Annotated in this window: 28 protein-coding genes, 1 tRNA gene and 1 pseudogene (2 of these 30 running past the window's edge); 9 read left to right on the top strand and 21 right to left on the bottom strand. The window is 65.7% G+C overall.

Translation table 11 applies throughout. From position 1 onward, the window contains the following. From EYZ64_RS32235 to EYZ64_RS15840, 5 genes are all read right to left on the bottom strand, one after another. Window positions 1-337 carry the 5' end (the start) of an ABC transporter permease gene (locus tag EYZ64_RS32235; protein ID WP_135454602.1) on the bottom strand. The gene continues 530 nt to the left of window position 1, outside the view, so the window shows 337 of its 867 coding nt (coding positions 1-337); it begins with the start codon at window positions 335-337; its stop codon lies off the left edge, out of view. 1 nt (window position 338) lies between these two features. Then, complete coding sequence (locus EYZ64_RS15855) at window positions 339-1,262, bottom strand: ABC transporter permease (protein WP_135454600.1); 924 nt, start codon at window positions 1,260-1,262, stop codon at window positions 339-341. After that, window positions 1,259-2,893, bottom strand: a complete 1,635-nt coding sequence (locus EYZ64_RS15850; RefSeq protein ID WP_286174964.1) for an ABC transporter substrate-binding protein — start codon at window positions 2,891-2,893, stop codon at window positions 1,259-1,261. The genes EYZ64_RS15855 and EYZ64_RS15850 overlap by 4 nt, the downstream gene beginning before the upstream one ends. A 421-nt stretch (window positions 2,894-3,314) precedes the next feature. Then, a complete protein-coding gene (locus tag EYZ64_RS15845; protein WP_135454597.1) occupies window positions 3,315-4,133 on the bottom strand; it encodes an acyl-CoA thioesterase domain-containing protein in 819 nt (272 codons plus the stop codon). 44 nt (window positions 4,134-4,177) lie between these two features. Next, complete coding sequence (locus EYZ64_RS15840; RefSeq protein WP_135454595.1) at window positions 4,178-4,876, bottom strand: MBL fold metallo-hydrolase; 699 nt, start codon at window positions 4,874-4,876, stop codon at window positions 4,178-4,180. Between the two features lie 50 nt (window positions 4,877-4,926). Between EYZ64_RS15840 and EYZ64_RS15835 the strand changes: the two genes are divergently transcribed. Genes EYZ64_RS15835 through EYZ64_RS15825 form a run of 3 tightly spaced genes read left to right on the top strand, consistent with a single transcriptional unit; the run spans window position 4,927 to window position 7,094 of the window. After that, a complete protein-coding gene (locus EYZ64_RS15835; RefSeq protein ID WP_286174963.1) occupies window positions 4,927-5,748 on the top strand; it encodes a serine hydrolase family protein in 822 nt (273 codons plus the stop codon). Between the two features lie 47 nt (window positions 5,749-5,795). Further along, window positions 5,796-6,590: a DoxX family protein gene (locus EYZ64_RS15830; RefSeq protein ID WP_167857850.1), complete on the top strand. Its 795-nt coding sequence runs from the start codon at window positions 5,796-5,798 to the stop codon at window positions 6,588-6,590. Between the two features lie 9 nt (window positions 6,591-6,599). Then, a complete protein-coding gene (locus EYZ64_RS15825) occupies window positions 6,600-7,094 on the top strand; it encodes an RDD family protein (protein ID WP_135454593.1) in 495 nt (164 codons plus the stop codon). A gap of 62 nt (window positions 7,095-7,156) precedes the next feature. On the opposite strand, the gene EYZ64_RS15820 is transcribed toward EYZ64_RS15825, so the two are convergent. Both EYZ64_RS15820 and EYZ64_RS15815 read right to left on the bottom strand, forming a co-directional pair. Next, window positions 7,157-8,599 carry a GntP family permease gene (locus EYZ64_RS15820; protein WP_135454591.1) on the bottom strand — a complete coding sequence of 481 codons (1,443 nt, stop codon included), beginning with the start codon at window positions 8,597-8,599 and terminating at the stop codon, window positions 7,157-7,159. Beyond that, window positions 8,596-9,111: a gluconokinase gene (locus tag EYZ64_RS15815; RefSeq protein WP_135454589.1), complete on the bottom strand. Its 516-nt coding sequence runs from the start codon at window positions 9,109-9,111 to the stop codon at window positions 8,596-8,598. Before EYZ64_RS15815 ends, EYZ64_RS15820 begins: the two co-directional genes overlap by 4 nt. A gap of 123 nt (window positions 9,112-9,234) precedes the next feature. On the opposite strand from EYZ64_RS15815, the gene EYZ64_RS15810 reads away from it, so the two are divergent. After that, window positions 9,235-9,951: a FadR/GntR family transcriptional regulator gene (locus EYZ64_RS15810; RefSeq protein WP_135454587.1), complete on the top strand. Its 717-nt coding sequence runs from the start codon at window positions 9,235-9,237 to the stop codon at window positions 9,949-9,951. 8 nt (window positions 9,952-9,959) lie between these two features. After that, complete coding sequence (locus tag EYZ64_RS15805; protein ID WP_135454585.1) at window positions 9,960-10,847, top strand: SCO6745 family protein; 888 nt, start codon at window positions 9,960-9,962, stop codon at window positions 10,845-10,847. Between the two features lie 3 nt (window positions 10,848-10,850). Here the strand turns inward: EYZ64_RS15805 and EYZ64_RS15800 are convergent, their stop codons facing one another. The 7 genes from EYZ64_RS15800 to EYZ64_RS15770 all read right to left on the bottom strand — a co-directional run bounded on the left by EYZ64_RS15800 (window position 10,851) and on the right by EYZ64_RS15770 (window position 17,218). Further along, window positions 10,851-11,177, bottom strand: a complete 327-nt coding sequence (locus tag EYZ64_RS15800; protein WP_135460043.1) for a YnfA family protein — start codon at window positions 11,175-11,177, stop codon at window positions 10,851-10,853. Between the two features lie 103 nt (window positions 11,178-11,280). Then, window positions 11,281-12,027 carry an ABC transporter ATP-binding protein gene (locus tag EYZ64_RS15795; RefSeq protein ID WP_135454583.1) on the bottom strand — a complete coding sequence of 249 codons (747 nt, stop codon included), beginning with the start codon at window positions 12,025-12,027 and terminating at the stop codon, window positions 11,281-11,283. Further along, window positions 12,011-12,853 carry an ABC transporter ATP-binding protein gene (locus tag EYZ64_RS15790; RefSeq protein WP_135460042.1) on the bottom strand — a complete coding sequence of 281 codons (843 nt, stop codon included), beginning with the start codon at window positions 12,851-12,853 and terminating at the stop codon, window positions 12,011-12,013. Before EYZ64_RS15790 ends, EYZ64_RS15795 begins: the two co-directional genes overlap by 17 nt. Before the next feature lie 8 nt (window positions 12,854-12,861). Continuing rightward, entirely contained in the window at window positions 12,862-14,064 is a 1,203-nt protein-coding gene (locus tag EYZ64_RS15785) for a branched-chain amino acid ABC transporter permease (RefSeq protein WP_135454581.1), read from the bottom strand. Beyond that, the gene (locus tag EYZ64_RS15780; RefSeq protein WP_135454579.1) at window positions 14,061-15,098 is read right to left on the bottom strand and encodes a branched-chain amino acid ABC transporter permease; all 1,038 of its coding nucleotides are present in this window, start codon (window positions 15,096-15,098) and stop codon (window positions 14,061-14,063) included. Before EYZ64_RS15780 ends, EYZ64_RS15785 begins: the two co-directional genes overlap by 4 nt. Before the next feature lie 84 nt (window positions 15,099-15,182). Further along, window positions 15,183-16,394, bottom strand: coding sequence for a branched-chain amino acid ABC transporter substrate-binding protein (locus EYZ64_RS15775; protein ID WP_167857849.1), 1,212 nt, complete (start codon window positions 16,392-16,394; stop codon window positions 15,183-15,185). A 197-nt stretch (window positions 16,395-16,591) separates the two neighbouring features. After that, window positions 16,592-17,218 (bottom strand): ANTAR domain-containing response regulator, encoded by a 627-nt coding sequence (locus EYZ64_RS15770; protein WP_135454576.1) that lies wholly within the window; start codon window positions 17,216-17,218, stop codon window positions 16,592-16,594. 83 nt (window positions 17,219-17,301) lie between these two features. Here EYZ64_RS15770 and EYZ64_RS15765 point away from each other — a divergent pair. Beyond that, window positions 17,302-17,378 (top strand) — tRNA-Leu (locus tag EYZ64_RS15765). A 6-nt stretch (window positions 17,379-17,384) separates the two neighbouring features. Here EYZ64_RS15765 and EYZ64_RS15760 read toward each other — a convergent pair. Continuing rightward, window positions 17,385-17,729: a hypothetical protein gene (locus EYZ64_RS15760; RefSeq protein ID WP_135454574.1), complete on the bottom strand. Its 345-nt coding sequence runs from the start codon at window positions 17,727-17,729 to the stop codon at window positions 17,385-17,387. Window positions 17,730-17,893: 164 nt separating this feature from the next. Here EYZ64_RS15760 and EYZ64_RS15755 point away from each other — a divergent pair, with 164 nt between their 5' ends. Further along, on the top strand, window positions 17,894-18,568 hold the full coding sequence (locus tag EYZ64_RS15755; RefSeq protein WP_210115515.1) for a methyltransferase family protein: 675 nt from the start codon (window positions 17,894-17,896) through the stop codon (window positions 18,566-18,568). A 38-nt stretch (window positions 18,569-18,606) separates the two neighbouring features. On the opposite strand, the pseudogene EYZ64_RS15750 reads toward EYZ64_RS15755, so the two are convergent. From EYZ64_RS15750 to EYZ64_RS15740, 3 genes and pseudogenes are all read right to left on the bottom strand, one after another. Next, window positions 18,607-26,793, bottom strand: a pseudogene (locus EYZ64_RS15750) (amino acid adenylation domain-containing protein); the annotation flags it as partial. After that, window positions 26,790-51,209, bottom strand: coding sequence for a non-ribosomal peptide synthase/polyketide synthase (locus tag EYZ64_RS15745; protein ID WP_135454570.1), 24,420 nt, complete (start codon window positions 51,207-51,209; stop codon window positions 26,790-26,792). The gene EYZ64_RS15745 and the pseudogene EYZ64_RS15750, both read right to left, overlap by 4 nt. A 17-nt stretch (window positions 51,210-51,226) precedes the next feature. Continuing rightward, the gene (locus EYZ64_RS15740; RefSeq protein ID WP_135454568.1) at window positions 51,227-51,457 is read right to left on the bottom strand and encodes an MbtH family protein; all 231 of its coding nucleotides are present in this window, start codon (window positions 51,455-51,457) and stop codon (window positions 51,227-51,229) included. Window positions 51,458-52,033: 576 nt separating this feature from the next. Here EYZ64_RS15740 and EYZ64_RS15735 point away from each other — a divergent pair. Further along, window positions 52,034-53,440 carry a cytochrome P450 gene (locus tag EYZ64_RS15735; protein ID WP_135454567.1) on the top strand — a complete coding sequence of 469 codons (1,407 nt, stop codon included), beginning with the start codon at window positions 52,034-52,036 and terminating at the stop codon, window positions 53,438-53,440. A 12-nt stretch (window positions 53,441-53,452) separates the two neighbouring features. On the opposite strand, the gene EYZ64_RS15730 is transcribed toward EYZ64_RS15735, so the two are convergent. The 3 genes from EYZ64_RS15730 to EYZ64_RS15720 all read right to left on the bottom strand — a co-directional run bounded on the left by EYZ64_RS15730 (window position 53,453) and on the right by EYZ64_RS15720 (window position 56,813). Beyond that, window positions 53,453-54,718, bottom strand: a complete 1,266-nt coding sequence (locus EYZ64_RS15730; RefSeq protein WP_135454565.1) for a glycosyltransferase — start codon at window positions 54,716-54,718, stop codon at window positions 53,453-53,455. Window positions 54,719-54,782: 64 nt separating this feature from the next. Beyond that, window positions 54,783-55,622: a TylF/MycF/NovP-related O-methyltransferase gene (locus EYZ64_RS15725; protein ID WP_135454563.1), complete on the bottom strand. Its 840-nt coding sequence runs from the start codon at window positions 55,620-55,622 to the stop codon at window positions 54,783-54,785. A gap of 207 nt (window positions 55,623-55,829) precedes the next feature. Next, the gene (locus EYZ64_RS15720; protein WP_167857847.1) at window positions 55,830-56,813 is read right to left on the bottom strand and encodes a class I SAM-dependent methyltransferase; all 984 of its coding nucleotides are present in this window, start codon (window positions 56,811-56,813) and stop codon (window positions 55,830-55,832) included. Window positions 56,814-57,005: 192 nt separating this feature from the next. Between EYZ64_RS15720 and EYZ64_RS15715 the strand changes: the two genes are divergently transcribed. Beyond that, a protein-coding gene (locus EYZ64_RS15715) for a GAP family protein (RefSeq protein WP_135454561.1) crosses the window boundary here: on the top strand, window positions 57,006-57,671 show its 5' portion. It continues 123 nt past the right edge of the window; only the first 666 of its 789 coding nucleotides appear in the window; its start codon is at window positions 57,006-57,008; its stop codon lies beyond the right edge, outside the window.

The following is a 57,671-nucleotide window of genomic DNA, read 5'->3' as shown; positions in this document are numbered from 1 at the left end:
CCGAGGCGAGGCCGAACACAATGGCAACGCTCAGCGCCAGCGCGGTCGCCCCCACGCCGATCGCGAGTGAACTCTGGGCGCCATAGACGACGCGGGTGTAGATATCGCGCCCGGAGGCATCGGTGCCGAACCAGTGGTCCCATGACGGAACCTGCAGCGGTGCTTCGATATCGGTGTCATACGGCGACTCGCTGGTGAACAGCGATGGCGCCGCCGCCCAGGCCAGCATCAGCGCGAGGTAGAGCCCTGCGATCCACACCCCGGGCCGAATCCGCCTGCCGCTCCAGCCGTGCAGGCTTGCTCCGGCGGTGAGCTCATCGGCGATCCGCACCGCCATCTCATGCCCTCCTGAGCCGGGGATCGACACGGACGAAGGCGATGTCCACCAACAGGTTGGCCACCACGTACGTCAACGCGACCAGCAGCGTCACACCCACCACCACCGGCATGTCCTGTTTGGAGACAGCATCGACCAGGATGCGGCCCAAACCGGGACGCACGAAAACGATCTCGACGATGACAGCCGTGGAGAACAGCGACCCCAGAGCCCAACCCGACAACGACAAACCGGGCAACACGGCGTGGCGCAACGCATGTCGCCAGCGCACACCCCAGTCGCTCATGCCGCGTGCCCGCGCCGACACCGCGAACGGTTGCTCCATCGCCGAGGAGAACTCGTCGCGGGTCACCTGGCCGAGGAAACCGGCCAGTGGCAGCGCCAGGGTCAGGGCCGGCAGTACCAGCCCGGCCACGCCATCGTCGCCGACCACCGGAAACAGGTGCAGCTGGAACGCGAAGATCACCAACAGCACTATGCCCAGCCAATATTGGGGCAAGGCCGCCAGGAAGATCTCCAGGCCGGAACCGATCGTGGCCAGCGCCCGACTGCGATGGGCGGTGAGCAGGGTGACCACCACCGCAATCGCCCAGGAGGCCGCCAAAGCAGTGATCGTCAGTACCAGTGTCGGGCCCACCTGCTGCCCGATGATGTCGGCCACCGGCTGCTTGAGCACATATGACGTCCCGAGATCACCGTGGAGCAATCCACCGAGATAGTCCAGGTACTGCACCGGCAGCGGCCGGTTGAATCCGTACTGCTCGTTGACCGCCGCCAGTTGCTCGGGGCTGGGTTTGGAGCCGGCACCGCCGAGGATCGTCTGAGCCGGGTCGCCCGGCATCAGGTGCTGAGCCAGGAATGTCAATGTCGCTGCGCCCCAGAGCACTCCGATCATCCCGGCGATCCGGGTCAGGATGCGTCTCATGGCGCCAGCCACGCGTCGTGCAGTATCGGCTCACCCTCCGAGGGCTCGATCCAGACGTCCTTGAGCCGCTTCTTGGTGACCAGGCGGGTGGTCTGGGGGTACAGCCCGAGGTGATAGGCATTCTCAGCGACGATCTGCTGGACCTCGCCGTAGAGCTTCTTCTGCTGCTCGACGTCGTTCGAGGCTGCCGCCTGGTGCAGCAGGTCATCGATCTCGGGGTCCGAGACCCAGGACATGTTGTTGCCCGGAGCAGCCTTGAGGGAGTCGGTGGAATACACGATCGACAACACGGCGGGCGTGGGGCTGTTCCAGTACGCGCCGGTCAGGCCGTCATAGGCATCCTTGTCGGTGAACGCCGCGTAGTACTGGTCGGCCGGAAGCGGTTTGAGCACCACATCGAAGCCGATCTGTTTCTCGGCGGCCTGGATGTTCTGGAACAGCGTCACATCAGCGGGCGGGGTGTCCCCCGGATCCGACGAGTAGACCAACTGAGCGGTCAACCGCTTGCCGTCCTTGGTCCGGTAGCCCTCGGCGTCACGCTGGTTCCACCCCGCGGAATCCAGCAGGGCGTTCGCCTTGTCCGGGTCGTGCGCGTAGTGGTCGCGCAAGTCCGGACGCAAGTAGGGCGTTGTCGACGACAGCGGGCCCGGCTCCCAATCGAACACTCCGAGATACGCGCTGCGGACGGCGGCCTCGGCGTTGGCGCCGTGGATGAAGGCCTGCCGAACAGCCTTGTCGTCGAACGGCTTATGGCTGGTGTTCAGCGCGATGCCGTTGGGCAGCCCGGTATGGGTGAACGCCTGCAGGACCAGGTTGCGGTCGGCTTCCAGCGCGGCCTTCTGCTGGGGCGGCGGGTTGAAGATGATGTCGGCATCGCGACCCTGCACCGCGGCGAACCGGACCGATCCGTCTTCGAGGAACTTCCAACTGACGTGGTCGAGATAGGCCGGACCCTGGTGCTTGGCATCCTGCGGGGCCGAGTTGTAGTCAGGATTGCGGTCCAGTTCGACGCTCTGGCCGCGGTTCCACTGCTTGACGATGAATGGCCCGGTGCCGACCGGGGATTGGCAGTTGGCCTCGAGCCCACGGGCCATCGCCGTGGGCGACTCGATTCCGAAGAATGCCTGCGAAAGCACCGGGAGCAGAGCCGAATACGGCGAGGACAGCGTGAGTTCGAAGGTAGAGGGGTTCACCGCGCGCGAGGATTTGTAGTACGGCCGCAGGTAACCCGTATCGGTCTGCGACTGCGTCGCCGGATCCAGGATCTGCTCGAAGTTGGCCTTCACCGCAGCGGCATCCAAGGGGGTGCCGTCGTGGAACTTCACGCCGGAACGGATCGTGAAGGTGTAAACCAGGCCGTCCGGCGACACCGTCCATGAATCGGCCAGCCACGGCACCACCGATCCATCGGGGCGTTCGGACACCAATGAGTCGAGGTACTGCCGGGCAACGTAGGTCTGCGGCATGTCACCGAAGTTGTGCGGATCCAGGCAGGTGGGCTCACGATCGGCGCCGTACACGATGGAGCCACCGCGCACGGGCGTACCGCCGTCACCCGAGGACGCGGTCTCGGACCCACCACCGCAACCGGCACCAACCAGCGCAACTGAAAGGGCTGCGGCAGACGTCATCAGGGCATGGCGAAGGGCGGTACGAGGCATGTGATGCGTACTTTCGGTCGGTCGGAGAGCGTCGAGTACCGGGCAGCCGAGCACGGTGGAGATGACCGTGCCGATCGGTGATGTAGCGAGCGCTGCTCAGGGGTCAAAGGGTGGTACAGAAGCTCCGCCACGATGCCCAACCAGAAAGCCGGATACAAGAGATCAAATCGGGCCGATCAAAAAGGACTACGAAATCGACCAACACGTTCTGTCGCCGCGGTGATCGCGGTTCGGGAAAACTCCTCGTAGACGTGGGTCCGCGGGATGGCCGGTCAGACCGATCCAGCCTGCGGCTTGTGGCCCAGATCGCACGCGTCAGCGCACAACCGAACCGGTGCCGGTGGCGGCGAGCCGAGGACCTCGTCCCGATTGGGGTACGCCGCTCACACGGTCATCTCGGCGCGGTGCGCTCCGGAAACGGGTCGGCGGAGAAATCGATCTGAGCCGCCGGGTTACTGATGGCCGTGATCAGGCCGGTGCCGAACGCCCCAGCAGTGTCGAACAGCGTCGATGTGCCCACCGCGACACCATCGGCGGCCAGATGCGAATCGGCCTGCACGCCGATCCACTCGTCACCGGGCAAGCGCGACAAGGCGACCGTCAGATCACCGTTGATGTAGCCGACGCCGGCGGTGCCCAGGTTCGTCACCAGGCTGGTGCCCTCCGCGGCCATTGCCGCCCGCACGAACGGCGAGTTCGGCTGCCCCTGCACCACGGTGATGGTGCGGTTCATGAACCGCTTGCGGGACGCATTCTGGTGCTCGGCGATGGCGCGACTCCAACCACCCGCATCACTGCCCATATATGTCGTCCGGTCCCCATCGAGTGCGGCCGGCGGTTCGAACCGGGCGGGCGCCGTCCACTCTTCACCCCGCGGGGGCGCACTCAACCGGTACTGCACCAACGTCGCGCGCGCCACGGTCACGCCGTCCTGCACCAGCTCGCATTCGGAGTTGCGGACCCGCCGACCGTCCCGGATCAACGCCACCTTCGTCGTCGTCGGCAGTCCACGCGCGGCTTTGAACAGGTCGACGGTCAGCCGGGCCGGCAGAAACTCGGGCAGTCCGAAGGCTGATTCCAGCGCCCGGGCAGCAAGCCCCACCAGCGCCGGGCCGTTGAGATGATCTTCACCCCAGTGGCTCTGTGCAAAGCGGGTCGGCTGGAACCTGTCCTGCTCGGACTGCACGAAATGGGCGTCAACCTCGGTCATCGGCGAATCGTCGCATATGGGCTAACTAAATTTGTCGGCGGGGATCACGAAGTGGACCAGGCGCTCAGCCAGCGCTGCTGGAGCCGGATGAAATGCGCGTCGACCACTGCGCCGTGGCCGGGGACGAACACCCCGTCTTCCCCGCCCGCGGCCAGCACCGCCTCCAGGGTGGCCGGCCAGGCTTCGAGGTCGGAGTCGGCGTCGATAACCGGGTCACCCGACTGCTCGACGAGGTCACCGCAGAACACCACCGTGTGCCGGTCCGGCACTGTGACGATCATGTCGTGGCTGGTGTGGCCCCGGCCCGGACGACTGATGCTCACGGTCCGGCCGCCGAGATCGATATCGCCGCCCGACACTTGGTGCACAGGAACCGGCATCGATGCGATGGCCGCGTCGACATCGTCGGCGTCGGCACCGTAGCGGATCGCATCCTCGCGCAGGTGCGCCCGGCCGGAGTCCATGGCGGCGGCAACCTCTGGCGTGCAATGGATTTCGGCGTCCTTGAACCATGAACAGCCCAGGACGTGGTCAAAATGGTTGTGCGTCAGGACGATATGGCCGACTCGTTGTCCTGTCAGCTCCGCAACGTCGGCCTCGATCCCCCGGGCCTCGGCCAATGTGGTGCCGGAATCGACCAACAGGGCTTGCGCGCTGCCACTGACGAGTCCGACCGTCACATCCAGAAAAGGAAGGCGGGTGCGCCACACACCCCCGCCCAACTCTTCCCAGTCGTAATTCATCGCCCACCGTCGATGCCGACCATGCGACGCACGCCTGCGAAGCTACTCCTATGCGCCGCCTCCTGTTCTGTCTTTGTGTACTCGTCGTCATCGCCTGCGGCAGCACCGTCCCGTCGGCGAATGCGGCCTGCACGACCGGAACGGATTGCGACTTCGCCGAGCGCATCGCGGCCGCTGACGCCTATCTGGCGACCCGCCCCGGCACGGTCGGCTACGTTCTGCGCGACCGCACCACGGGTGGCGTCTACCGGAATGCCCACGCCGGCGAACAAGTGTGGACGGCGTCCACGATCAAGCTCGGGATGGTCGTCGACCTGCTGACCAGACAACGTGCCGGCACCGTGACGCTGACCGATTCGGACCGGGCACTCATTGCGGCGATGCTGCGCTCTTCGGACGACGATGCCGCCGACACCCTGTGGGCCCGGTACAGCGGCACTGACCACCAGGCGTTCAACGCCGATTTCCCGGCCTACGGGCTGACCGGGCTGCAACCGCAGCGGGGGTTCAGCCGGATTTACCCGTATTGGGGCTTCCAGAAGGCCACGCCCGAGGATCTGGACCGGTTGATGAGCTACACCCTCACCAGCCTCACACCGGCCGAGACGGCGGGCATCGTGGATGCGCTGCAGCACGTCGACGCCAACCAACAGTGGGGCGTCTGGGGCGCCGGCCAGGCGATGAACCCCGGCAACAAGGACGGCTGGTCACTCGAACAGGGCGGCTGGGTGGTCAACAGCGTCGGTTTCGCCGGGCCGCAGCAGCGCTACACGCTGGCGATCATGAACGCGCTCGGCGATCAGGGCGGCTACGACGACGGAGTACAGACCACCACCCACCTCAGCGAACTGCTGCTGACCGGGCGGCGCTGACCTGACCCGACAGGTTTGCCATGGCGGGCGAGGGGAACTCCTAGCCCATGTTGATCAGACGAATCGCCCGTCCCATGTTGTCTGCGACGTTCATCGCCCGAGGTGTCGACACCCTGCGCGATCCGAGTACCTCCGCCGAGACGACACGCAGAACACTCGGCGCGCTGAGTGCACTACCTGGCCCGGTGGGGGCCGGGGTTCCGAACAACGCCGACGCGGTTACCCGGGTCAACGCGGCGGTGCAGGTGGCCGGTGGGTTGCTCCTGGCTCTCGGCCGGGCCCCCCGGCTGACCGCGGCGGCGCTTGCCGTCACGATGATTCCAAGAAGCATTGGCTCACAGGCATTCCTGAAAGATTCCGATCCGCAACACGCTGCGGCGCAACGTCGCGAGTTTCTCACCGACGTGAGCCTCCTGGGCGGCCTGATCATCGCGGCCGCCGACACCGCGGGCAAGCCGTCGCTGGCATGGCGTGGACGCCGTGCCGCGCGGCAGGTCTCAGCCAGTGTCGCTGCCGCCGTTCCCGGTGTGGCGGCAGGCGGTGACGCGATCGCCGACAGCGCGATCGCCGAGAAGATCGGACATGGTCTGGCCGTCGGTGCCGAACGTGGCCGCGAACTCGCCGACGCGGCCGTGGAACGGGCGACGGAATTGGCCGCCGAGTTGGCCCAACTCGCGCGCGAACATGGACCCGAAGTGGCCGACGCCGCCCGCGCGCGGGCCGGCGAGCTCGCCCTTGTTGCCCGCGAACGCGCACCCGAACTGGCTGAGGCGGCCCGGGAACGCTCCGCCGCTCTTGCCGATCTCGCACGAACCCAACTCGACCAGCGCCGCGATCGGTAGCGTTGTGTCATGAGCACGGGTGACTATCAACCGGAATTCGGGCAGTACGGACAACCCGGCGGCTACCCACCGCCCTACGGCACGCAAACCCCGGGCGGCCTGGGCCGGCGCTGGTTTGCCCGGGTGATCGACGGCATCCTCGTCATGATCGTGGCGTTCTTCCTGTCGTTCGTCACCGACTCGCTGTCGAACTACTGGGTGACCGGCCTGTTCACCGGACTGCTGATGTTCGTCTATTACGTGGCTTTCGAGGTGGCCACGGGCGCGACGCCCGGCAAGAAGATGCTCGGGCTCGCCGTGCACGGTCCGGGCAACGCGCCGAAGCCGACGGCCGCGCAGTCGGCGATTCGCAACGCCTTCACCCTGCTGACGATCATCCCGTTCGTGGGCGGCTTCCTGGCCATCGTCGCGATGATCATCATCGCGGTGACCATCAGCGGCAGCCCGACCAAACAGGGCAAGCACGACGAACTCGCCGGCGGAACACAGGTGGTCCGGGGCTGAGAACCGTTGCGTGGGGCGCCCGTTCGCACGGGCACCCCACGTGGGGGGCTCCGGTTGCCGGCTCAGATCAGCAGACCCAGCAGCAGGACGAAAACCAGACCCGCCACCGACAGTGTGGTCTCCATCAGCGACCACGATTTGATGGTCTGGCCCACGGTCATCCCGAAATACTCCTTCACGAGCCAGAATCCGGCGTCGTTGACGTGGGAGAAGAACAACGAGCCCGCACCCACCGCGAGCACCACCAGGGACACCTCCCCGGTGCTCATCCCCTCGACCAGGCCCAGCATGAGCGACGACGCGGTGATGGTGGCCACCGTGGCCGACCCCGTGGCCAACCGGATCAGCACAGCCAGCACCCACGCCAGCAGAACCACCGAGAAGTTGGCGCCCTTGGCCCATTCGGCGAGCAGGGTACCGATGCCGGTGTCGACCAGGACCTGCTTGAACCCGCCACCGGCGGCGACGATCAGAATGATCCCGGCCACCGGAGGCAGCGACGACTCAATGCATTTCACGATCTGGTCTCGAGTCATCTTGGCGCCGCCACCGAGGGTGAACATGCCGACCACCACCGCGATCAGCAACGCCATCAAGGGCTGGCCGAGGATGTCGAACGTCTGACGCAGCAGGTGCGACTTGTCGTCCACGAAGATGTCGACGAGGGCTTTGCCCATCATCAGTGCCACCGGCAGCAGAACGCTGAACATGGTGATGCCGAAGGTCGGTCGCGCCTTGGTGGCGGTGGTCGTCGTCGTGGTCGTGCCGGCGGCGGCACCGCCGGCGTCCGGGCCCGGAGCGTCCGAGGCGTCGAACCGGTCGGGGACCTCAAGGACCACCCATCGTCCGGCCAACTTGCCGAACAGCGGACCCGCCACCACGATCGTCGGGATTGCCACCAGCACACCCAGCGCCAGCGTGACACCGAGGTCGGCGTCGAGCAATGAGATCGCGGCGACGGGTCCCGGGTGTGGTGGTACGAATCCGTGCATGGCCGACAGGCCCGCGAGCGCTGGGATGCCGACGGTGATCAAGGACAGTTGAGAACGACGGGCCACCAGGTAGATCACCGGCATCAACAACACCAGTCCGATCTCGAAGAACATCGGCAGACCGATGACCGCGCCCACCAACGCCATTGCCCACGGCAGCGCGCGCGGTGACGCGTGCCCGACGATGGTGTCCACGATCTCGTCCGCTCCCCCGGAGTCGGCCAACAGCTTGGCGAACATCGCACCGAGAGCGATCAATATCCCGACGCTGGCAGCAGTGGAACCGAAGCCGCTGGAGAACGAGGCGAGCACGTCGCTGACGTTCTCACCCGCAGCCATGCCCACGGTCAGCGCGCCGAAGATCAGGGCCAGGAACGGATGCAGTTTGACGACGGTGATGAGAACGACGATCAGGGCGATGCCGGCCAATGCGGCCAGGACCAGCTGCGCGCCGCCCGCCACCGGTTCAACCAGTTCCGTCCCGGCCGCGAGCGGAGTGAGCGCCGAGGTCATCGGTTCTCCTGTTCTGTTGTCGCAGTGGCGGATCGGGCCACATATTCATCGACGATGGCGTCGATGCTCTGATCCACGTCGATGGCGATACCGGCCTCGTCGGGACTGAGCGGCTCCAGCGTCGCGAATTGGGAGTCCAGCAGCGCGGCCGGCATGAAATGCCCCGGTCGGCTGGCCTGGCGCCGGCGGATCACCTCGGCGGATCCGCTCAGATACAGAAACACCACATCGGCGCAGTGCCGCCGCAATTGGTCGCGGTACTTGTGTTTGAGCGCCGAGCAACCCATCACACCGCCGTCGTGGTGCTCGGCGAGCCACTCACCGATCGATTCCAGCCAGGGGTTGCGATCGTCGTCGTCGAGGGCGTGGCCGGCAGACATCTTGGCGATGTTGGCGGCGGGGTGAAAGTCGTCGGCGTCGGCGAACGGTACCCGCATCCGCTGCGCCAGCGCGGCGCCGACGGTCGACTTGCCCGACCCCGATACGCCCATGACCACGACTGGTGAACCCATACATCCGCCTCACAATATGTGTCTGCCGTCACACATCCTGGCTTAAAAAGCATACGTTTGCAAGCGAATCTCGATTACATCTGTTTATTAACCTCCCGCCACCGGATATGACAGGATGTAACCGTGTCCTCGCCCTCAAACGTCGGCGCGCTGCACGTCAGCGTGCTCACCGCGCTCGGCACCGGAATCGTCTCCGGCGAGCTGGCGGCTGACCAGGTGCTGACCCTGGACCGGCTCAGCACCGAGCACGAGGTATCCCGCAGTGTCGCCCGCGAGGTGATCCGGGTGCTGGAGTCGATGGGCATGGTGGAATCGCGGCGCCGGGTCGGGATCACCGTCCAGCCCTCGCGCAAGTGGAATGTGTTCGACCCCAGACTGATCCGCTGGCGCCTGCAGGCCGGTGACCGAGCCGCGCTGCTGGCATCACTGTCGGAACTTCGGCGAGGTTTTGAACCTGCCGCCGCAGCACTCGCCGCGCGGCGGGCCAACCCGGATCAATGCCGAATCCTGGCCGCTGCGGTCTCGGACATGGTGGTGCACGGGCGTTCCGGCAACCTCGACGCATACCTGTTGGCCGACAAGGTTTTCCACCAGACACTCCTGGATGCCAGCGGCAACGAGATGTTCCGCGCACTCAACGACGTCGTGGCCGAGGTCCTGGCCGGACGTACCCAGCACGGGCTGATGCCGGACTCCCCCAACCCGGCGGCCATCGCGTTGCACGACGAGGTGGCCCGGGCCATACGGCTGCGCGACGAGGACGCCGCCGAACGGGCGATGCGGGCCATCATCGACGAGGCCGCCACCGCGGTGATCGACGGCGACGGACCCGATGCTTAACTAGATGTATGGGTCGTTCTCCGGCATTGGCACGTCGTTTCTTCGACCGGCTGGAGCCGGTACACGGGGTCACCTACTTCGCCCCGGAATCGCTCGCGGCATTCGCGGACTTGGGCTACCCCGGCTTCTGGATGGGGTACTTCGGCGCCCGCTCAGCCCCGCTGGGCATCGTGCCGCCCGAAGTCGTCGCCGCGGCCTTCTACAACTTCACCACCGAGCGGGTGTCCAGGGCCCTGCCCGCGGCCTGGGACAAGGCAAGTCCGGCAAGGCTTCTGCAGGTGCGGTCGGACTCGGCGGTCGCGGCGCTGCGTCGCTCCGGGGTGACTGACTCAGAGTCCACGCGCCTCGCGGCCGAGCTGACCGCCAAGGCCGCCCGCACCGCGCCGTTGGATGGCCGGCCGCTCTACGCCGCCAACCGGGCCCTGCCGTGGCCGGACGAACCGGTCGCCAAACTCTGGCACGCGGTCACCCTGCTGCGTGAGCAACGCGGCGACGGCCATATCGCGGTGCTGGTCGCCGAGGGCATCAGCGGCCGGGAATGCAATGTGCTGCACGCCGCGGCCGGGCGGGTGCCGCGCGAGATGATCATGCGCGGCCGCGACTACGACGACGAGCAGTGGGCGGAATACGTCGAGCGATTGCGGTCGCGTGGCTGGTTGGACGACGGGGGCGACCTCACCGACGCCGGCCGAGACATCAAGCAGGCCATCGAGGACCGCACCGATGCCCTGGCCCTCGGTGCGCTGGATGCGTTGACCGACGCCGAGATCACCACCCTGTTCCGGGTGCTGACGCCGATCACCCGGCAGGTGGTGGCCGCCGGGGACGTTCCGGCCGCCACGCCGATGGGTCTGAACCGCGACGACCTCGACGACGACAGCGCCCATCTGGGCTGACGGTCAGCGCGGGGCGTACATGATCAGACCGACGCCGGCCAGGGCCACGAGTGCACCGGTGACGTCCCAGCGGTCGGGCCGGAAACCGTCGGCGGCCATGCCCCACAACAACGAACCGGCGATGAACACCCCGCCGTAGGCGGCCAGCACCCGACCGAAATGGGCGTCGGGCTGGAACGCCGCGACGAAGCCGTAGGCGCCGAGCGCGATCACCCCGGCGCCCATCCACATCCAACCGCGATGCTCGCGCACGCCCTGCCACACCAGCCAGGCCCCGCCGATCTCCAGTACCGCGGCGAGGACGAACAGTGCGATCGATTTGGCTACCATCACCACCCCAGCGTGCCGTGAACGTGCGCAAAAATCGAAACCAGCGCGGCGTGTCGCCGGCATACCCGCACGCTCGCGGCGCCGGGGCCACGTGGTGCCGGGGTTACGCGACGCCTAGGTACGCGGCGCGAATGCTGTCGTCTGCCAACAATTCCCGCGCATCACCGGTACGGGTGACGTTGCCGGTCTCCAGGATGTAGGCGCGGTCGGACCGGCTCAGCGCCTGCTGGGCGTTCTGCTCGACCAGCAACACCGTGGTGCCCTTGGCGTTGATCTCGGAAATGATCTTGAAGATCTGCGAGATCACCATCGGCGCCAGCCCCATCGACGGCTCGTCGAGCAACAGCACCCTGGGCCGGGCCATCAGCGCCCGACCGATGGCCAGCATCTGCTGTTCCCCACCGGAGAGGGTGCCGCCCACCTGCGAGCGCCGCTCGGCCAGCCTGGGGAACGTTTCGAACACCCAGTCCAACCGTTCGTCATGCTCCGCGCGGGACGCGAATTTGCGTCCATAGCAACCCATCTCGAGGTTCTCCAGCACGGTCATGCCGGGGAACACCCCGCGACCCTCGGGAGCCTGGATCAGCCCGTCGATCACGCGCTGATGTGCTTTCACCCGGGAGATGTCGCGACCCTCGAACCAGACCGAGCCCGAGGTCAGCGGCCGGAGGCCCGAGATCGCCCGCATCACGGTCGTCTTGCCGGCTCCGTTGGAGCCCAGCAGGGTCACCAACTCCCCCTCGTGCACCACCAGCGAAACCCCGTGCAACGCCTTGATCCGGCCGTAGTGCACCACCGCATCGCGCACCTCGAGCAGCACCGGCGGGCTGGTCTCAGCCGAGCTCGTCATCGGGTACCCCCAGATACGCGGCGATGACCTTCGGGTCCTCGCGGATTTCGTGTGGCAATCCGTCGGCGATCTTGCGGCCGAATTCGAGCACCACGATGCGGTCGGTCACGCCCATCACCAGACGCATGTCGTGCTCGATCAACAGCACGGTGTAGCCGTCGTCGCGGATCTTGCGGATCAGCTCGATCAGTGACGCCTTCTCTGCCGGGTTGAACCCGGCGGCCGGCTCGTCCAGGCACAACAGCTTGGGCTCGGTGGCCAGTGCGCGGGCGATCTCAAGGCGGCGTTGGTCACCGTAGGGCAGATTCTTGGCCTTCTCCTCGCCACGATGGGCGATCCCGACAAAGTGAAGTAATGCAGCCGCCCGCTCGATCGCCGACCGCTCCTCGCGGCGATGGCGTGGGGAACGCACCAGAGCTCCGGGCACCGAGGTCTTGTGCCGCGCATCGGTTCCCACCATCACGTTCTCCAGCGCGGTCATCTCGCCGAAGAGCCGGATGTTCTGGAACGTACGGGCGATTCCACGACGCGTGATCTGGTGGCGCTTGATCCGGCCCAGCGGGGCGCCGTCGAAGATGACCGATCCCGAGCTGGGCCGGTAGACGCCGGTGATCGCGTTGAAGCAGGTGGTCTTGCCCGCACCGTTGGGGCCGATCAGACCGAGGATCTCACCGCGGCGGATGTTGAAGCTGACCGAGTCCAGGGCGACAAGGCCACCGAACTTGACCGTGAGATCCTGTGTCTCCAACAGGATCTCACCCTCGGCTGCCTGGATTTCCCGGTGTACCCCGGCCAGTTCTTCGACGCTCCCGGTCAGGCCGGGCATGGGCTCGGTCACAGCGCCGGCTCCTTGTCCGTATTGCCGCGCAACAACTGTCGAGCCGATCTGCCATAGGTCAACAGCTGCTGGCGCACGGGGAACAGCCCCTGCGGCCGGAAGATCATCAGCACCACCAGCGCGAGGCCGAAGAACAGGTACTTCAGATCGCCGAGGTTGATCCCGAGGAACTCGACCCCCAAAAGCCGGTTGGGCAGATACACGATGATGAACGCGCCGAAGATGACGCCGAGTTTGTTGCCCTGACCGCCCAGTACCACCGCGCACAGGAACAACATCGAGTTGATGATGTTGAACGTCGGCGGCGCGACGTACTGGACCTGGCCGGCATAGAGCGCACCCGAGAGGCCACCGATCGCGGCGCCGATCACGAAAGCCCACAGCTTGAACCGGAAGGTGTTGACGCCCATCACCTCTGCGGCATCCTCGTCCTCGCGGACCGCCACCCAGGCGCGCCCCACGCGGCTGCGCTCCAGGTTGCCGACCAACAGCAGGATGCCGATCATCAGGATCAGCCCCAGCCAGAACCACCAGGTGCCGTAGTTCGCCTCACCGGCCGAGTTACCGCTGGAGAACACGCCGTTGGGCAGCTTCTCGCTTTCCCCCAGCCGTGGGTACGCGACCTGATTGAGCCCTCGCGAACCGTTGGTGACGTCGGACAGGTTGTCGGCGAGTAGGCGAATGATCTCACCGAATCCGAGGGTGACGATGGCCAGATAGTCTCCGCGCAACCGCAGGGTGGGCGTTCCCAGGATGAGCCCGGCCAGCGCGGTGACCGCCATGGCCAGCGGCACACAGGACAGCCACGCCCAGTCCTTGCTGAGAAACCCGTTGGGACCCACCTTGTTCCACGGGCTGTCGGGGCTGGTCAGCAGCGCGACGGTGTAGGCGCCGACCGCGTAGAAGCCGACATAACCGAGGTCGAGCAGGCCCGCCTGCCCGACGACGACGTTGAGCCCGATCGCGATGATGGCGACCATCGCGAACTGGGCCATGGTGCCGCCGAAACTGATGCCCGTGGTGTTGAGGAAGCTCGGGGTGAACAACGGCAGCAGCGCCAGCAATCCGAAACCCAGCACCCCGACAAGCCATTTGGCCATCCGGGGCAGCGTGGACCACCAGTCGCGAATGGCGTCGCCGGGAGCCAGCAGCGTCCTGGTCACCGACCCGGCGGACTCTGAACCGTGATGCTCGCTCATACCCGCGCCCTCCCGAGGCTTTCACCGAGTATGCCGGTCGGCCGGAATAGCAGGACCAGCACCAGCAGAACGAATGCCACGACGTCGCGCCACTGCGTTCCGAAGACCGCCTGCCCGTAGTTCTCCATGATGCCCAGGAGCAGACCGCCCAGCAGGGCGCCGCGGAGATTACCGATGCCGCCCAGCACCGCCGCCGAGAATGCCTTGATACCGAGCAGAAATCCGCCCGAGTAGATGATGCCCTGCGGCACCTTCAACGTATAGAGCAGCGCCGCGGCACCCGCCAGCAGACCGCCGATGAGGAAGGTCCGCATGATGATGCGTTCCCGGGAGACCCCCATCAGTGTCGCCGTGGTCGGGTCCTGCGCGACGGCCCGGATACCGCGGCCGAACTTCGTGCGATTGATCGCGATGTCGGTCAGCACCGCGAGCACCAGCGCCGCGCCCACGATCACCAGCGTCACGTTCGACACCGTGGCGCCGAAAATCGTGAATTGAGCCTTCGGCTGGACCAGGACGATGGGCTGTTGCGCGTTACTCCCGCCGTAGCCCTTCATCAGCTTCGGCAACACGAAGTGCACGAACTCCTGCAGCACGAACGACATTCCGATGGCCGTGATCAGGAAGGTCAGGGCGCGGGCATTGCGTTTTCGGAGCGGCCGGTAGGCGATGAGTTCCAGCCCGACCGCAGCCGATCCCGAGACCAGCATCGCGAACAGCATGGCGATGGCCAGATACAACACCGTCAGCGCCACGCCTTTGTTGTAGGCATTACCGCTCGGGGTGAACCCGAGGATCACATCCAGACAGAAATACGCGCCGAACATGCCGAGCATGAAGATCTCGGAGTGCGCGAAGTTGATCAGGCGCAGCACGCCGAACACCAGCGTGTAGCCGACTGCCACCAGTGCGTAGATCGCACCCCATGAGAGGCCGTCGATCGTCAACTGCCAGAAGCCGTCTCGCAGGCCATCCAGGTTGAAGCTGATGTTGGATGCCAGGCAGGCGGACTGCTCGACGCACTGGTGGATCATCCGGCGGCGGCTCCTGACTTCGTGATGTGAAACGAAACGCGTCCGAGTCCGGGCTACGGTCTCGGACGCGTTCCGTCAGAGGGACTACTTGACTTCGTACATCCAGATCAAGGTGGTGGTCAGCTCGCCCTTGTCGGTCCACTGGTACTTGCGTGCCACACCCTGGCCCTCGTACTTGCGGACGAAGTCCAACAGGGCCGGCCGGGTGATGGCACCGGAGTCGATGCCCTTGAGCAGGATGGTGCCCAGGTCATAGCCCTCGGTGCTGTACGTGCCCGGTGCCTGGCCGAACTTCTGGGTGTATTCGTCGGCGAACGCACCGGTCGCCGGGCCGCACGGGCAGGACAGCAACGAACCCTTTGACGATTCGCCGGCCTGCTTGACGAACTGTGGGTCCTTGGTGCCGTCGGCGCTGACGAACGTCGCCGTCACACCGCCGTCCTTGAGCTGCTGCACGAACGGTGCGGCCTCAGAGTAGTAACCGCTGTAGAACACGGAATCCGGCGCGGCACCCTTGATCTGGGTGACCGCAGCCGAGAACTCCTTGTCGCCCTTCTTCACCGAGATGTTGCACGACGAGTCGGCAACCGGGCCAAGGGTTTCACGCACCGCTTCGGCCAGTCCGAGCCCATAGTCGGTGCTGTCGTCGACAACGCACACCTTCTTGTTGCCGAGCGTGTTCTTGAGGTAGTTGGCCACCGAGGGACCCTGCACGCCGTCATTGGCCAGGCCGCGGAAGAAGGTCCGCCACCCGTTCTCACTCAACGTCACGTTGGTGGCCGATGCCGTCGCGGCGACCAGGCCCGCCTGGTTGAACACGTCGCCGGTGGCCTTGGTCTCGCCCGAGAACGCAGGGCCGATCAAGCCGATGATGAACGCCTCGTCGACGATCTGCGGCGCGACGCCGCTCGCCTTCTGCGGATCACCCTCGGTGTCAAAGCTCTTGAGCTGCACCTGGCAGCCGGCGTTGGCGGCGTTGTGCTTGTCGATCGCCAACTGCACGCCGTTCTTGATGTTGATGCCCAGCGCGGCATCCGGGCCGTTGAGCGCGCCCATCATGCCGATCATCACCGGCGGGCAGTTGGCCTTGCCGTCGCCGGCAGGGTCGGCGGGGCTGACACCCTCGGCGGCCTTGATCTCGGCACCGTTCTCGTCGATCTGAACCTTCTCGACGATGTTCAAATTGGTCTGCGATGCCTCGCCTTCCGGCGAGGATTGGTTACAGCCGGCAATCGCCAGGGCAACCACACTCGCACTTCCGAGAGCAAATGCTTTCCGTGCCACGCGACCGCGCACGCTTCACCTCCGGGTCAGAGTTGTCAGCGGCACCGGCGCCCTGACCTTGTGAGGGCTGGGCGCCGGAGCTTCGGGTAGAACATAGCCAACCACCGGCCCGAGTGCGGGATGTTGAGTGAATGGTTCTTCCGTGGATCCTGGGTGAACGCGGAATTTCGGCCCGGCGGAAACCCACAATTAACAACCGGGCCCGCCGATCAGCTCTCCTGAACGGGCGAGTCCTCGGAATCCTCGAGGGTCTCCAGCACCACCTCGGCCACGCGTTTCATGGTGGTACGACGGTCCATCGCGGCCCGCTGAATCCACTTGAAGGCCTCGGGCTCGCTCATCTGGTGTTTGGTCTGCAGCAAACCCTTGGCCCGCTCGACCAGCTTGCGGGTCTCCAGACGATCCCCCAGCGTCGCCACTTCGTTTTCCAGCGCGGCGATCTCGCTGAACCGGCTGACCGCGACCTCGATGGCCGGGACCAGGTCGGTGATGCTGAAGGGCTTGACGAGGTACGCCATCGCCCCGGCATCACGGGCGCGCTCGACGAGCTCCCGCTGGCTGAACGCGGTCAGGATGACGATCGGGGCGATGCGCTTACTGGCGATCTCGGAGGCCGCGTCGATCCCGTCACGACGCGGCATCTTGACGTCCATGATCACCAGGTCCGGGCGGAGTGCCTCGGCGAGTTCGACGGCCTCCTGCCCGTCGCCGGCCTCGCCGACGACCTCGTAGCCCTCTTCACGGAGCATCTCGGCGAGGTCGAGGCGGATGAGCGCCTCATCCTCGGCGATCAGCACTCGGCGGGGGCTATCAGCGTCATTCGGTGACCCGGTCATGGGAAACATTGTGTCGTGGAGGCCGCCGTTCGGCGACCGCGGGGCCATCCTCTATGGTGGTAGGCCGCAGCACTGATCGGCACGCCCTCGTATCCCAACTGGCAGAGGAAACGGATTCAAAACCCGTACAGTGTGAGTTCGAATCTCACCGAGGGCACCAGAGCAGTCATTGGAAGGCAGTAAGGCAGGCGAAGAGCGCGGCGGGTAAGTACCCGATCAGCGCAACGCCGAACACCCCGCTCAGAACTTTCACCGTCGTGGTCTTGCTTATCACCGCGGCCGGGATCAACCCGCCATAGCCGAGTATCGCCAAGGCAACACTCAGTACCGCTCCCCCGCGCGCCTGCACCGTCGCAGTGGTCGACGGGTAGGCGCCGCTCATCAGATTTGATGTCAGCGCATCGCTGCTCAAGACGAGAAAGAGTGCCACGAAAGAAACCGCCAGGACGATTGCCGAGGCCACGGCAACCGTGGTGGCCGTCTTCCGTCTGCCGTCGGGAACTTCATACATACGAGCGGACGCTACGGCAGCAAGTCTTCGAAACGTGGCTGCACCGCCCGGATCGCGCCATGAGGCCAAACGCACCCGTCTTCCGACTGACCGACGGTAGGTTGAGCCCTGCGCTGCATTGTGCCCGCTGGGCAGTCGATGCTGCGACGGACGACAGGAGGATTGTGAAAGCCGTTGCGAGAGTTGTGGGATTCGGGCTCGTCGAGCTCGCCGTGTTCGGCTTGGTGCTGTTCGCCCTCGCCGGAACTTTCGACTTCTGGCAAGCCTGGGCCTTTCTCGTGGTGTTCGCGCTTTCGACGTGGATCCCCACCATCTACCTGCAACGCGCAAACCCTGATGCGCACCAACGGCGCAAGCACGCCGGGCCGGGTGCGGAGACTCGGACCCTGCAGAAAGTCCTCATCGCCGGCTGGTACGCCTCACTGGCGGCAATGGTGGTGGTCAGCGCCCTCGACCATCGCTTCAGCTGGTCGTCGGTGCCGGCAGCGATCTGCGTGGCCGGTGATGTCCTGGTAGCCGTCGGGCTGGGCGTCACGAGCCTGGTGGTCATCCAGAACAGCTTCGCGGCCTCCACCGTCCAGGTGGAGTTGGATCAGGAGCTCGTCTCCACGGGCCTGTACGGGCTCGTGCGGCACCCCATGTACACCGGCAACGTGCTGACGATCATCGGCTTCCCCCTGGCACTCGGCTCCTACTGGGGTCTCCTGCCCGTCATACCGGGCGTCGTCATGCTCATCGTCCGCATCCGGGATGAAGAGAAGCTACTGGTCGAAGAGTTGGACGGATACCGCGAGTACGCGCAGAAAGCCCGCTACCGCCTGGTGCCCTATATGTGGTGATCGCCGCGCCGGTCCCCCGCGGTCGGCGCGGCGACCGTTCACTGCGCTGGCGCGTTTGCCAACTCCTGGGCCAGGCGCCGCACCGACGGGGCATCGAACAGTGTGAGCATCGTGAGTTCGACGTCGAGAGCTCCGTTGATCGCGGCGATAGCACGCATCGCAGAAATCGAATCACCGCCCAAATCGAAGAACGACTCCTCCACCCCGACCCGGTCCACACCGAGCACCTCGGCATAGATGCTGGCCAGGATCTGCTCAATCAAGGTGGCCGGGGGGCGATAGACGCCGTCGGTCCCAGATGTTGCGGGCTCAGGTGCCCCTGTCGTCGCCAACGGAGCCAACGCCGCCGTGCGGCCCCACCTATCCAGGAGCGACTTCTCGGTCCTCTTGAGCAGATCCAGGGACGACAACCGGCGGCCCGGATGAGCGGTCATCTCCACCAATGCCTTCTTGAACCGCTCCATGAGCGCTTCGATGGTCTCCGCGTCGAACACATCGGTGTCATATTGGACGCGAAGCTCCACCTCGCGGCCCGGCCCGGCTTGCACCGCGATCGGATAGTGGTAGTAGTCGCGGCTGCTGAAACCAGTGATGGCCAATCCGTCCCCGCCCGGTTGCGTTCCGACGTCAGTCGGGTAGTTCTCGTAGACGAAGACAGTGTCGAACAACTTGTCCTGGCCGGTCATGCGATGGATGTCGCTGAGCGCCACGTGCTGGTGTTCGAGCGTGTCGTTGTGGGCACTTTGCAGCTGGTCCAGCAGGTCCGCCGTGGTCGTGTCCGGGGTGAAGGTGGCCCGCACCGGCACCGTGTTGATCAGCAGGCCCACCATCGAATCCGCGCCGTCCACCTCCGGCGACCTACCGGAGACGACAGTTCCGAAGGCGACGTCATGTTCTCCGGTCAGCGAGCTGAGCAAAAGTGCCCAGGCCCCCTGCAATACGACGTTGACGGTGGTGTGATGCGAGCGCGCCAGCTTGGTGAGGGCCCTCGTCGTCTTCGCAGGCAGCCGATACGAGCCGACGCTTCGCTGCCCGAACCGCAGCTGTTGCGGCGGTCCCACGAGAATCGGAGTGTCGAAACCGGCCAACACCTCACGCCACGCCGCATGGGCGGCATGGTGATCGCGCTCGGCCAGCCATGTCATGAAACTGCGATACGGCGAGGCCGCGGGCAGCCGCAGTCCCTGGTAGCAGGCGAAGACCTCCTGCATCAGGATCGGCATCGACCAGCCGTCGAGCACGATGTGGTGATTGGTCAGTACAAACCGGTGCCGGTCGTTCGCGATGCGGATGAGCGCGGTTCGGAAGGCGGGCTGGTTCTCGAGGTCGCACACCGCGGCACGTTCGGCCGAGCAGATCTCCTCGATCTGCTCGTCGACGCCAATGCTGTTGGCATCCAACTCGATATACCGCCAGGGCGTCACCGGATCGGTGGGAATTACCTGCACGGGTTGCTCGAATTGTGGACAGAAGCGGGCCGCCAGATGCGGATGTCGGCTGACCACTGTCTGCACGGCGTCATGGAGCCGGTGCACATCGAGCGGACCACTCAATGCCAGGTCGAGTTGCACCGCGTAGACGTCATCACCGGACGAGTTCGCAATGCCGGCGTGGTACAGGAGTCCCTGCTGCAAGGGCGTCAGCAGAAGCACGTCGGCAATGGGGAATTCGCTGTGCAGCGCATCGATCTGCTGCTGCCCCAGCCGTGCAGGTGCGATGTCCGACGGGGTCAACCCGCCTCCACCCCGCCTGACATGGGCACAGATACCCGCCAGGGCGTCGAACCACAACCGGCTGATCCGGGTGACAGCTTCGCGATCCAGCGCGGTGGGCGCCCACGTCCAGGTGGCGTTCAGATGGGGGCCACTGTCGGTGTCGATGGTGACCGCGTTGAGTTCCACCGAGTGCGCCAGCGCGATGGGCATCGCCCCGGCGGCGCCGGTCAACGACAAGCCTTCCTGGCTGAAGCGCCACACGTCACCCGACGCATACGCCGCCGGGGAGCCCAGCCGGCCCAGGTAGTTGAACCCGATCACCGGATCGGATCCGGCCAGATCGACGTCGGGGTTGAGGTAGCGCAGTAGGCCGTAGGTCAGGCCGTCGGGCAGCGCCCGAAGCTGCTCTTTGGCATCCTTGATGACCGCACCGAGCGCCGCGTCGCCGGCTACCACCTGCGTCCAGCGCAGCCCGCCACCGCGGCCCCCGAAGTGCAACGACACCGGGTACTTGGTGGTGAACCAGCCGACCGTGCGCGACAGGTCGATATCTCGGTCGTCAGGGCCGCTCAGACCAGCCAACTCCTCTTGACGCCCGTGACCTTCCACATCGATCGCGATCGGCGCGCCGCCGGTGCCCAGGTACTGCGCCCACGCCAAGGCAAACGCGATCAGCAGGATCTCCTGCACTCCTGCGTGAAATGCCGCCGGCACGTCGCCGAGCAGCATGTGGGTGGTCTCGGCGTCCAGGAATTCCGACAGGTATCCGGCGGTCGCGAACGTATCCTCAGCGGGCCGCGGGGCAGGCAACGCGGGCGGGATGCCCGTCACCTGCCGCCACGCCTCCGCCTGGCCGACCACCTCGGGGTCGCGCGCATACTCGGCCAGCAGTTCGGCCCATCCCTTGAACGACGTCCCCGCCGGCGGCAGCAGCACGGGCTGCTCGCCGCGATGCTGAGTCCAGGCGATATTGAGGTCCTCCAACACAATTCGCCATGACACGCCGTCGACCGCCATATGATGTACGACCAACGCCAGCTGTCCCGTGGCCGAACTCCACAACGCGCTCAACATCGCCCCGGCGGCAGGATTCAACCGCGACCGCGCCGCTGCCAGCGCGTCTTCCGTCAACAGGTCGACCGTGTGCAGGTAACCTCGCGCGTCCACCGTGTCCGCTTCTGGCACCGTCAACGACCATCCGCCGGCGCCGTCATCCTCGGCGCGCAACCGGAGCATGCCGTGCCGATCGAGCAAGGCCTGCAACAGAATTACGACGTCGTCCTCGGAGGCACCAGCGGGCGCCTGCAGCACCACGGTCTGATTGAACTCGTCGATCGGGCCGTCGGCGCGTTCCAGGCTCTTCAACCACCGCATGATCGGGGTCGCCACCACCGGGCCGAGCCCTTCGTCGATCACACCGCCGGTGCTGTCGGCCATCCTGACCACCCGCGCGAGCCGAGCCACGGTCTGCTGGACGAAGATGTCGCGTGGTCGACCGGTCAGGCCGGCGCCGTGCGCGCGCCAGATCACCTGAATGGCCGAAATGCTGTCTCCACCAAGGTCGAAGAACGAGTCGTCGACTCCGACCTGCTCCAGACCGAGGACCTCGGCGAAGATGCCGGCCAGAAGTTCCTCGACGCGAGTGGCCGGAGCACGGTAACGATCGATGTCCTGGTATTCCGGTGCCGGCAGCGCGCGAACATCGAGTTTGCCGTTGACCGTCAATGGCAGAGCCTCGATCTCTACCACCGCGGTCGGGACCATGTAGGACGGGAGCTTTGTCGCGAGTTCGGCACGCAGCTCATCGGGATCGGCGGTTCCCGTGACGTAACCGACCAGACGCTTGTCTCCCGGACGGTCTTCACGGGCGATCACCACCGCCTGCTCGACCCCATCCAAAGCCCTCAACGCTGACTGGATCTCACCGAGTTCGATGCGGTACCCGCGGATCTTGACCTGCTCGTCCGCACGCCCGAGGTACTGCAGCTCCCCGTCCGGGCGCCAACAGACCAGATCCCCGGTGCGATACATCCGCTGTCCCGGCACTCCGAACGGACACGCCACGAACCGCGTCGCACTCAACCCGGCCCGGCCCACGTAGCCGGCACCCAAACCCGCACCGGCCACATACAACTCACCCACCACGCCGACCGGCACCGGCCGCAACCAGCGATCCAGGACGACAAAGGCCAGGTGCTTCAGCGGAACACCGATCGGGCTGACCGCGACCTCGGTATCGGCGGCGGTGATCTCCCGGAACGACGCGTGCACCGTCGTCTCGGTGATCCCGTACATATTGATCAACCGTGGAAGCACCGGATGGTCCTGCAACCATTCCCCCAGCCGTGTCGGGTCCAGCGCCTCGCCGCCGAACACGACCAACTCGAGTTGGAGCTCAGATCCTGCTCCCGGGGAAAGCTCGTCCACCGTTTGCAGCGCATAGAACGCAGACGGCGTCTGACTCAACACACTGACGCGCTCGGCGACCAGCAAGGCATGGAACTCTTCAGGCGATCGGGCCACCGAATCGGACACCACCACCAGCCGGCCGCCGTGCAGCAGCGCGCCGAAAATCTCCCAAACCGAAAAGTCGAAAGCCAACGAATGACACTGCGTCCACACTTGACCCGCAGACAACTCGAGATCGGCGTCCAGCGCCTGTAGCAACCGGGTCACATTGTGGTGCGGGATCGCGACGCCTTTCGGCGTGCCCGTGGTACCGGAGGTGTAGATCAGATAAGCGATATCGTCCGGGCGGGGTCCCACCTGCGGTGCGCTGTACGGCCGTTCGGCGACCGCGGCGTCGTCGATGGTAATCACACGCAACTGATGCCCGCTCAGGCGGTCGACCAGATCAGCGGTGGTTACCGCGGCCACCGCGGCGGAGTCGGTCACCACGAACTCCAGTCGGGAGTCGGGTACCGCTGGGTCGATCGGCACATACGCCGCGCCGGTCTTGAGCACCGCGAAAATCGCCACGATTGCCTCAACTGACCGCGAACACAGCAGGACCACCCGCCGCCCCGGGCCCACACCCTGCTCGATAAGCCTGTGCGCCAAGCGATTCGCGGCTCGATCGAGCTCTCCATATGTGATGTGTCTGCCGTCGGAAATGACCGCCGTCGCATCAGAATCCCGGGCCACCTGTGCCTCGAACAACGCGGGAATCGACACCGGGTCGGGTGCCGGGCGCGTCAGTGTCGCCAGATTGCCAACCGTATTCAGACGTGCCTGCTCATCGGCATCGAGCACATCGATCGCGGACAGTCGCCGGGTCGGGTCGAGGGCCATCGCCGCGAGCACCCGCTGCAACCGATCGATCAACGCTTCGACGCTTGCTGCGTCGAACACGTCAGTGCGGAACTCCACAGTCCCGGAAATCCCTGCGGCCTCGCCGGTTTCAGTCCAGCACTCGGCCAACGAGAAGGACAGATCCATGCGCGCGGTGTGGGTGTCCAGCGGAAGCTGGGTGGCTTCCAGATCTCCCAGCACCAAACCGCCACCGGCAGCATCGGCCTGTCCCGGAACGTTCTGCCAGGCCAACATCACCTGCACCAGAGGGTGATGGGTCAACGAACGGGTTGGATTGAGTCGTTCGACGAGTACCTCGAAAGGCACATCCTGGTGCTCGAAGGCGCCGAGGCTGCGGGCTCGCACTTGAGCCAGCACCTCGGTAATGCTGGGATCTCCAGCCAGATCCGCGCGTAGCACCAACGTGTTGACGAAAAACCCGACCAGCTCATCGAGGGCTGGATCACGACGTCCGGCGATCGGGAATCCAACGGCCACATCGGAACTTGAGCTCAGCTTCGAGAGCAGGGTCAGCAGCGCCGCCTGGATCACCATGAACTTGGTGGCGTTGTGATCGCGAGCCAGGCGAGCAACCTGCTGCTGCAGTTCGGCTGGCCACGCCACATCAACCCTGTCGCCATGGTGGTCAGCCACCAGGGGATACGGGCGGTCGGTCGGCAACGCCACCCGTTCAGGCATCCCGGCAAGTGATTCCGCCCAGAAACTCAGTTGCTGAGAGATACGGCTGGCACTGTCCTCCAGATCGCCGAGCTGCCCGCGCTGCCACAGGGTGTAATCGGCATATTGGACCGCCAGCGGTTCCCAGCCGGGCGCGTTCCCTGCGCGCCGACTGACATATGCCGTCCCCAGATCGGCCACCAGCGGCGTGATCGACCAGCCGTCGGCGGCGATGTGGTGCACTACCGTAACCAGCACATGCTTGTCCTCGGCAACGCGGAAAATCGTTGCCCGGAAGGGGATCTCGGCAGCCAGGTCGAAACTGTGCCGCGCCGCTTCCTCGACGGCGTCCTGCAACCGGCTGGCGGACCATCCGGCGGCGTCGACGACGTCCCAGGAGAACCTGGTCTGCTCGGCGGGAACAACCAACTGCTGAGGCGTCCCGTCGACCGTCGGGAACAACGTGCGCAGGCTCTCGTGGCGACCGAGCAGGTCCGCGAAGGCCGCGCCCAGCGCATCGGCATCGACCCGACCGTCAAGCTGCAACCCTGCCACCAGGTTGTAAACCGGTGAGGGGCCCTGCAATTGGTCGATGAACCACAACCGACTCTGCGCGAACGACAGGGGCATCACCTCTGGCCGCTCGACGGCCAGCAACGGCTGCTGCCGAGCCTCATCACCACCGATGCGATGGACCAACTGGGCTACCGTTGGGGCATCGAATACGACGCGTTCTTCGAGGCCGGCGTCCAAGGTTCTGTTGAGCGCGGCGACCAGGCGCATGGCCTGTAGAGAATCCCCGCCGAGATCGAAGAAGGAGTCGTCCACGCCGACACGGTCCAGTCCGAGGATCTGGGCGTAGATCCCGGCCAGGATCTCCTCGGTCGGAGTCGACGGGGCCCGATAGTCATCGATGTGCTGGTATTCCGGTGCAGGCAAAGCCTTCTTGTCGAGCTTGCCGTTGACCGTCAACGGCAACGCATCAATCACCACAACCGCGGTGGGCACCATATAGGCCGGCAGCTTCTCCCCCAGCGCGGCACGGGCTGCCGACGGATCGGCGGTCCCGGTGATGTAGCCGACCAGACGCTTGTCGCCGGGACGGTCCTCACGGACGATCACCACCGCCTGCTCGACCCCATCCAAAGCCCTCAACGCCGACTCGATCTCACCCAACTCGATGCGATAGCCACGAATCTTGACCTGCTCATCGGCCCGCCCGAGGTACTGCAGCTCCCCTTCCGGGTTCCAAGACACCAGATCCCCGGTGCGATACATCCGCAACCCCGGTGTGTCGGCCTCACCGAACGGACACGCGACGAACCGCGACGCGCTCAGTCCAGAACGACCGACATAGCCATAGCTCAAACCCGCACCGGCCACGTACAACTCGCCCACCACGCCCGCGGGCACCGGGCGCAACCAGCGATCCAGCACGAAGAACGCGAGATCGTCCAGAGGTACACCGATCGGACTGACCGCGTTCCCCACATCGGCCGCGGTGATCTCCCGGAACGAGGCATGCACCGTCGTCTCGGTGATCCCGTACATATTGATCAACCGCGGCGACACCGCATGCCGGTCCAACCAAGATGCAAGCCGCTGCGGTTCCAGCGCTTCACCGCCGAACACCACGAGCTCGAGTGAGAGCTGACTGTCAGGCCGGGCGACATCTGCGGCGGCCAGCGCATAGAACGCCGACGGCGTCTGACTCAACACATTCACATGTTCATCGACCAACAACGCGTGGAACTCTTCGGCCGAACGCGTCACCTCTTCGGGCACCACCACCAACCGGCCACCATGCAACAGCGCGCCGAAAATCTCCCACACCGAAAAGTCAAAAGCCAACGAATGACACTGCGTCCACGCCTGACCCGCAGACAACTCGACATCGGCGTCCACCGCCCGTAGCAACCGCGCCACATTCCGATGCGCAACCGCCACACCTTTGGGCACACCCGTAGTGCCCGACGTGTAGATCAGATACGCGACATCCTCGCCGGTTGGTTCGACCGGCGGTGGAGTACTCGGCCGACCGGCCGTAGCGGAGTCGTTGACATCGATCACCGTCAACCCACGTCCGCCCAACCGATCCACCAGATCAGCAGTGGTCACCACAGCCATCGGCGCGGAGTCAGAGAGCACGAAATCCAGCCGAGCATCAGGCACCGAAGGATCGATCGGCACATACGCCGCACCGGTCTTCAGCACCCCCATGATCGCCACGACCGCCTCAACCGACCGCGGGAACAACAGCGCCACCCGCAGCCCCGGACCCACACCCCGCTCAACCAGCAAGTGCGCCAACCGATTCGCAGCCGCATCCAACCCGCGGTACGACATCGAACTATCGCCGAAGCTGACCGCCACCGCGTCCGGATGACGAACCACCCGCTCGGCGAACAAGACCGGAATCGACACCGTCGCCGGGACCGCCCCCTTCAGGGCTGCCCGGTTACCCCACCCATCGAGCTCCTCAAGCTCATCGTCGTCGTCGAGATCCATCGACAACAACCGCCGGTTGGAGTCGGCTGTCACGATTGTTGTACCTCCCCGGTCATGGCCTCCAGCACCCGCTGGAACCGTCGGACGACCTTGCTCACACGCTGGGCGGTGAACACGTCGGTATCGAATTCGACACGCAGTACCAGCTCGGTGCCGGGCATGGCCTGCAGAGTCAGTGGGTAGTGGTTGTATTCGCGGCCGTTGACCTCGGTGATTGCCAACCCGTCGGCCATGGCTGACGCCACGTTCTCCACCGGATAGTTCTGATAGACGAACAGCGTGTCGAACAATTGATCATGGCCCACGGCACGGTGGATTTCACTGAGCGCCAGATGCTGATGCTCGAGCGTGTCGCCGTGACTGCGCTGCAGTTCGTCGAGCAGGCCCGCGATGGTGGTGTCCGGCGTGATGGTGGCCCGGACCGGCACGGTGTTGATCAGCAGGCCCACCATCGAATCCGCGCCTGCCACTTCTGCCGTCCGGCCCGAGACCGCGACGCCGAACGCGACGTCGTGTTGGCCGGTGAGCCACATGAGCACCTGTGCCCACGCAGCTTGGAGCACGGTGTTGGCGGTCGTGTGTTGTGAGCGCGCGAGTTCGTTGACCGCCTGGGTGGTTTCGGCGGGCACTCGGAAGGACTCGGTGGCCCGTCGCCCTGGTGTTACCCGGTTGGGGGCGACCAGGGTCGGGGCGGCGAATCCCGCCAGGACCTCACGCCATGCCGCGTGGGCGGCGTCGACGTCGCGATCGGCCATCCATGTCACGAACCTGCGGTACGACGCGGCGGCAGGCAGGCGTTGCCCGTAGTAGCCGGCGAAGATCTCCTGCAACAGGATCGGCAGTGACCAGCCATCGAGCACGATGTGGTGATAGGTCATGACGAACCGGTGCACGTTGTGCGCGGTCTGGATCAGCGCCGTGCGGAATGCCGATTGATGGACCAGGTCGCAGACAGATGCGCGTTCGGCGGCGCACAACTCCTGTATCTGCTCCTCGGTGAGGACATCCGTGGCCATTTCGACGTACTGCCATGGCACGCTGGGATCGGCCGGGATGATCTGGACGGGGTCGCCGAATCGTTTGTCGAACCGCGCAGCCAGGTTGGGGTGGCGCTGCACCACGTTGCGCACCGCCTCGCGCAGCCGGTGTGGATCCAGCGGGCCGGTGATGGTGACGTCGAGTTGCATGGCGTAAACGTCGTCATCGTTGGTGTGAGTTGCGTTGGCCTGGAACAGGAGTCCCTGCTGCAGAGGCGTCAGGGGCAGTACGTCGGCAACGCGGTGATGCTCGCTCAGCTCGTCGATCTCTGGCTGGGTGAGGCGGGCGGGGACGATGTCGGACGGTGTCAGACCTCCGCCGCCGTTGCGGACGTGCGCACAGACGCCGCTCAGTGCTTCGAACCAGAGCTGGCCGAGTCGGCTGACCTGGGTCTCGTCCAGGGCCGATGGAGCCCACGTCCACGTGGCGTGAAGACTTGGGCCGGTCTCGGTTTCGGCGGTGCTCGCGTTGAGTTCCACGGTGTGACCGAGAGGCATCGGTATCGCCGTGGCCGCAGCGGCGAACGTCGCCCCATCGCTGCTGACCTGCCAGAGGCCGGCAAGCTCGTCCGGCTGCGCGGCGCCCGTGCCGCCCAGCCTGCCGAGATAGTTGAAACCGATGGTCGGGTCGGCTCCGGCCAGGTCGATGCCAGGGTTGAGGTAGCGAAGGAGCCCGTAGGTCATGCCGTCGGGTAGGGCACGCAGTTGTTCCTTGGCGTCCTTGATCACGCGGCCGAGTGCAGGATCGCCCGCCTTCACCTCAGACCAACGCAGCCCGGCCAGGGGCCCCCGGACATTGAGCGCCACGGGGTACTTGGCGGTGAACCAGCCCACGGTGCGCGAGAGGTCGATGTTCCGGTCGACGGTTCCACCCAATTCTTCGGTACGGCCGTGACCCTCGACATCGATGGCCACCGGCAGGGTGACGCCCAGGAATTCTGTCACCGCCAGCGCGTAGGCGATCAGCAGAATATCTTGCACCCCAGCGTGGAACGCAGCCGGAGCCTCACCGAGCAGGACCCGGGTCGTCTCGACATCCAACGACGCGGTGAGGTGGCCGGCGGTGGCGTACGTGTCGACTTCGGGCTGCACCGTGGGTAGCGCGGATGGCGTCGCCAACACCTGTTGCCAGACGGCGGCCTGACCCTGCACCGCCGCGGAGCGCGCATGCTCGCCGAGCAGTGCCGTCCACTGCGCGAATGACGTCCCGGTCGCAGAGAGCGCGACCGGCTGACCCTGGGAATGCTGAGCCCAGGCGATGTTGAGGTCCTCGAGCAGAATCCGCCACGACACCGCATCGACCGCGAGGTGATGAATGGTCAACACCAGCTGGCCGGTGGACGCCACCCACAGCGCACTGACCATCTCCCCGGCAGCCGGGTTCAGCCGGGACCGGGCCGCCACCAGTGCTTCATCGGACAGCGCGTCCACCGACTCCAGGTGTGCTCGCACCGAACCCTTCTCGGGTACCACGAGCGACCAGGTCCCTGCCCCACCGTCTTCAGCACGCAGACGCAGCATGGAATGCCGGTCCAGTAGCGCAGCCAAAACCGTCTCGACGTCGGACTCGGTGACCCCCGGTGGGGCTTGCACCACCACCGTCTGGTTGAACTCGTCGACCGGGCCGCCGGAACGGTCCACCTCTTCCAGCCATCGCATGATCGGGGTCGCCCCCACCGGACCGACACCCTCGTCCACCGGACCGGCGTCATCATCGGCCAGGCCTGCCACCTGAGCCAGCCGGGCTACGGTCTGCTCGACGAAAACGTCACGGGGCCTGCACATCACGCCGCACGCCCTGGCCCGAGCCACTACCTGCATGGACAGGATGCTGTCTCCGCCCAGGTCGAAGAACGACTCATCGACCCCGACCCGCTCGAGCCCGAGTACCTCGGCATAGATGCCCGCCAGGATCTCCTCGACGTGCGTCTCCGGTGCGCGGTACCGATCGGCGTCCTGGTACTCCGGTGCCGGCAAGGCGCGGGTGTCGAGTTTGCCGTTGACCGTCAACGGCAACGCGTCCAGGACCACGATTGCCGCCGGGACCATGTAGGGAGGGAGCCGGTCGGCCAACGTATTTCGGATCCCCGCCGGATCCACCGAACCGGCCGCGTCCTGGGTGACATAGCCGACCAGACGCTTGATCCCCGGGTGGTCTTCGCGGGCGATCACGACCGCCTGCCCGACCCCGTCCAGTCCGCCCAAAACGGCCTGCACTTCGCCGAGCTCGATGCGATAGCCGCGAATCTTGACCTGGTCATCGGCACGGCCCAGGTACTGCAGCTGCCCGTCAGCACGCCAGCTCACGAGGTCTCCGGTGCGATACATCCGCGTTGCGGGCTGCCCCGGCTCACCGAACGGACACGCCACGAACCGCGCCGCCGTCAATCCCGAGCGGCCCAGGTAGCCACACGCCACACCGTCGCCGGCCACGTACAGCTCGCCGACCACGCCGGGAGGCACGGGACGCAACCACTGGTCGAGTACGAACAGCGCCGACGTCGGGACGGGCGCCCCGATGGGTGCGGCGCCCGACCCCGGTTTCAAGGGTGCACTCATCGACGCGTACACCGTGATCTCGGTGGGGCCATAGGCGTTGATCACCACCCGCCCGGGCGCCCAACGATCGACCACCTCACCCGGACACGCCTCGCCACCGAGCAGCAGCGCGACCGACTCCAGCCCCTCCGGGGACAGCGCACCAGCCGCCGACGGGGTCTGGGTGAGCACGTTCACCTGCTCGCTGACCAGGAGAGCATGGAACTCGGCGGGTGAAGTCACGACCGACTCGGGCACCACGACCAGGCGTGCCCCGCCCAGCAGTGCGGCCCAGATCTCCCATACCGAGAAGTCGAACGCATACGAATGGCACTGCGTCCAAACCTGGTTCTCGGGCAGCTGCTCAGGCGTGGACCGGGCCAGGTGAGTCAGGTTGTGGTGAGTGACGGCCACGCCCTTGGGAAGGCCGGTCGTTCCCGAGGTGTAAATCAGGTAGGCGATATCCTCGGGCGCCGGTTCCGCGGGCGCGGTGCTGGGCTCGTTCGCCAGCGCCGGGTCACCGACGTCGATCACCCGCAGGCTCTGGCCGTCCAGTCGGCCAGCCAGGGTGGTGGTGGTGATCGCGGCGATCGGTGCGGCATCGTCCAGCATGAAGTCGATTCGAGCCGAGGGCAGCGCGGGGTCGATCGCCAGATAGGCGGCCCCCGTCTTCAGCACCGCCAGCATCGCGACGATCGCGTCCGCAGAGCGCTCCAGCAGCAGCGCCACGCACTGACCGGGCCCGGCACCTTGGCTGATGAGCAAGTGCGCCAACCGGTTTGCAGCCTCATCGAGCGCGCGGTACGTCAGCGACCGGCCGTCAAAGGTGACCGCCACGGCCTCCGGGTCGTGTTCGACCCGCGCGGCGAACACCGCTGGGACCGACACCGGATTCGCGGTCGGCACCGCCCCAGCCAGCGCCGCCCGGTTACCCATCGCATCGATGTGGGTGTGTTCGACGACATCGAGCAGGTCGATCGTGGACAGCCGCCGGTCGGTATCGGCGGTCATCGCTGACAACACGAGCTCGAACCGATTGATCATCGTTTCGATGGTCGCGGTGTCGAACACGTCGGTGCGGAACTCGACCGTCCCCCCGATTCCGGCAGGTGCACCGGTCGGGGTCCGTCGTTCCGCCATCGAGAAGCTCAGGTCCATCCGTGCGGTGTGGGTGTCCGCGGGCATCTGGCTGACCTCGAGATCACCGAGCGCAAGGCCGCCACCGGACTGACCGGGAACGTTCTGCCATCCCAGCGCCACCTGTATCAGCGGGTGGTGGGTCAGGGACCGGGTCGGATTGAGCCGCTCGACGAGTACTTCGAACGGCACATCCTGGTGGTCGTAGGCGGCCAGACTGCGGGACCGCACCTGCGCCAACAACTCCGCCACCGTCGGATCTCCAGCCAGATCGGCCCTCAGCACCAATGTGTTGACGAAGAACCCGATCAGCTCGTCGAGCGCGGGGTCGCGCCGGCCGGCGATGGGGAAACCAACTGCCACATCGGAACTTCCGCTGAGCTTGGACATCAGCGTCAGCAACGCCGTCTGGATCACCATGAAGCTGGTCGCATTGTGCTGACGAGCGACTCGGCTGATTTGCTGCTGAAGTTCGGCGGACCAGTCCAAGGTGACGACGGCGCCGCGCTGATCGGCGGTCGGCGGATACGGCCGGTCGGTGGGCAGTTCCACCCGTTCGGGCATGCCGGCCAGCGCATCCTGCCAGTAGGTCAGCTGCGTGGCGATCCGGCTCTGGCTGTCGTCGAAGTCCCCGAACTGTGCACGCTGCCATAGTGTGTAATCGACGTACTGGACGGCCAGATCCGCCCAAGCAGGGGCCTGCCCGGCACTCCGGCCGGCGTAGGCCACGCCGAGGTCGGTCACCAGCGGCGTGAGAGACCAGGCGTCGGCGGCGATGTGGTGCACCACCGCAGCCAGCACATGTTCGTCCCCCGATAGGCGGAAAAGCTTCGCCCGCAACGGAATTTCGCCGGACAGGTCGAATACGTGACGCGCCGCCTCACCGATCGCCTCGTGCAACTGCTCTGCCGTCCAACCGGTGGCATCGACGACATCCCAGCCGAAGTCCACCTGCGCTACCGGAAGCACCGACTGCCGCGGGATTCCCTCGACTGCCGGGAACACGGTACGCAGGCTTTCGTGACGGGCCACCACGTCGGCGAGTGCAACACCCAACGCGTCGGCATCCAGGGTCCCGCTGAGCCGCAGTGCCGTCGCCATGTTGTAAACCGGTGAGGGACCTTGCAATTGATCGAGGAACCACAGCCGGGACTGCGCGAACGACAGCGGGATCACCGCGGGACGCTCACCGGCCACCAGCGGATCCAGACGAGCCTCGTCGCCACCGATGCGCGGCGCCAGCTGCGCCACCGTGGGCGCCTCGAACAAGACGCGCACCGCGAGACCGGTGTCGAGGGTGGTGTTGATCGCGGCGACCAGACGCATCGCCGACAGCGAATCTCCACCCAGATCGAAGAAGGAATCGTCGACCCCGACTCGCTCCACTCCCAGCACGGCGGCGTAGATCCCGGTGAGGATCTCTTCGGTGAGGGTCCCCGGAGCGCGGTAACGGTCGATGTCCCGGTACTCGGGTGCGGGCAGGGCCCGCGTGTTCAGTTTGCCGTTGGGGGTCAACGGCAATGTCGCCAAGGTGACCACCGCGGCCGGGACCATATAGGGCGGGAGCTGTTCGGCCAACTGGGCGCGCAGCTTGGCCGGGTCCGCAGTCCCCGTCACGTAACCCACCAGCCGCTTGTCGCCGGGGCGATCCGCACGTGCGATCACGGCTGCCTGTTCGACGCCGTCCAGCCCGGCCAAAACCGCCTGGATCTCGGTGAGTTCGATGCGATACCCACGGATCTTGACCTGCTCGTCGGCACGTCCCACGTAACGCAGCTGCCCATCGGTACCCCAGCACACCAGATCGCCGGTGCGGTACATGCGGGTTCCCGGCGCACCGAACGGGCAAGCCACAAAGCGTGATCCGGTCAGATTCGCCTGGCCCAGATAGCCGACACCTACGCCGCGGCCGGCGACATACAACTCCCCGACCACCCCTGGCGGTACCCGACGCAACGACCCGTCGAGCACGAACAGCGCCGAGCTCGGAACCGGCGCACCGATCGACGGAGCGCCCGTCCCAGGCACCAGAGGCGCAGTCCTGGAAGCACATATCGTGGTCTCGGTCGGGCCGTACGCATTGACCATCATGCGTCCGGGCGCCCAGCGATCCACCAACTCGGCCGGGCAGGCCTCACCAGCCACCAACAACGACACTGCACCCAAACGCTCGGGCGACAGCAGTGCGACCGCTGAGGGCGTCTGGCTCAAGACGCTGACCTGCTCGGCGACGAGCAGCGTCTGCAGGTCTTCTGGCGAGCGGGCCACTGACTCGGGAACGACGACCAGCCGCCCGCCGTGCAGCAACGCGCCCCAGATCTCCTCTACCGAGGCGTCGAAGGCGTACGAATGCCATTGCGTCCACGTCTGTCCCGCCAGGAACGTGTCAGACGAGCCCAGTAGCTCGGTCACGTTGCGATGGGTGATCGCCACTCCCTTGGGAACGCCGGTGGTTCCCGAGGTGTAGATGATGTAGGCGATGTCGTCCGGCTCCGGCGCGGACAACGCGGTGCCCTCGAGGCCGTCGAGGCCCGGGTGCGAGGCATCCGCTGCATCATCGACCTCGATGACCTGCAGGTCGCACCCGGCCAGTCGATCGGCCAGGCCGGTGGTGACGATCGCGGCTGCCGGCGCGGCATCGGCGAGCATGAATTCAATTCGCGCATCGGGCAATACGGGGTCGATCGGCAGGTACGCCGCCCCCGCCTTGAGCACCGCCAGCATCGACACGACCGCTTCTGCGGAACGCTCCGCCAGCAATGCCACGCAGGCACCTGCCCTCACACCGTGAGCTGCCAGCGTGTGCGCCAACCGAGTTGCCGCCTCGTCGACTTCCCCGTACGACATGCGGCGGCCGCCGAAACTGATCGCCACCGCCTCAGGCGCTCGGGCGACCTGTTCGGCGAACAACACCGGAATCGAGACGGGAACCGGTGTCGTGGCGGGCTCACGCGTCGCCAGTACCGACCGATTGCCCCACGCATCCAGTCGGGCAAGCTCGGCTTCGTCCAGCAGGTCCAGGGACGAGAGCCGCTGGGTGGTGTCGGCCGTCATCGCCGCCAGGACCCGCTGCCACCGCGCGATCAGTGTTTCGATGCTGTCCGTGTCGAACACATCGGTGCGGAACTCCACTGCCCCACCGATTCCGGCGGGCGCACCTTCGGACGTCCAGCGTTCTCCGAGCGAGAACGTCAGATCCATGCGGGCGGTCTGGGTGTCCACGGGCAACGGGGTCACATCGAGGTCGCCCAGGCTCAGCCCGTCGGCGGGGCCGGTGTCCTGCCAGGGAAGGTTCTGCCACGCCAACGCCACCTGCACCAACGGGTGGTGTGCGAGACTGCGGGTCGGGTTGAGCCGTTCCACCAGAACTTCGAACGGAACGTCCTGATGCTCGAAGGCGGCCAAGCTGCGCGTGCGCACCTGGGCCAGCAACTCCGCCACGGTGGGATCACCGGTCAGATCCGCGCGCAACACCAGATTGTTGACGAAGAAACCGACCAGCTCCTCGAGTGCCGGGTCGCGACGCCCGGCGATCGGGAACCCCACGGCCACATCCGAACTCGCGCTCAGCCGGGAAAGCAGGGTAAGCAGCGCGGCCTGCACCACCATGAAACTGGTCGCCCCGTGCTCGGCGGCCACCGCGTTCACCCGCTGCTGCAGCTCGGCGGGCCATTCGACCTCGACAGTGGAACCGCGCTGATCGGCAACCGGCGGGTATGGACGATCGGTGGGCAATGCCAGGCGTTCGGGGAGGCCGGCGAGGGCGTCTTCCCAGTAGCCCAGCTGCGCGGCGATCGGGCTGTCACGGTCCTCGAGATCGCCCAGCTGCGTACGTTGCCACAGCGTGTAGTCGACGTACTGCACAGGCAATGGCGCCCAGTCGGGCGCCTGCCCGGCGCACCGGCCGGCGTACGCCACACTCAGATCGCGCACCAGCGGGGTCAGTGACCAGCCGTCGGCAGCGATGTGGTGGACCACGGCCACCAGGACGTGCTCATCCTCGGCGACGCGGAAAACCTTTGCCCGCATCGGGATTTCGGAACTGAGGTCGAAGCTGTACCGGACGGCTGCGTCGATGGCCGCGTCCAGCTCGCCGTCCGCCCAGCCGGTGGCATCGACGACCGTCCAACCGAAGTCCGCGCGGTCGATCGGCATCACCACCTGGCGAGGTGTTCCGTCGGGTGAGTCGAACAGCGTGCGCAGGCTCTCATGGCGAGCGACCACGTCGCCCAGCGCCGCGCCCAACGCGTCCGCGTCGAGCCGACCGTGAAGCCGCAGGCCGACCGGCATGTTGTAAACCGGGGACGGCCCTTGCAGCTGGTCGACGAACCACAACCGATTCTGGGCGAACGACAACGGAATCACAGCAGGGCGCTCACTCGCCACCAGCGGGTTCACCGCCCCCGCGCGTTCACCGATACACAGCGCCAACTGCGCAACGGTGGGAGCTTCGAACACCGTGCGTACCGAAAGTTCGGTATCCAGGCTGGCATTGATCGCCGAAACCAGCCGCATCGTCGAGACGGAGTCCCCGCCCAGATCGAAGAAGGAGTCGTCGGCACCGACGCGCTCCACACCCAGCACCCGAGCGTAGATCCCGGCCAGGATCTCCTCGTCCGCGCCGGACGGCGCGCGGTAATGGTCGGTATCGCGGTAGTCCGGCGCCGGTAGTGCCCGGGTGTCGAGCTTGCCGTTCACCGTCACCGGCAGCGCAGCGAGGGCCACCACCGAGGCGGGAACCATGTAGCCCGGCAGCCGTTCGGCCAGTGCCGCACGCGCTCTGACCGGATCGGCAGTCCCGGTGATGTAGCCCACCAGACGCTTGTCACCCGGCTGATCCTCGCGGGCGATCACCGCCGCTTGGTCCACCCCTTCCAGCGCGGTCAGCGCCGACTGGATCTCGCCGAGTTCGATGCGGTACCCGCGGATCTTGACCTGCTCATCGGCTCGGCCGAAGTAATCCAGCTGCCCGTCGGCTCGCCATCGCACCAGGTCGCCGGTGCGGTACATGCGCGTGCCGGGTTCCCCGAACGGACATGCCATGAAGCGCGATGCGGTCAGTCCCGCCCGGCGCCAATACCCGATGCCGACGCCGGCGCCGGCCAGGTACAACTCACCTACCACGCCTGCCGGTACCGGCCGCAGCCATTCGTCCAGCACGAAGAACGCCGCCCACGCTGTCGGTGCTCCGATCGGCGGGGCACCCGAACCGGCTGCCAAAGGCGCACTGGCACACAACCACATCGTGGTCTCGGTCGGGCCGTAGACGTTGACCATCACCCGTCCCGGCGCCCAGCGATCCACCAACTCCGGCGGGCAAGGTTCTGCACCGATCACGAGTGATGTCGCGGCCAGGCCCTGCACCGGCAGCACTCCCACGGCCGACGGGGTCTGGGTCAACACCGTGACCCGTTCGCGCACCAGAAGGGCGTGGAAATCCTCGGGCGAACGGGTCACCGAGTCGGGCACCACCACGAGCCGGCCACCGTGCAGCAGCGCACCCCAGATTTCCCACACCGAGAAGTCGAACGCATACGAATGGAACTGCGTCCACACCTGTCCCGGCTCCAGCGGCACACCGATCTCGAGCGAGTCGAACAGCTGCGCCACGTTGCGCTGGGTGACTGCCACCCCCTTGGGCTGCCCGGTGGTGCCCGACGTGTAGATGATGTGGGCCATGTCGTCGGGGGCCGGTGCCGCCAGTGCCGTACTGGGCTGGTCGGCGACGACCGGGTCCGCCACGTCGAAGATCATCAGGCCGTGCCCATCGAACCGGTCGACCAACTCAGTCGTGGTGACCGCGGCGATCGGGGCAGAGTCGGTCAGCATGAACTCGACGCGGGCCTCGGGAAGCGCCGGGTCGATCGGCAGATAGGCCGCGCCACTCTTGAGCACCGCCAGGATCGCCACGACGGCCTCCGCGGAACGCGGGAACATCAACGCGACCCGCTCGCCGGGGCCCACTCCCCGACTGACGAGCAAGTGCGCCAACCGATTCGCGGACTCATCGAGTTCCCGATACGTCAGCGACCGGTCGCCACAGACCAGCGCCACCGCCTCTGGCGCCCGCATCACCTGCGCCGCGAACAGCTCCGGCACCGACGCCGGCTGCGCCAGGTTGGACAGCACCGCCCGATTGCCCCACTGGGCAAGGCGCGTGCGCTCGGCCTCGTCGAGGAGGCTCACCGCCGAGAGCGCACGACCCGGATCGGTCGTCATCGCCTCCAGCACAGCCTCGATCCGCTCGGTGAGCACATCGATGTCGGCGGTGTCGAAGACGGCGGTGTCGTATTCGAGACGCAGGCGAAGTTCATCACCGGGTATCGCTTGCATCGTCAGCGGGTAGTCGGTCGATTCGTGACTGGTGAAATCGATGATCTCCAAGCCGTCACCGGCGCCGGATAACGCAGCGGTGTCGACCGGGTAGTTCTCGAACACGAACAGGGTGTCGAACAGCCGGTCATGGTCGGTGATGCGGTGGATCTCGCTGAGCGAAAGATGTTGGTGCTCAAGAGTCTTGGTTTGAGCGTGTTGCAGCTGGTCAAGCAGGTCGGAGGTGGTGGTCGCCGCGGTGATGTCAGCGCGCACCGGCACCGTATTGATCAGCAGGCCCACCATCGACTCCGCGCCGACCACCTCGGCCGGCCGCCCGGAGACCACGGTGCCGAAGGCGATGTCACGCTGGCCGGTCAGTGAGTTCAGCAGGAGCGCCCATGCGCCCTGCAACACGATGTTGGCGGTGGTGCGGTGCGAGCGCGCGAGCTCGGTGACCGCCCGGGTGATCTTCGCGGACAGTTGATGTGCCCGCACGCCGCGCTGCCCCGGCTCGGACTTCTGCGACGAGTCGACGAGGGTGGGGGTGTCAAAACCGTCCAGCACCTCACGCCAGGCCGCATGTGCTGCCTCGATGTCGCGATCGGCCAGCCACCTGATGAAGCTGCGATACGGCGTGGCCGCGGGCAGCCGGTGACCGTGGTAGGAGGCGAAGATCTCCTGCAGCAGGATGGGCAGCGACCAGCCATCGAGCACGATGTGATGATTGGTGAGCACCACCCGGTGGCTGTTGTGTGCGGTGCGGACGACCGCCACCCGGAAGGCCGGCGGATGTGCCAGATCGCAGACCGCGGCGCGTTCCTCAGCGCATACCTGCCGGATCTGCTCCTCGGTTGCGGCGCCGCCCAATTCGACATAGCGCCACCCTGCGGCGGGATCAGCCGGGATGACCTGCACCGGTTCGTCGAACTGTTCGCAGAATCGGGCCGCGAGATGCGGATGGCGGTTGGCCACTGCCTGCACGGCATCCCGGAGCCGGTGCTCGTTGAGCGCACCGGCGACGGTGATGTCCAACTGCACCACGTACAGGTCGTCATCGGAGCCCTGCACGGTGCTGCTGTGAAAGACGAGCCCCTGCTGTAATGCGGTCAGCGGCAGGATGTCTGCCACCCGGTTCTGCCGTGACAACTCATCGATCTCGTGCTGGCTGAGCCGGGCAGGCGCGATGTCCGACGGGGTCAGTCCGCCCCCACCGTTTCGCACGTGCTCGCAGATGCCGGCCAGGGCGTCCAGCCACAGCCCGCTGAGCCGGTTGATCTGTGCCCCATCGACGGTCGACGGCGCCCAGGTCCAGTTCGCCTGCAACTGCGGGCCGGTCTCGGTGTCGATGGTGCCCGCATTGAGCGCCACGGTGTGGGACAACGGCATGGGCATGGCCGCTGCCGCGCCGGTCGCCGACAGCCCGTCCGCTGAGATCCGCCACAGGTCGTCGGTCGTCTCGGCGGCTCCGCCCCCGAGGCGCCCCAGGTAGTTGAACCCGATCGTCGGGTCGACGCCGTCGAGATCGACGTCGGCGTTCAGGTAGCGCAGTAGCCCGTACGTCAGCGGATCGGGCAGCGAACGCACCTGTTCCTTCGCGTCTTTGATCGCCGCGCCCAACGCTGCATCACCGGTCACCACTTGGGACCAGGACAGTCCGCTGACGTCGTCCCCGAAGTTCATGGCCACCGGATACTTGGCGGTGAACCACCCGACCGTGCGCGACAGGTCGATGGTCAGATCGGCGCTTCCATCCAGGTCTGCCAGTTCTTCTTGGCGGCCGTGCCCTTCGACGTCAACGGCGATCGGCCTACCGGGTGTGCCCAACGCTCCTGAGAACTCAGCCACCGCAAGCCCGAACGCGATCAACAAAATGTCCTGCACCCCGGCGTGGAACGCCGTCGGCACCTCGCCGAGCAACATGCGCGTGGTTTCCGCGTCCAACGACACCCGCAGCTGCCCGGCGGTCTCGTAGGTATCGACGTCGGGTTGCACTGTCGGTAACGCCGCTGGAGTGGCCGCTACCTGCCGCCACGCGTCGGCCTGGGCCACAACGTCCGGATGACCGGCGTGCGCGTGCAGCAGTTCGGACCACCGCGCGAAAGATGTGCCGGCCGGCGGCAGGGCCACGGGTTGCCCACCGCGATGCTGCGACCAGGCGATGTTGAGGTCTTCCAACATGATTCGCCACGACACCGCGTCGACGGCCAGGTGGTGGACGACCAACACCAGTTGGCTCGTCGAGTTCACCCACAGCGCGCTCAGCATCACCCCGGTCGCCGGGTTCAACCGTGACCGCGCCGCGACCAGCGCCTCATCGGTCAACGTGCCCACGGATCGCACGCACTCTCGTGCGTCCACCGAGCCGGGTTCGGGCACCGTCAACGACCAGTCATCGGCACCATCGCGCCCGGCCCGCAGCCGGAGCATGCCATGGCGATCAATCAAGGCCTGCAACAGGATTACGACATCGGCCTCAGAAACACCCGCAGGAGCTTGCACGAGCACCGTCTGGTTGAACTCATCGACCGGGCCGGTGCTTTCAACGTTGTTCAGCCACCGAATGATCGGTGTTGCCGGTACCGGCCCGACGCCTTCGTCAACCGGGCCATGAGAGCCGCCGGCGACCTCGGCGACCCGCGCCAGCCGCGCCACGGTCTGCTCGACGAACACATCGCGCGGGCGGCACACCAAGCCGGCTGCCCGAGCCCGGGCAACCACTTGCATCGACAGAATGCTGTCTCCGCCGAGGTCGAAGAACGAGTCGTCGACTCCGACCCGCTCCAGCCCGAGCACCTGGGCGTAGATATCGGTCAGGACCTCTTCGACGGCATCCGTCGGCGCGCGATAGGCATCCCCGGAGCCGTAGTCGGGAGCGGGAAGTGCTCGGGTGTCCAGCTTTCCGTTGACCGTCAGAGGCAGCGCGTCGAGTACCACAACCGCGCCCGGAACCATGTACGCCGGCAGCCGGTCGGCGAGTTCGGCGCGAAGACTGGCCGGTTCGCCGGTGCCGGTGATGTAGCCGACGAGGCGCTTGTCACCGGGACGGTCCTCACGGGCGATCACCGCCACCTGCTCCACACCGTCGAGAACGGCCAAGGCGGCCTGGACTTCACCGAGTTCGATGCGATAACCGCGGATCTTGACCTGTTCATCGGCGCGACCCAGGTACTGCAACTGCCCGTCCGGGCGCCAGCACACCAGGTCCCCGGTGCGATACATGCGCGTACCGAGCCCACCGAACGGACACGCGACAAACCGCGAGGCGGTCAAGCCGGTTCTGCCTACGTAGCCATATCCCAGGCCCGCACCTGCGACGTACAGCTCACCGATGACTCCGGCAGGCACCGGACGAAGCCACTCGTCGAGCACCAGTAGCGCGGCTCCGGGAACCGGTGAGCCGATGGGCACGCCGTGGCCGGCTTCCAGGGGCGCACTGATCGCCACGCACATCGTGGTCTCGGTGGGTCCGTAGGCGTTGATCATCACGCGGCCGGGAGCCCACTGGTCGACGACCTCGGGTGAGCAGGCTTCTCCGACCACGACCAACGCCGCCGACTCCAGGCCCTCGGTCGGCAACGCCCTTACCGCAGAAGGAGTCTGAGTGAGAACGTCGACTCGTTCGCCAACCAGCAAGGCATGGAAATCGTCCGGTGAGACCGTGATGTCCTCGGGTACGACCACTACCCGTCCACCACGGAGCAGAGCGCCGAAGATCTCCCACACCGAGACATCGAAGGCCAGGGAGTGACACTGGGGCCACACTCCCGGGCGAGGCAGCCCGGCGTCGAGTGACTCCAGCAGCTGGGTCACGTTGTGATGGGTGACCGCAACACCTTTGGGCACACCGGTGGTACCCGAGGTGTAGATCAGGTAGGCGATGTCGTCTGCGTGCGGCGCCGGCATCTCACCACTCGGCTGGAGCGCGAGGGTGCCGATCTCGCTGACGTCGACAACCGCGACGCCGTGCCCCTGCAGTCGATCGGCCAGATCGGTCGTGGTGACGGCGGCAACCGGACCGGCGTCGGTCAGCACGAACTCAAGCCGGGCATCGGGCACCACCGGATCGATCGGCAGATACGCCGCTCCGGTTTTGAGGATCGCCAGGATGGCGATGATCGCCTCAGCGGACCGGTTGAACAGCAGTGCGACGCACTGCCCTGGGCCCGCTCCCCGGCCGATCAGCAAGTGCGCCAAGCGGTTCGCGGATTCGTCGAGATCGCGGTAGGTCCATGAGCGCTCACCGGCGGTCAGCGCCACCGCCTCGGGGGTACGGGACACGTGCTCGGCGAACAGCGCGGGAACCGAGATCGGCCTGGGCGCCGGCCGGGTCAGCGTTTCGAGGTTGCCGAGGTCCGCGAGGCGGGCGTGCTCATCCTCGCCGAGCAGATCGACCGACGACAGCCGCGCGGTCGGGTCGGCCGTCATGGACGTGAGCACCCGCTGCAACCGGGCGATCAGGGTTTCGATGGTGTCGGCATCGAACACGTCGGTGCGGAATTCCACCGTCCCGCCGATGCCGGCCGGCTCACCGGACTCGGTCCGGCGTTCAGCCAGCGAGAAGTTCAAATCCATTCGGGCGGTGTGGGTGTCCACGGGCATCCGGGTGACCTGCACATCGCCCAATGCCATCCCGGCAGCCGAATCATTGACATCATGCCCGGCGAAGTTCTGCCATGCCAGCGCCACCTGGATCAACGGGTGGTGGGCCAGCGACCGGGTCGGGTTCAGTTGTTCGACGAGGACTTCGAACGGCACATCCTGGTTGTCGAACGCGGCCAGGCTGCGTGCCCGTACCTGAGCCAGGACCTCGGTGACGGTCGGGTCACCGGCCAGGTCCACCCGGAGCACCAGTGTGTTGACGAAGAAACCGACCAGTTCATCCAGCGCGGGATCACGGCGGCCGGCGATCGGGAAACCCACCGCCACATCGGAACTCGCGCCGAGCTTCGACAGCAATGTCAACAGCGCCGCTTGTACCACCATGAAGGTGGTCGCGTTGTGTTCACGCGCCACCCGGGCCACTTGTTGCTGCAACCCGGCGGGCCAGTCCACTCGCATCGTGGCACCGCGCTGATCGGTCATCAGTGGGTACGGCCGATCGGTCGGCAGGTCGATGCGCTCGGGCATGTCGGCCAGCGCGTCCCGCCAGTAGCTGAGCTGCGTGGCGATACGGCTCTGGCTGTCCTCGAAGTCACCGAACTGCGCACGCTGCCACAACGTGTAATCGGCGTACTGCACCGCCAGCGGCGCCCAGTCGGCGGCCTGCCCTGCACACCGGTTGGCGTAGGCCACCCCGAGATCGGCCACCAGCGGGGTGACCGACCAACCGTCCGCGGCGATGTGATGCACCACCGCGACGAGCACGTGCTCGTCATCGGCCAGCCGGAACAGCTTTGCCCGCAGAGGAATCTCGGCAGACAGGTCAAAAGTATGCCGCGACGCGGCCTCGATGCCGGCCTGCACCTGCGCCGGCGTCCAGCCGCTGGCATCGACAACTTCCCAGCCGAGTTCGGCATGTCCTGAGGCCATCACGATCTGGCGCGGGATGCCGTCGGGCGCGGCGAACAGGGTGCGCAGGCTTTCGTGGCGAGCCACCACGTCGGCCAGCGCCGCGCTCAATGCCTCGACATCCAGTGCACCGGTCAGCCGGAACGCGGCCGTCATGTTGTAAACCGGTGACGGGCCCTGCAATTGGTCCAGGAACCACAAACGTGACTGGGCGAACGACAGCGGCACGACCGCAGGCCGTTCAGCGGCCACCAAGGGCTCCAACCGGGCCTCTGCCCCACCGACCCGCAGTGCGAGCTGTGCCACCGTGGGCGCATCGAACAGGGAACCCACCGTGATACCGGCCCCCAACGATGTGTTGATCGCAGCGACCAGACGCATCGCGGACAACGAGTCCCCGCCCAGATCGAAGAACGAATCGTCGATCCCCACCCGAGCCAGACCGAGGACACGAGCATAGATGTCGGCCAGGATCTCCTCGACCGGGTTCGCCGGGGCGCGATAGTGATCGGTGTCGAGATAGTCCGGTGCCGGTAGAGCACGCCTGTCGAGTTTGCCGTTCACCGTCAGAGGCACCGCATCGATCGCCATCACCGCGGACGGGACCATGTAGCTCGGGAGCCGCTCGGCCAGCCGCGCGCGGATCTGGCCTGGCTCGGCCGTTCCGGTGACATAGCCGACCAGACGCAATGCCGCGCGATCGTCCTCGCGAGCGATCACGACGGCTTGTGTCACGCCGTCGACTGCGGCCAGCGCGGCCTGGACTTCACCGAGTTCGATGCGGTACCCGCGGATCTTGACCTGCTCGTCAGCACGTCCCAGGTACTGCACTTGACCGTCAAGGCCCCACCGCACCAGATCACCCGTGCGGTACATGCGGGTTCCCGGCGCCCCGAAGGGACAGGCGACGAAACGGGAAGACGTCAGGCCTGCCCGGCGCCAATATCCCGTTCCCACACCGCGGCCGGCGATATAAAGCTCACCGACCACTCCGGGCGCCACCGGCCGCAACCAGGAATCAAGTATGAACAGCGCTCCGCCGGCGACCGGTGCGCCGATCGGCACCACCGATCCCGGAGTGAGGGGTGCGCTGATCGATGCGTAGACGGTGGCCTCGGTGGGACCGTAGGCGTTGATCATCACTCGTCCGGGCGCCCAGCGGTCCACCAGCTCAGGAGGACAGGCTTCGCCGGCCACCACCAACGCCGCCGACTCAAGACCCTGCGGTGAGATCATGCCCGCGGCCGACGGGGTCTGACTCAATACGGTGACGTGTTCGGCCACCAGCAAATCGTGGAAATCATCGGGTGATGCGGCGACCGATTCCGGTACCACCAGCAGGCGTGCGCCATGGAGCAACGCACCGAAGATCTCCCACACCGAGACGTCGAAGCTGTACGAGTGCCACTGCGTCCATACCTGCCCAGGTCCCGATGACACGTTGTCGTCGAGGGAGCCGAACAGTCCCGGCACGTTGCGATGCGGGATGGCAACGCCTTTCGGCACACCCGTCGTGCCGGACGTGTAGATGATGTAAGCGGTGTCGTCGGGAGACGGGGCCTGCATCGCAGTCCCCGGCCGGCCTTCGGCGGCATCGTCGATATCGATGACGGGGACATCAATCCCGTCCAGGAGAGAACGTCCTCCGGCCGCGGTGACCGCGACGATCGGCTCGGCATCTTCCAGCATGAATGCAATGCGGGCCACCGGAAGCGCCGGATCGATCGGCACGTAAGCCGCTCCGGTCTTCAGCACAGCCACAATCGCCACGATGGCCTCGGTCGACCGGGAGAACAGCAGCGCCACAACCTCGCCCGGGCCCGCGCCGTGGGCGGACAATACGCGCGCGAACCGGTTGGCGGCCTCGTCGAGTTCCCGGTAAGTCATCGACCGGCCCTCGAAAGTGACCGCGACCGCGTCCGGAGTGGATGCCACCTGCTCGGCGAACAGTGCCGGAATCGACTTCGCCGTCACCGGTTCCGTCAAGACCGCCCGGTGACTCCACTCGTTCAGGCGGGCGTGCTCAGCGTCACCGAGCAGATCGACCGATGACAACGGCCGCTCCGGATCCGAGGTCATCGCTGCCAGAACTGCCTTCAGCCGCTCAACCAAGGCCTCGACGGCGACCGGGGCGAAGACCTCGGTGTCGTACTCGACACGGAGCTGCATTTCGCGTTCGACGCGGGAACCCGATTCGCGGCCCGGGAGGGCTTGCACCGCCAGCGGGTAGTGGTTGGATTCGCGGAAATCGAACCCGGTGACCGCCAACCCGTCGACGCCCGACAGCGCGGTGGTGTCGATCGGGTAGTTCTCGAAAACGAGGAGGGTGTCGAACAACCTATCCTGACCGCTGATGCGGTGGATGTCGCTGAGCGCCACGTGCTGATGCTCGAGCGTGTCGTTGTGGGCACCTTGCAACTGACGCAACAGATCTGCGGTGGTGGTGTTCGGTTTCACCGTGGCCCGCACCGGCAATGTGTTGATCAGCAGGCCCACCATCGAATCCGAGCCCTCGACGTCGGCCGGCCGCCCCGAGACCGTCGTGCCGAATGCGACATCATGCTGGCCGGTCAGCGAGCTCAGCAGGAGCGCCCAGGCGCCCTGCAGCACGACGTTGGTGGTGCTGTGATGGGTGCGCGCCAACTCGCCGATTGCGCGGGTGGTCTCCTCCGGAAGCCGGAATGTCTCGATACCCCGCTGTCCCAGCCTGTTTCGATCGGCCGGTCCCACCAATGTCGGTGTGTCGAATCCGGCCAACATCTCGCGCCATACCTCATGGGAGCCGGCGCGATCCCGTTCGCCGAGCCAGGTGACGAACCGGCGATACGGCGCGGCTGCGGGCAACCGTTGCCCACCGAAGCCGGCGAAGATCTCCTGCAGCAAGATCGGCATCGACCAGCCGTCGAGCACGATGTGGTGCGCCGTCAGCACGAACCGGTACCGGTCATCGGCGATGCGAATGACGCAGGCCCGGAAGGCGGGTTGGTTTTCGAGATCGCAGACCGCGGCACGTTCGACGGCGCAGATGTCCTGGATCTGCTGATCAACGCCAATACCGTTGACGTCCAGTTCGATACACCGCCACGGCGCCACGGGATCCGCGGGTACGACCTGCACCGGCTGCTCGAACTTCTCGAAGAAGCGGGCAACCAGGTGCGGATGTCTCCGGACCACCGCCTGGACCGCCTCGCCGAGCCGCTCCTGATCGAGCGGGCCGCTCAACGCAATATCCAGTTGCATCGCATAAACGTCGCGAGAGCCCCGAGCGGTCCCCGCATGGAACAGCAATCCCTGTTGCAACGGCGTCAGCGGCAGGACATCGGAAATCCGGTGCTGCCGGCTGAGTTCGTCGATCTGCTGCTGGCTCAGCGCGGCAGGAGCGATGTCCGACGGGGTCAGCCCGCCGCCACCGTTTCGCACGTGCGCGCAGATTCCGGCCAGCGCATCGAACCACAGTTGGCCCAGTCGGCTTACTTCCGTGCGGTCCAGGACTGAGTGCGCCCATGTCCAGTCGGCGTTCAGCAGCACGCCCGTGTCGGTATCGACGGTGGCTGCGTTGAGCTCGAGGGTATGCCCGAGTGGCGTGGGAACCGCCCCGGCCAGGCGGGTCAACGACAAGCCCTCAGAACGCATCCGCCAGACATCACCGGAGGCGTCTCCCACAGCCCCACCCAGGCGGCCCAGGTAGTTGAACGCGATCGCCGGGTCCGGCCCGGCCAGCTCAATTTCTGGGTTCAGGTAACGCAGCAGGCCGTAGGTGAGACCGTCTGGCAGAGCTCGCAGCTGCTCCTTGGCGGCTTTGACCACTGCACCGAGCGTTGCGTCACCCGCCTTCACCTGCGTCCAGGGCAATCCGTGCAGGTGGCCCCCGAAGTCGAACGACACCGGGTACTTCGCGGTGAACCAGCCCACGGTGTGCGACAGGTCGATGTCGAGGCCGGCAGTTACACCCAAATCTGCCAAGTCCTCTTGGCGCCCGTGCCCCTCTACATCGATGGCAATCGGTGCGCTGCTGCGCGAGAATTCGGCGACCGCCAACCCGAACGCAATCAACAAGATGTCTTGGGTGCCTGCATGAAACGCGGCGGGCACTTCGCCGAGAAGCATGTGGCTGGTCTCGGCGTCCAACGTCATCGACAGCTGCCCCGCGGTCTCATAGGTATCGACCTGGGGTTGCGATGCGGGCAATGCCGGCGGTGTGGCCGCCACCTGTCGCCACACGTGCGCCTGGTCCACCACATGCGGGTTCAGTGCAGCCTGAGACAGCAGGTCCGCCCATCGGGCGAACGACATGCCGGCGGGCACCAGCGTCACCGGCCGACCGCTACCATGCTGCGCCCAGGCGACATTGAGATCCTCCAGGAGGATTCGCCACGACACGCCATCGACCGCCAGATGGTGAACGATCAGCACCAGCTGACTCGTGGAAGTCACCCACAGCGCGCCGAGCATTGCCCCGGCGGCCGGGTCCAGCGTTGACCTCACCGATACCAGGGCGTCGTCAGACAACACATCCACCGAGTGCACGCATCCGGCGGCGTCGACCGAACCCGCTTCGGGCACCGTCAACGACCATCCGCCGGCGCCGTCGTCCTCGGCACGCAATCGGAGCATGCCGTGCCGATCGAGCAAGGCCTGCAACAGAACTACGACGTCGGCCTCGGTAACACCCGCAGGAGCTTGCAACAGCACCGTCTGGTTGAACTCGTCGATCGGGCTGTCGGCTCTTCCCAGGTTCTTCAGCCACCGCATGATCGGGGTAGCCGCCACCGGTCCGAGGCCCTCGTCAGCCGGTTCGTCGGTCACACCCGTCGACTCGACCACCTGGGCCAGTCGGGCCACAGTCTGCTGGACGAAGATGTCCCGCGGGCGACACGTCAGGCCCGCGGCCCGGGCGCGCGAGGCCACCTGCATCGACAAGATGCTGTCGCCACCCAACTCGAAGAACGACGCATCGACGCCGACACGGTCCAGTCCGAGGATCTGGGCGTAGATCCCGGCCAGGATCTCCTCGGTCGGAGTCGACGGGGCCCGATAGTCATCGATGTGCTGGTATTCCGGTGCAGGCAAAGCCTTCTTGTCGAGCTTGCCGTTGACCGTCAACGGGACAGCCTCGATGGCTACCACCGCGGTGGGCACCATATAGGCCGGCAGCTTCTCCCCCAGCGCGGCACGGGCTGCCGACGGATCGGCGGTCCCGGTGATGTAGCCGACCAGACGCTTGTCGCCGGGACGGTCCTCACGGGCGATCACCACCGCCTGCTCGACCCCATCCAAAGCCGTCAACGCCGACTCGATCTCACCCAACTCGATGCGATAGCCACGAATCTTGACCTGCTCATCGGCCCGCCCGAGGTACTGCAACTGCCCATCGGAGCCCCAACAGACGAGATCCCCGGTGCGATACATCCGCTGTCCCGGCGCTCCGAACGGACACGCCACAAATCGCGACGCGCTCAACCCGGCTCGGCCAACGTAGCCGGCAGCCAAACCCGCACCAGCCACGTACAACTCGCCCACCACACCCGCAGGCATGGGCCGCAACCAATCGTCGAGCACGAAGAACGCGAGATCGTCCAGAGGTACACCGATCGGACTGACCGCGTTCCCCACATCGGCCGCGGTGATCTCCCGGAACGACGCATGAACCGTCGTCTCGGTGATCCCATACATATTGATCAACCGCGGCAGCCTCGGGTGTTCAGCCAACCACGGAGCCAGCCGCTGCGGTTCCAGCGCCTCACCGCCGAACACCACAGCGTCGAGCGCCAGCCGGTTTTCCGGCCGGGCGGTATCCACCGCTTGCAACGCGTAGAACGCCGAGGGTGTCTGACTCAACACACTCACATGTTCATCGACCAACAACGCGTGGAACTCTTCAGGCGATCGTGTCACCGATTCGGGCACCACCACGAGCCGGCCACCATGCAGCAGCGCGCCGAAAACCTCCCACACCGAAAAGTCGAAAGCCAACGAATGACACTGCGTCCACACCTGACCCGCAGACAACTCGACATCGGCGTCCACCGCCCGTAGCAACCGCGCCACATTCCGATGCGCAACCGCCACACCCTTGGGCACACCCGTAGTACCCGACGTGTAGATCAGATACGCGATGTCGTCGGGCCTCGGCCCCATCGGTAGCGCCGTACACGGCTGGCTGTAGACCGCGCGGTCGTTGACATCGATCACCGTCAACCCACGTCCGCCCAACCGATCCACCAGATCAGCAGTGGTCACCACAGCCATCGGCGCGGAGTCAGAGAGCACGAAATCCAGCCGAGCATCAGGCACCGAAGGATCGATCGGCACATACGCCGCACCGGTCTTCAGCACCCCCATGATCGCCACGACCGCCTCAACCGACCGCGGGAACAACAGCGCCACCCGCAGCCCCGGACCCACACCCCGCTCAACCAGCAAGTGCGCCAACCGATTCGCAGCCGCATCCAACCCGCGGTACGACATCGAACTATCGCCGAAGCTGACCGCCACCGCCTCCGGATGACGAACCACCCGCTCGGCGAACAACTCCGGAATCGACAACGACACAGACACCGACCGACTCAAGGCGGCCTGATTACCCCAACCCTCGAGCTCCTCAAGCTCATCGCGGACGTCGATAGTCGCAAGCTGCCGGCCCGGGTCGGCGGTCATCGAGTTCAGAACCCGTTCGAAGCGATCCGCCAAATCTCGCGCGTCACAGCCGATGAACTGCTGGCCGACACCGGTCATGCTGAGAAAAAGGTCTTCGTCCTTCTTGAGGAAAACCAAACCGAACTGGTCCACCAGGCCGGTGTGGGTGACGGTCCCCCACCCGGGAGCATCACGGAAATCAGCCCTGGGAATAGTCGGAATGAAATTGATGGCCGGCCGGGCCGACGGCTGTCCCGTGCCCCGGAATCGCGACTTGTTCTCGATCGCGCGTAACGGGAATCGCTGATGGTCCAGCGCACCTCGGAACCGCCGGTCGACATGTTCACACAAGCCGGCCACTGTGGACTGCGGCGACATATCCAACATCAAGGGCACAACCCCGGACACCATCCCAGGCACCATCAGCGCCTCTGGACGCACCCGTCGGCTGACCGGAAGATCGAGTGCGACCTCGGATCCGCCGATCTCGCTCTGCACCAACAGCGCATACGCGGCGGTGATCACCGAGGCGCGGCGCACTCCCAGAGCTTTCGCCAGATCGCGGGCCCGGGCAACGACGGTGGGGTCCAGTTGGATTGGCGCAGAAGGCTCATACCCGGCGACCTGGTTTGCGACTCCGGGGGCCAGACCATGCCGGGGTTCACTCTCGGGCGGGATATTCGCGGCCCAATACGCCTGATCGTCGAGGTAATCGTCGGTAGCCTCGTAGTCAGACTCGCAGTCGATCAGGCTCTTCAATGACCCGAAGATTGCAGGTGGCATCGGCTCGGCACCAGCGATTGCTGTGTAGACAGCGGCAATCTGGTGACAGACCAGGCCCATCCCGATTCCGTCTATCGCGATGTGGTGGCAGCACACAAAAAAGTAGAACTCGTCGGCGCGTGTCTGCATCAGCGCGAACTTGAACAGCGGCCCGGTCAGAGGCATCGGAGTCTGCCGGATCGACGACGCTACCCGATACGCGTCCTGCTTCGGATCGCGGGACGAAGTCAGGTCATGGCGGGCAAGCTCGACATCCGGATAGTCAACTACCGTCTGGAAAACTTGGCCGTCTACCTCGGAGAAGGTAGCCCTCAGCGGTTCGGCCTCGTGCACCACGTGCCGAATCGCTTGTTCCAGCAGGTGATGCTCGATGGCGCCGTCGATCCGCGCAAGCATGCCCAGCTGCCACTTGACGCCGACGCGGCCGGTCTCCTCCGAGAGCCAAATGTCTAGCTGGCCCCGCGTGAGCGGAAATCTTTCGTGATCACATTCCATCGGTCGCGACCCACCGATTACTGATCAACAGTCCGACCCTGTGCCAACCTCTCGCGAAGACTCTTCGGCCTGATGTCGCCCCAATGTTGCTCGATGTACTCCAGGCAGGCGGCGCGGTCCGCCTCGCCGTAGACCACCCGCCATCCGGCCGGAACATCTGCGAAGGCCGGCCACAAGCTGTGTTGCTCCTCGTCGTTGATCAAGACGAAAAAACTGCCGCTGTCGTCGTCGAATGGATTGATGCTCACCAGTTCTCCACACCATCGAGGCAAGTTAAATGGAACACGTTCTAAACCTATCCTAAACAGCCCTGTGCGCAGCCAGTTTCAGGAAAATCGTCAATATTTGCTGCTCGCCATGGGTCACCCGGCGTGTTGCACCGTGTCCCATGGTCGGATCAACGTTAACGCGACGAATTAGCCACCAGCCCTTGGTCTGCGCAGGGTAGACCACCCACTGGTGCAGCCAACACCGGCAGTCGCGCCGGTGTTGTCAGTGTGTGCCAAATTTGCTCGCCGATAAGCACAGGCAATCGCGGGGAGCCGTCGAGCCACTGGGCGGCCGCTTAGAGTCCGTCAGCGAGACAAATTCAATCGATCAAACATGCTGTGCATCCGCTCAGGGCTCCGGCGGGAGATGCTCTCCGCAGAAAGGGCCCAGCACCCAAACCGACAACGTACGGTTGAGTAATACCGTAGGCCCGGAAGCTGCGACCGTGGATCGAGCCGGAGTGTGTGCTCCCGCAGCCGGCGATCAGCGTCGGTCGCAGGCCGAGGTCGTCGTGCCGGCAGCCGTACCGTCTAGTAGCTAGGGATCACGTAGAAGTGAGCAATACCGCGAAAACCGCACTGCCGCCTGGACCTCCGCTCCCCATGGTGGTGCAGTCCGCGTTGATGGCGGGCTTCGGTCTACGCTTTCTGAGGTGGTGCCAGAGCCGCTACGGAAATATGTTCACGTTACGTATTCCACTCTCAGGCACAGTCGTGTACCTTGCCGACCCCGCCGACATCAAGACCGTATACGCCGGTGACCCCCGTGTCTTTCACTCTGGCGAAGCGCATTGGTTTTTTCGTGGACTTCTCGGCGACAGCTCACTCTTCGTGCTCGACGAGGACGCACACCACTCCTTGCGTCGCCTGACGATGCCGGCGTTCCACCGCGATGCCGTCGCCCAACAGGCTGCTCAGATGACCGAGATTGCGGCCGCGAATATCGCGGGCTGGCCTGTCGGCAAGACCTTCCCGGTAGCGCCGATGACGACAGAGATCACGCTCGAGGTGATCCTGCGGACCGTGATCGGCGCCAGCGACCCGGCGCGACTGGCCGCGCTGCGTAAGGTGGTGCCACGGCTGCTCTACATGAAATCGTGGGAAACGCCGGCGATTACGAAGCCGAGCCTGCGACGCTACTGGCCGTGGCGCGGAGTCGGACGACGATTCGCCGAAACCGACGCCCTGCTCTACGCCGAGATCGCCGACCGTCGCGCCGACCCGAACCTGGCCGAGCGCACCGACGTGCTGGCCATGCTGGTCCGCGCCACCGACGACGACGGACGCACCATGTCCGACAGCGAACTGCGCGACCAGCTGCTGACTGCGATCGCAGCCGGACATGAGACCACCGCGACGGCACTGTCCTGGGCTCTGGAGCGGCTGACCCGCCACCCTGACTCGCTGGCAAAGGCCGTGCAGGCCGCCGATGCCAGCGCGGCAGGCGATCCGGCCGGCGATGAATACCTCGACGCGGTGATCAAGGAGACGCTTCGGATCCGTCCGGTGCTGTTCAGCTCGGGCCGGGTCCTCAAGAAGCCGACCGAGATTGGCGGATATCGGCTTCCGTCCGGCATCATGGTCGACCCGGCGATCGGGCTCGTGCACGCCAGCCCTGCCGTGTATCCAGATCCGGATAGGTTCGACCCGGAACGAATGCTCGGCACCACCGTGAGTCCGACGACCTGGCTGCCGTTCGGCGGCGGAAACCGTCGCTGCCTCGGTGCCACCTTCGCCATGGTCGAGATACGGCTCGTACTACGTGAGATCCTGCGCAGGGTCGAATTGGGCACCACCACTGCAGCCGACGAGAAGCAGAGGCCGAAGCACGTCACCTTCGTGCCGCATCGCGGCGGGGTGATTCATGTTCGCGGAATCAGAGACATCGCACCGACTTCGCCGGCGGCAATGACGTCACAATGTCCAGCAAACGTCCACAGGTCGGGCAACTCGCAGAAGTAGATTCGTCTTACGTCAAAGCCGACTGCGGCTGGCTAACTTCTCCACGAGGTCGGCGGTGGCCATCACACTGTCGGCCGGCTTGGTCATCTGTGCGGCGACCTCGCGGGCTCGGACGGCGTATTGGGGGTCGAGGATGGTGCGCAGGTCTGCGACCAACGACTTTTCGGTGGTGCCCGAAAAGCGACGGGCAGTACCTACTTTCAGCCGTTTCACCCGCCTGCCCCACAGCGTCTGATCGAGATCCGTCGACAGGATCAGCGTGGGAACTCCGGCCCGCAGCCCCGCGGCCGTGGTGCCCAATCCCCCATGGTGCACGACCGCGCGGCACGCGGGAAAGGCGGCCGAGTAGTTCATCGCGCCGACGACCTTGATGTGATCGGACTGTGGGACGTCGCTCAAGTCGGTTCCCGCAGAACACACCAACGCCCGCTCGCCCAGCTCCGCGCAGACGGAGCTGATCATCGCGAGTGTCTTGGTGCCGGATTCCATCGGCAAGCTGCCGAAGCCGAAGAAAATCGGCGGCGTTCCCGCAGCAATCCACGAAGCGACCTCGTCATCGGCATCGCCGGGTAGATCCATCGTCAACGCACCGACAAAGGGCCGTTGATCAGACCATTGAGCCCATTCGGCCGCGAGGCCGGGAAAGCAGGCTTCGTCGTAGGCCTGGATCTCCAGGCATCCACGTTCGGTGAGCCGCCACGGTGAGGGTGATGTGGCCTTCGGCAGTGCAAGTTCACCGCGCTGAATGCCCTCGACTTTCTTCGCATTGCGCCACGCGACCCACTCAGAGGCCTTCATCGCGGAACGGCCCAACGGCGCCGGCAGAAACGGTACGAACTGGCCGTTGGCCCGTAACGGGAACAGGTGGAGCGTGGCCAACGGAATGTCGTAATACTCAGCGACGTTGCCCGCGGCGTCCTCGAAGTTCACGCCGGTGAACAGCAGGTCCGCACCGTCGGCGAGTGACGTCAGCGTGGCGATGATGTCCTTCCAGCACTGATGGAACGGCGCCACGACTTCGCGCCGCAACCGGATCATCTCGCGGACCTTCCAGAAATTGCGGAAGAAGTGGGTCCAGAAGTCGCGGTGCGCATCCAATACGGACTGCAGATCCGGTCCGTACGGGATCGCCGTCGGACCGGCCGCCTCGGCGAAAGAAACCAGATCAGGCGGGACAGCCATCTGCACGTCATGTCCGCGGCCGAGCAGCTCCCGGCCAACGGCAACCAAAGGCTCGATGTCACCGCGTGTGCCGTAGCTCGCGAGGACGAATTTCATCGTGGACTCTGGCCTCTCACTTACCTTGCGCGCCTGCGGAATGACAGCGCGATCCGTGCCGGCGCTACTTGCGCCACAGCACAGCAGTCCCGTCTATGTCGACGATCTCGGCGGTGATCCCATGCTCCGCCCGGTAGTCGGTGACGGCTTCCCGGCACGGCTTGAGGTCGTGGTAGTCGTCGATGATGCAGAAGCCCCCTGGAGACAGCCGCGGATAGAGCGCCTCCAGCGCTTGGATCGTGGATTCATACAGATCGCCATCGACCCGCAGTACAGCGATGCGATCGATCGGCGCATCGTGCAGGGTGTCCTTGAACCAACCGGGAAGGAAGCGAACCTGGTCGTCGAGCAGTCCGTAGCGCTGGAAGTTTGCCCTGACCTCAGTTTCGGACACGCCGAGGATTCCGGCGAGGCTCTGCGTCCTGAGGCCCTTGTCCGCTTTGTAGTTCTCGGGGTCTGCGGGTGGCAGGCCCTCAAACGAATCCGCCACCCAGACACTTCGCGTCTCATCGCCATAGGCAGCCAGTACGGCACGCATCAGGATGCAGGCCCCGCCGCGCCACACTCCACATTCGATCAGGTCACCCGGGATGTCCTCAGCCAGTACCGTCTCGACGCATTGCTGAAGACTGGTAAGTCGCTGCATTCCGATCATCGTCTCGGCCTCCGCCGGCCAATCGATGCCCAAGTCCCGTTTGTGCTGAACGAGCGTGCTGCGATTCTCGTTCGGAGTAGCGCGTGCGAGTCGATACGCCCCGCCGCGAACCATCATGCGGTTGAGGGTCTTGAAGTAAAGACGTCGCCGCAGTGTCCACTGCGCGGGCATCCGCTCGTGCATTCCGTACCTGGTGAGGTTGCCTCGGATCAGGTCGAGGTACAGAGATCGAACGTCGAGATCGGTCACGTGAAAAGGGCCCCCAGCTTGTATTTCCAGATGGTTTCGATGACTCTAGCTTCGAACGGACATGGACTCGGCGCGGTTTGGTTGATTCGGATTCGATAGTTGACTCGGCTGGTGCTGCTCGGTCGATGCGCCGAGCCCGATGAAGGGCCACCTAATCCAGACAGCTAGATTGATTGTGGCAGAGCGGATTTCCAGCTGTCCGACGCCTCACATCGCCTGTAGGACAAACCCGGTTTGGTCGCCGCGCTGCCGTCGGTTGAGCGATACCGCGCGTTTCTCCCACTCCCACAGCTGCTTGGGTCCGAACATTCGAAGAATCTTCGGGTCAGTCACCGGAACGTCGCGTCGATAGGCCTCGCTGCCGAGGAACTGGCCCAAATTCGAATCATCAAACGTCCTGACCACCCGCAGTCCGGCCTTCTCGGCCGCCATTGCCATTCCCTGACGTGACGGTATGACCATGTGCCGAGGCGCATCGGCCTGCACCCAGTCCGCCCGGTAAGTGGTCCAAGCCTCTGACGAGGTCGTGGGCACGCGAGCCAGGCACATACCTCCCGGAGCGAGCTTCTCGTACGCGACTTTGAGTGTCGCGACCGGGTCGGGAACGTGCTCGAGGGAATGATTGAACATCACGAGGTCGAATTTGCCATCGACAGCGCTCAAATCTCGTTTCATCAATGGCACACCTTCGGAAGACTCGCCATCGGCCGCGATGAACGGATCTGCACCGAGCAAACTGGTGAATCCAATTCTGCTCAAGCGGTCGAGCAGTGTGCCGGTACCACAACCGACGTCCAGAATTCGGGCGTCACGCTCAACGTCGAGTTGAGCGACCATGCTGATGACGTCTCCTCCGAGGAGCACGCGGAAGATCCCTTCAGATACCCGCGCCTTGATGAGGGCACCGAGCATCCGGTTGCCGCCACCGCGGAGCTTGTGCGCATCGTGTTGGGTAACCAGCCATTGGAACGCGCTGGGTTGGGCCGACGCACTGTGCGAGTAGTAGTTCTGCGGGTAATGGCGCATGAGCTCGTCGCCCGCGAGCTCATCGTGAATCTGCAGCGTGTCGCACTCAGTGCAGCTGAAGTATTCAAACAGCTCCCGAGTGCCGAACATCATCTCGCGAACTTCAATTGCCTGGTGGGGACCGGTCGATCCGCACAGCCGGCAATCTCTGGTAACCGCGTTCACTCGTCCAACCTCAGCGCCACCGGCGAAGCATAGCGTTTGCGGGTGCTGCCCGTGACGAAACCGTCTTGCCGCCGGGGCCGGTGCGTGGGCGAAGTTAGCTCTGGCAAGCCGACTTTGGTTCACGGTGACCTCTCAGGCAACTAGGGCTTCAAAAGAGCCGCCAGGCCGGAGCAACCTAGTAGTGTTTCGGCGGTGTGGGGTTCGGTGCTGGCGCTAGGTGTTCTGGTTGGGCTCGATCCCATGCGGCTGGGCATCACCCTGCTCGTGATCTCACGGCCGCGACCCGTGCAGAATCTGCTGATGTTCGGCGCCGGCTGTGTGACGGCATGCATTCCCACGTTGGTGGTTCCGCTGACGCTGCTGCACCTCACGCCGATGTTCAAGTCCACCGCGGAATCGTGGGCCAAGAGCTCCACGGGTGGTTACATCCAAATCGGCATGGGTTCGGTCGCGCTGATAACTGCCACGGTGCTGTCCGTGCACTTCTGGGTGCGCCAGCGGGCGGAAGTGCCGGCTCCCGATAGCGGTACGTCCACCCTGGTGTCGGATGCAAATACATCGACACCGGTCTCGCGACTCCTGGCCCGCGCGCAGGATGCCCCGGCAGAAGGTGGGTCGTTTTTCCGGCGGTTGTTGCGGCGCGGCCACGACGCGTGGGAAGACGGATCCCTTTGGGTCTCGTTCGTGATCGGCTTCTCATTTGCCGGTGCGCCACCCGACGTGGCCCTGTTCCTGCTTGCGATCGTCGTGGTCTCAGGAGCCGCGGTCGGCACGCAGATCACCGCGACCATCGCGTTCGTCGTCGGGATGCTCGCCGTTGTCGAGGTCGTCCTCGTCAGCTACCTGGCCGCACCTGCG

Source organism: Mycobacterium sp. DL99 (genome assembly GCF_004762045.1).
In the GTDB taxonomy this organism is placed as follows: Bacteria; Actinomycetota; Actinomycetes; order Mycobacteriales; family Mycobacteriaceae; genus Mycobacterium.
Note: the sequence above shows the minus strand (reverse complement) of the source record. Positions and strands in the feature narration are given on the sequence as shown.

What these genes read in the sequence shown, in the direction of transcription:
- EYZ64_RS15855 (WP_135454600.1), bottom strand. Translation starts at nt 1,262, where the DNA reads ATGAGACGCATCCTGACCCGGATCGCCGGGATGATCGGAGTGCTCTGG.
- EYZ64_RS15850 (WP_286174964.1), bottom strand. Translation starts at nt 2,893, where the DNA reads ATGACGTCTGCCGCAGCCCTTTCAGTTGCGCTGGTTGGTGCCGGTTGC.
- EYZ64_RS15845 (WP_135454597.1), bottom strand. Translation starts at nt 4,133, where the DNA reads ATGACCGAGGTTGACGCCCATTTCGTGCAGTCCGAGCAGGACAGGTTC.
- EYZ64_RS15840 (WP_135454595.1), bottom strand. Translation starts at nt 4,876, where the DNA reads ATGAATTACGACTGGGAAGAGTTGGGCGGGGGTGTGTGGCGCACCCGC.
- EYZ64_RS15835 (WP_286174963.1), top strand. Translation starts at nt 4,927, where the DNA reads ATGCGCCGCCTCCTGTTCTGTCTTTGTGTACTCGTCGTCATCGCCTGC.
- EYZ64_RS15830 (WP_167857850.1), top strand. Translation starts at nt 5,796, where the DNA reads ATGTTGATCAGACGAATCGCCCGTCCCATGTTGTCTGCGACGTTCATC.
- EYZ64_RS15825 (WP_135454593.1), top strand. Translation starts at nt 6,600, where the DNA reads ATGAGCACGGGTGACTATCAACCGGAATTCGGGCAGTACGGACAACCC.
- EYZ64_RS15820 (WP_135454591.1), bottom strand. Translation starts at nt 8,599, where the DNA reads ATGACCTCGGCGCTCACTCCGCTCGCGGCCGGGACGGAACTGGTTGAA.
- EYZ64_RS15815 (WP_135454589.1), bottom strand. Translation starts at nt 9,111, where the DNA reads ATGGGTTCACCAGTCGTGGTCATGGGCGTATCGGGGTCGGGCAAGTCG.
- EYZ64_RS15805 (WP_135454585.1), top strand. Translation starts at nt 9,960, where the DNA reads ATGGGTCGTTCTCCGGCATTGGCACGTCGTTTCTTCGACCGGCTGGAG.
- EYZ64_RS15800 (WP_135460043.1), bottom strand. Translation starts at nt 11,177, where the DNA reads ATGGTAGCCAAATCGATCGCACTGTTCGTCCTCGCCGCGGTACTGGAG.
- EYZ64_RS15795 (WP_135454583.1), bottom strand. Translation starts at nt 12,027, where the DNA reads ATGACGAGCTCGGCTGAGACCAGCCCGCCGGTGCTGCTCGAGGTGCGC.
- EYZ64_RS15790 (WP_135460042.1), bottom strand. Translation starts at nt 12,853, where the DNA reads ATGCCCGGCCTGACCGGGAGCGTCGAAGAACTGGCCGGGGTACACCGG.
- EYZ64_RS15785 (WP_135454581.1), bottom strand. Translation starts at nt 14,064, where the DNA reads ATGAGCGAGCATCACGGTTCAGAGTCCGCCGGGTCGGTGACCAGGACG.
- EYZ64_RS15780 (WP_135454579.1), bottom strand. Translation starts at nt 15,098, where the DNA reads ATGATCCACCAGTGCGTCGAGCAGTCCGCCTGCCTGGCATCCAACATC.
- EYZ64_RS15770 (WP_135454576.1), bottom strand. Translation starts at nt 17,218, where the DNA reads ATGACCGGGTCACCGAATGACGCTGATAGCCCCCGCCGAGTGCTGATC.
- EYZ64_RS15760 (WP_135454574.1), bottom strand. Translation starts at nt 17,729, where the DNA reads ATGTATGAAGTTCCCGACGGCAGACGGAAGACGGCCACCACGGTTGCC.
- EYZ64_RS15745 (WP_135454570.1), bottom strand. Translation starts at nt 51,209, where the DNA reads ATGGAATGTGATCACGAAAGATTTCCGCTCACGCGGGGCCAGCTAGAC.
- EYZ64_RS15730 (WP_135454565.1), bottom strand. Translation starts at nt 54,718, where the DNA reads ATGAAATTCGTCCTCGCGAGCTACGGCACACGCGGTGACATCGAGCCT.